The 55,901-nt window shown below is 65.9% G+C and carries 53 protein-coding genes, 1 tRNA gene and 1 riboswitch (2 of these 55 only partly in view); of the genes, 33 read left to right on the top strand and 21 right to left on the bottom strand.

Annotation, left to right across the window (positions count from 1 at the left end; all coding sequences use genetic code 11):
• Positions 1-844, bottom strand: partial view of an O-succinylhomoserine sulfhydrylase gene (locus ACNJYA_RS36835; RefSeq protein ID WP_439401702.1) — the 5' portion only. The gene continues 344 nt to the left of window position 1, outside the view; only the first 844 of its 1,188 coding nucleotides appear in the window; its start codon is at positions 842-844; its stop codon lies off the left edge, out of view.
• A gap of 74 nt (positions 845-918) precedes the next feature.
• Positions 919-998, bottom strand: a riboswitch (SAM riboswitch).
• A gap of 80 nt (positions 999-1,078) precedes the next feature.
• Between ACNJYA_RS36835 and ACNJYA_RS36830 the strand changes: the two genes are divergently transcribed.
• From ACNJYA_RS36830 to ACNJYA_RS36815, 4 genes are all read left to right on the top strand, one after another.
• Positions 1,079-2,215 (top strand): 2'-deoxycytidine 5'-triphosphate deaminase, encoded by a 1,137-nt coding sequence (locus tag ACNJYA_RS36830; RefSeq protein WP_373569513.1) that lies wholly within the window; start codon positions 1,079-1,081, stop codon positions 2,213-2,215.
• Between the two features lie 230 nt (positions 2,216-2,445).
• Positions 2,446-2,859: a PAS domain-containing protein gene (locus ACNJYA_RS36825; RefSeq protein WP_212256071.1), complete on the top strand. Its 414-nt coding sequence runs from the start codon at positions 2,446-2,448 to the stop codon at positions 2,857-2,859.
• A 105-nt stretch (positions 2,860-2,964) separates the two neighbouring features.
• Positions 2,965-4,017 carry a hypothetical protein gene (locus ACNJYA_RS36820; RefSeq protein WP_439401701.1) on the top strand — a complete coding sequence of 351 codons (1,053 nt, stop codon included), beginning with the start codon at positions 2,965-2,967 and terminating at the stop codon, positions 4,015-4,017.
• 376 nt (positions 4,018-4,393) lie between these two features.
• Entirely contained in the window at positions 4,394-5,836 is a 1,443-nt protein-coding gene (locus ACNJYA_RS36815) for an MATE family efflux transporter (RefSeq protein ID WP_439401700.1), read from the top strand.
• On the opposite strand, the gene ACNJYA_RS36810 is transcribed toward ACNJYA_RS36815, so the two are convergent.
• From ACNJYA_RS36810 to ACNJYA_RS36790, 5 genes are all read right to left on the bottom strand, one after another.
• Positions 5,833-6,273 (bottom strand): hypothetical protein, encoded by a 441-nt coding sequence (locus tag ACNJYA_RS36810; RefSeq protein WP_439401699.1) that lies wholly within the window; start codon positions 6,271-6,273, stop codon positions 5,833-5,835. The two genes, ACNJYA_RS36815 and ACNJYA_RS36810, sit on opposite strands and share 4 nt — an antisense overlap.
• A gap of 113 nt (positions 6,274-6,386) precedes the next feature.
• A complete protein-coding gene (locus ACNJYA_RS36805; RefSeq protein ID WP_439401698.1) occupies positions 6,387-6,788 on the bottom strand; it encodes an SRPBCC family protein in 402 nt (133 codons plus the stop codon).
• 271 nt (positions 6,789-7,059) lie between these two features.
• Entirely contained in the window at positions 7,060-7,419 is a 360-nt protein-coding gene (locus ACNJYA_RS36800) for a VOC family protein (RefSeq protein WP_172786106.1), read from the bottom strand.
• Positions 7,420-7,473: 54 nt separating this feature from the next.
• Positions 7,474-8,313 (bottom strand): helix-turn-helix transcriptional regulator, encoded by an 840-nt coding sequence (locus tag ACNJYA_RS36795; RefSeq protein ID WP_439401697.1) that lies wholly within the window; start codon positions 8,311-8,313, stop codon positions 7,474-7,476.
• Positions 8,314-8,323: 10 nt separating this feature from the next.
• Entirely contained in the window at positions 8,324-8,902 is a 579-nt protein-coding gene (locus ACNJYA_RS36790; RefSeq protein ID WP_212256091.1) for a methylated-DNA--[protein]-cysteine S-methyltransferase, read from the bottom strand.
• A 173-nt stretch (positions 8,903-9,075) separates the two neighbouring features.
• Here ACNJYA_RS36790 and ACNJYA_RS36785 point away from each other — a divergent pair.
• The 11 genes from ACNJYA_RS36785 (at position 9,076) to ACNJYA_RS36735 (ending at position 19,265) form a co-directional block, all read left to right on the top strand.
• Positions 9,076-9,149 (top strand) — tRNA-Gly (locus ACNJYA_RS36785).
• Between the two features lie 165 nt (positions 9,150-9,314).
• Positions 9,315-9,896 carry a helix-turn-helix domain-containing protein gene (locus ACNJYA_RS36780; protein ID WP_172786103.1) on the top strand — a complete coding sequence of 194 codons (582 nt, stop codon included), beginning with the start codon at positions 9,315-9,317 and terminating at the stop codon, positions 9,894-9,896.
• Between the two features lie 24 nt (positions 9,897-9,920).
• Entirely contained in the window at positions 9,921-10,394 is a 474-nt protein-coding gene (locus tag ACNJYA_RS36775; protein WP_439401696.1) for a GNAT family N-acetyltransferase, read from the top strand.
• A 126-nt stretch (positions 10,395-10,520) separates the two neighbouring features.
• Positions 10,521-11,594: a LacI family DNA-binding transcriptional regulator gene (locus ACNJYA_RS36770; protein ID WP_439401695.1), complete on the top strand. Its 1,074-nt coding sequence runs from the start codon at positions 10,521-10,523 to the stop codon at positions 11,592-11,594.
• Positions 11,595-11,678: 84 nt separating this feature from the next.
• A complete protein-coding gene (gene xylB, locus ACNJYA_RS36765; RefSeq protein WP_439401694.1) occupies positions 11,679-13,133 on the top strand; it encodes a xylulokinase in 1,455 nt (484 codons plus the stop codon).
• Positions 13,134-14,456 carry a xylose isomerase gene (xylA, locus tag ACNJYA_RS36760; RefSeq protein ID WP_172786099.1) on the top strand — a complete coding sequence of 441 codons (1,323 nt, stop codon included), beginning with the start codon at positions 13,134-13,136 and terminating at the stop codon, positions 14,454-14,456. It begins immediately after the preceding gene.
• A 13-nt stretch (positions 14,457-14,469) separates the two neighbouring features.
• Entirely contained in the window at positions 14,470-15,228 is a 759-nt protein-coding gene (locus ACNJYA_RS36755) for an ATP-binding cassette domain-containing protein (RefSeq protein WP_172786098.1), read from the top strand.
• Positions 15,228-16,298: an ABC transporter permease gene (locus tag ACNJYA_RS36750; protein ID WP_439401693.1), complete on the top strand. Its 1,071-nt coding sequence runs from the start codon at positions 15,228-15,230 to the stop codon at positions 16,296-16,298. The genes ACNJYA_RS36755 and ACNJYA_RS36750 overlap by 1 nt, the downstream gene beginning before the upstream one ends.
• Before the next feature lie 93 nt (positions 16,299-16,391).
• A complete protein-coding gene (locus ACNJYA_RS36745; RefSeq protein WP_172786096.1) occupies positions 16,392-17,324 on the top strand; it encodes a sugar-binding protein in 933 nt (310 codons plus the stop codon).
• Positions 17,325-17,426: 102 nt separating this feature from the next.
• Positions 17,427-18,404 carry an aldo/keto reductase gene (locus ACNJYA_RS36740; protein ID WP_439401692.1) on the top strand — a complete coding sequence of 326 codons (978 nt, stop codon included), beginning with the start codon at positions 17,427-17,429 and terminating at the stop codon, positions 18,402-18,404.
• Positions 18,405-18,407: 3 nt separating this feature from the next.
• Entirely contained in the window at positions 18,408-19,265 is an 858-nt protein-coding gene (locus tag ACNJYA_RS36735; RefSeq protein WP_439401691.1) for an amidohydrolase family protein, read from the top strand.
• Positions 19,266-19,423: 158 nt separating this feature from the next.
• On the opposite strand, the gene ACNJYA_RS36730 is transcribed toward ACNJYA_RS36735, so the two are convergent.
• A complete protein-coding gene (locus ACNJYA_RS36730; protein WP_172786093.1) occupies positions 19,424-20,653 on the bottom strand; it encodes an ABC transporter substrate-binding protein in 1,230 nt (409 codons plus the stop codon).
• A gap of 115 nt (positions 20,654-20,768) precedes the next feature.
• A complete protein-coding gene (locus tag ACNJYA_RS36725; protein ID WP_439401690.1) occupies positions 20,769-21,695 on the bottom strand; it encodes a methyltransferase domain-containing protein in 927 nt (308 codons plus the stop codon).
• A gap of 66 nt (positions 21,696-21,761) precedes the next feature.
• Here ACNJYA_RS36725 and ACNJYA_RS36720 point away from each other — a divergent pair, with 66 nt between their 5' ends.
• The 5 genes from ACNJYA_RS36720 (at position 21,762) to ACNJYA_RS36700 (ending at position 27,154) form a co-directional block, all read left to right on the top strand.
• The gene (locus ACNJYA_RS36720; protein ID WP_439401689.1) at positions 21,762-22,799 is read left to right on the top strand and encodes a ligase-associated DNA damage response exonuclease; all 1,038 of its coding nucleotides are present in this window, start codon (positions 21,762-21,764) and stop codon (positions 22,797-22,799) included.
• On the top strand, positions 22,796-24,457 hold the full coding sequence (locus tag ACNJYA_RS36715; RefSeq protein ID WP_212256105.1) for an ATP-dependent DNA ligase: 1,662 nt from the start codon (positions 22,796-22,798) through the stop codon (positions 24,455-24,457). Before ACNJYA_RS36720 ends, ACNJYA_RS36715 begins: the two co-directional genes overlap by 4 nt.
• A gap of 300 nt (positions 24,458-24,757) precedes the next feature.
• On the top strand, positions 24,758-25,063 hold the full coding sequence (locus tag ACNJYA_RS36710) for a DUF6460 domain-containing protein (protein ID WP_172786089.1): 306 nt from the start codon (positions 24,758-24,760) through the stop codon (positions 25,061-25,063).
• A gap of 27 nt (positions 25,064-25,090) precedes the next feature.
• The gene (locus ACNJYA_RS36705) at positions 25,091-25,825 is read left to right on the top strand and encodes an MBL fold metallo-hydrolase (RefSeq protein WP_212256107.1); all 735 of its coding nucleotides are present in this window, start codon (positions 25,091-25,093) and stop codon (positions 25,823-25,825) included.
• A gap of 3 nt (positions 25,826-25,828) precedes the next feature.
• The gene (locus ACNJYA_RS36700) at positions 25,829-27,154 is read left to right on the top strand and encodes an MATE family efflux transporter (RefSeq protein ID WP_439401688.1); all 1,326 of its coding nucleotides are present in this window, start codon (positions 25,829-25,831) and stop codon (positions 27,152-27,154) included.
• A 151-nt stretch (positions 27,155-27,305) separates the two neighbouring features.
• On the opposite strand, the gene ACNJYA_RS36695 is transcribed toward ACNJYA_RS36700, so the two are convergent.
• Positions 27,306-28,403 (bottom strand): quinone-dependent dihydroorotate dehydrogenase, encoded by a 1,098-nt coding sequence (locus ACNJYA_RS36695; RefSeq protein ID WP_439401687.1) that lies wholly within the window; start codon positions 28,401-28,403, stop codon positions 27,306-27,308.
• Positions 28,400-28,744, bottom strand: a complete 345-nt coding sequence (locus ACNJYA_RS36690) for a DUF952 domain-containing protein (RefSeq protein WP_172786228.1) — start codon at positions 28,742-28,744, stop codon at positions 28,400-28,402. Before ACNJYA_RS36690 ends, ACNJYA_RS36695 begins: the two co-directional genes overlap by 4 nt.
• Positions 28,745-29,037: 293 nt before the next feature.
• Here ACNJYA_RS36690 and ACNJYA_RS36685 point away from each other — a divergent pair, with 293 nt between their 5' ends.
• Together ACNJYA_RS36685 and ACNJYA_RS36680 are read left to right on the top strand one after the other, a co-directional pair.
• Positions 29,038-29,694 (top strand): S24 family peptidase, encoded by a 657-nt coding sequence (locus tag ACNJYA_RS36685; RefSeq protein WP_439401686.1) that lies wholly within the window; start codon positions 29,038-29,040, stop codon positions 29,692-29,694.
• Between the two features lie 113 nt (positions 29,695-29,807).
• The gene (locus tag ACNJYA_RS36680) at positions 29,808-30,560 is read left to right on the top strand and encodes a carbonic anhydrase (RefSeq protein WP_172786084.1); all 753 of its coding nucleotides are present in this window, start codon (positions 29,808-29,810) and stop codon (positions 30,558-30,560) included.
• Positions 30,561-30,707: 147 nt separating this feature from the next.
• On the opposite strand, the gene ACNJYA_RS36675 is transcribed toward ACNJYA_RS36680, so the two are convergent.
• The 5 genes from ACNJYA_RS36675 to ACNJYA_RS36655 form a co-directional block, all read right to left on the bottom strand.
• Positions 30,708-32,351, bottom strand: coding sequence for a lysine--tRNA ligase (locus ACNJYA_RS36675; RefSeq protein ID WP_439401685.1), 1,644 nt, complete (start codon positions 32,349-32,351; stop codon positions 30,708-30,710).
• 351 nt (positions 32,352-32,702) lie between these two features.
• A complete protein-coding gene (locus ACNJYA_RS36670; protein WP_439401684.1) occupies positions 32,703-36,116 on the bottom strand; it encodes a hypothetical protein in 3,414 nt (1,137 codons plus the stop codon).
• A 460-nt stretch (positions 36,117-36,576) separates the two neighbouring features.
• The gene (locus ACNJYA_RS36665) at positions 36,577-37,080 is read right to left on the bottom strand and encodes an RES family NAD+ phosphorylase (RefSeq protein WP_439401683.1); all 504 of its coding nucleotides are present in this window, start codon (positions 37,078-37,080) and stop codon (positions 36,577-36,579) included.
• On the bottom strand, positions 37,077-37,550 hold the full coding sequence (parS, locus tag ACNJYA_RS36660) for a type II RES/Xre toxin-antitoxin system antitoxin (protein WP_212256129.1): 474 nt from the start codon (positions 37,548-37,550) through the stop codon (positions 37,077-37,079). The genes ACNJYA_RS36665 and parS overlap by 4 nt, the downstream gene beginning before the upstream one ends.
• Before the next feature lie 84 nt (positions 37,551-37,634).
• A complete protein-coding gene (locus ACNJYA_RS36655; RefSeq protein ID WP_036020538.1) occupies positions 37,635-38,222 on the bottom strand; it encodes a PadR family transcriptional regulator in 588 nt (195 codons plus the stop codon).
• A 195-nt stretch (positions 38,223-38,417) separates the two neighbouring features.
• On the opposite strand from ACNJYA_RS36655, the gene ACNJYA_RS36650 reads away from it, so the two are divergent.
• The 4 genes from ACNJYA_RS36650 to ACNJYA_RS36635 are packed head-to-tail and all read left to right on the top strand — an operon-like array spanning position 38,418 to position 44,132.
• Entirely contained in the window at positions 38,418-38,804 is a 387-nt protein-coding gene (locus ACNJYA_RS36650; protein WP_260381197.1) for a nuclear transport factor 2 family protein, read from the top strand.
• Between the two features lie 41 nt (positions 38,805-38,845).
• Positions 38,846-40,636: an acyl-CoA dehydrogenase C-terminal domain-containing protein gene (locus ACNJYA_RS36645; protein WP_212256132.1), complete on the top strand. Its 1,791-nt coding sequence runs from the start codon at positions 38,846-38,848 to the stop codon at positions 40,634-40,636.
• A 55-nt stretch (positions 40,637-40,691) separates the two neighbouring features.
• The gene (locus ACNJYA_RS36640) at positions 40,692-41,900 is read left to right on the top strand and encodes an acetyl-CoA C-acetyltransferase (protein WP_439401682.1); all 1,209 of its coding nucleotides are present in this window, start codon (positions 40,692-40,694) and stop codon (positions 41,898-41,900) included.
• A gap of 18 nt (positions 41,901-41,918) precedes the next feature.
• Positions 41,919-44,132: an FAD-dependent oxidoreductase gene (locus tag ACNJYA_RS36635; RefSeq protein WP_439401681.1), complete on the top strand. Its 2,214-nt coding sequence runs from the start codon at positions 41,919-41,921 to the stop codon at positions 44,130-44,132.
• Positions 44,133-44,185: 53 nt separating this feature from the next.
• On the opposite strand, the gene ACNJYA_RS36630 is transcribed toward ACNJYA_RS36635, so the two are convergent.
• Positions 44,186-44,530, bottom strand: coding sequence for a hypothetical protein (locus tag ACNJYA_RS36630; protein ID WP_172786077.1), 345 nt, complete (start codon positions 44,528-44,530; stop codon positions 44,186-44,188).
• 372 nt (positions 44,531-44,902) lie between these two features.
• The gene (locus ACNJYA_RS36625; RefSeq protein WP_439401680.1) at positions 44,903-45,211 is read right to left on the bottom strand and encodes a hypothetical protein; all 309 of its coding nucleotides are present in this window, start codon (positions 45,209-45,211) and stop codon (positions 44,903-44,905) included.
• A gap of 607 nt (positions 45,212-45,818) precedes the next feature.
• On the opposite strand from ACNJYA_RS36625, the gene ACNJYA_RS36620 reads away from it, so the two are divergent.
• The 3 genes from ACNJYA_RS36620 (at position 45,819) to ACNJYA_RS36610 (ending at position 48,467) form a co-directional block, all read left to right on the top strand.
• Positions 45,819-46,313: a MarR family winged helix-turn-helix transcriptional regulator gene (locus ACNJYA_RS36620; RefSeq protein ID WP_172786076.1), complete on the top strand. Its 495-nt coding sequence runs from the start codon at positions 45,819-45,821 to the stop codon at positions 46,311-46,313.
• A 100-nt stretch (positions 46,314-46,413) separates the two neighbouring features.
• Positions 46,414-47,784 carry a glutamate--cysteine ligase gene (locus ACNJYA_RS36615; protein WP_172786075.1) on the top strand — a complete coding sequence of 457 codons (1,371 nt, stop codon included), beginning with the start codon at positions 46,414-46,416 and terminating at the stop codon, positions 47,782-47,784.
• 116 nt (positions 47,785-47,900) lie between these two features.
• A complete protein-coding gene (locus ACNJYA_RS36610) occupies positions 47,901-48,467 on the top strand; it encodes a PAN domain-containing protein (RefSeq protein WP_172786074.1) in 567 nt (188 codons plus the stop codon).
• Positions 48,468-48,591: 124 nt separating this feature from the next.
• On the opposite strand, the gene ACNJYA_RS36605 is transcribed toward ACNJYA_RS36610, so the two are convergent.
• The 3 genes from ACNJYA_RS36605 to tldD all read right to left on the bottom strand — a co-directional run bounded on the left by ACNJYA_RS36605 (position 48,592) and on the right by tldD (position 51,480).
• Positions 48,592-49,158 carry a nucleotidyltransferase family protein gene (locus ACNJYA_RS36605; protein ID WP_439364833.1) on the bottom strand — a complete coding sequence of 189 codons (567 nt, stop codon included), beginning with the start codon at positions 49,156-49,158 and terminating at the stop codon, positions 48,592-48,594.
• Positions 49,159-49,279: 121 nt separating this feature from the next.
• Positions 49,280-50,056, bottom strand: coding sequence for a signal peptidase I (gene lepB, locus ACNJYA_RS36600; RefSeq protein ID WP_172786072.1), 777 nt, complete (start codon positions 50,054-50,056; stop codon positions 49,280-49,282).
• Positions 50,053-51,480 (bottom strand): metalloprotease TldD, encoded by a 1,428-nt coding sequence (tldD, locus tag ACNJYA_RS36595; RefSeq protein ID WP_439364832.1) that lies wholly within the window; start codon positions 51,478-51,480, stop codon positions 50,053-50,055. Before tldD ends, lepB begins: the two co-directional genes overlap by 4 nt.
• Positions 51,481-51,649: 169 nt before the next feature.
• Here tldD and ACNJYA_RS36590 point away from each other — a divergent pair, with 169 nt between their 5' ends.
• Entirely contained in the window at positions 51,650-51,937 is a 288-nt protein-coding gene (locus tag ACNJYA_RS36590) for a hypothetical protein (RefSeq protein ID WP_439364831.1), read from the top strand.
• A 279-nt stretch (positions 51,938-52,216) separates the two neighbouring features.
• Here the strand turns inward: ACNJYA_RS36590 and ACNJYA_RS36585 are convergent, their stop codons facing one another.
• Positions 52,217-52,750, bottom strand: coding sequence for an invasion associated locus B family protein (locus ACNJYA_RS36585; RefSeq protein ID WP_172786070.1), 534 nt, complete (start codon positions 52,748-52,750; stop codon positions 52,217-52,219).
• A gap of 459 nt (positions 52,751-53,209) precedes the next feature.
• On the opposite strand from ACNJYA_RS36585, the gene coxB reads away from it, so the two are divergent.
• From coxB to ACNJYA_RS36570, 3 genes are all read left to right on the top strand, one after another.
• Positions 53,210-54,064 carry a cytochrome c oxidase subunit II gene (gene coxB / locus ACNJYA_RS36580; RefSeq protein ID WP_172786069.1) on the top strand — a complete coding sequence of 285 codons (855 nt, stop codon included), beginning with the start codon at positions 53,210-53,212 and terminating at the stop codon, positions 54,062-54,064.
• Between the two features lie 87 nt (positions 54,065-54,151).
• Positions 54,152-55,777: a cytochrome c oxidase subunit I gene (gene ctaD / locus ACNJYA_RS36575; RefSeq protein WP_172786068.1), complete on the top strand. Its 1,626-nt coding sequence runs from the start codon at positions 54,152-54,154 to the stop codon at positions 55,775-55,777.
• A 61-nt stretch (positions 55,778-55,838) separates the two neighbouring features.
• Positions 55,839-55,901: the start of a heme o synthase gene (locus tag ACNJYA_RS36570; RefSeq protein ID WP_172786067.1), read on the top strand. It continues 882 nt past the right edge of the window; the window shows 63 of its 945 coding nt (coding positions 1-63); its start codon is at positions 55,839-55,841; its stop codon lies beyond the right edge, outside the window.

The following is a 55,901-nucleotide window of genomic DNA, read 5'->3' as shown; positions in this document are numbered from 1 at the left end:
GATGGCTCGCCAGCACCTCGGCGATGCGCGCAGCCGTGTCGGTCTGCGCGCGCACGCGCACGCCGAGCGTCTCCAGGCCCTTGAGCAGGACCCAGGCATTGAACGGCGAGATCGACGGGCCGGTCTGGCGCATGAAATTGTGGATGTGCTCTGCAATGAAGGCTTCCGAGGACAGGATGATGCCGCCGAGACAGCGGCCCTGGCCGTCGATGTGCTTGGTCGCGGAGTAGACGACGACGTCGGCGCCGAGTGCGAGCGGACTCTGCCAGATCGGCGTCGCAAACACGTTGTCGACGACGAGCCGCGCGCCACCCTTGTGCGCGATCTCGGCGATTGAGGGAATGTCGAGCACATCGAGCGTCGGGTTGGTCGGGCTCTCCAGGAAGAACGTCTTGGTGTTGCGCTTCACCGCGCGCTGCCATTCATCGAGATTGGCACCGTCGACCAGCGTGGTCTCGATGCCGTAGCGCGGCAACAGGTCCTGGACGACATAGAGGCACGAGCCGAACAGCGCGCGGGAGGCGACGACGTGATCGCCGGCCTTGAGCGGTGCCAGGATCGCGGTCGTCACCGCCGCCATGCCGGTTGCCGCCGAGCGCGCGGCCTCGGCGCCTTCGAGCTCGATCATGCGGCGCTCGAACATCGCAATGGTCGGGTTGGAATAGCGCGAATAGATGAAGCCGGGATCCTCGCCTTTGAACCGCGCCTCGCACTCCTCCGCGCTGGCGTAGACATAGCCTTGCGTCAGGAACAGCGCCTCCGACGTCTCGCCATATTGCGAGCGAAGGGTGCCGGAATGGACCAGGCGGGTTTCGGGGCGGTAAGTGGCAGACGACTTCGACATAGGACCCTCTCCGATGACCGTCGAGGCGAAAACGGTCACAAAAAAACCGGCCTGGATATCTCCACGGGCCGGGATCACAGAGGTCCCCGGCCTGTTTAGCGACTTATTTAACGTGGCTGCAAGCCGGCCGGCTCAAATCACCACGGGATAAGTGATGCTCATATTCCGCAATACCCTTTCCGTCAAGGCGTCCATCGGATAGCCGTAAAAGACTTGTATTTCCGGCATGTCCGGATGCGTTTGACCCCTGATGAGGACCCCCGGTTGACGTTCACGGTCGCCGCCGACGCCAATGGTATCCTGCCCGACCGCATGATCGCGGCGATGGCGGAAGAAGGTCTCATCCTGCCCGCCTACGACTTCGTCGAGAGCCAGATCCAGCCGGCGAGCCTCGATCTGCGTCTTGGCGACATCGCCTATCGCGTCCGTGCCAGCTTCCTCCCCGGGCCCGGCGCCACGGTGGCCGAGCGCATCGACGAGTTGAAGCTGCACGAGTTCAGCCTCGCCGACGGCGCGGTGCTCGAGACCAATTGCGTCTACATCGTGCCGCTGCTCGAAAGCCTCGCGCTGCCGCCGGAGATCGTCGCTGCCGCCAATCCGAAGAGCTCGACCGGCCGGCTCGACGTCTTCACCCGCGTGATCGCCGACGGCACCCGCCGCTTCGACATGATCGGCGCCGGCTATCACGGCCCGCTCTATGCCGAGATCAGTCCGAAGACGTTTCCGGTCTTGGTGCGCGAGGGCTCGCGCCTCAGCCAGGTGCGCTTCCGCACCGGCGATGCCATCCTCAATCCCGACGAGCTCGATGCGCTGCATGCTAGCGAGCGCCTCGTCGACATCGACGATGCGGACCTGTCCGGCGGCGTTGCCGTCTCGGTCGATCTGTCGGGCGAGAAGGCGAGCGGCTTCGTCGGCTACCGCGCCAAGCGCCACACCGGCGTCGTCGACGTCGACCGCCGCGCCGGCTACGCGGTGGAGGATTTCTGGGAGCCGATCTCGGCGCGCCCCGACGGCAGCCTGATCCTCGACCCCGGCGAGTTCTACATCCTCGCCTCCAAGGAAGCGGTGCAGGTGCCGCCCGACTACGCCGCGGAGATGGTGCCGTTCGATCCCTTGGTCGGCGAATTCCGCGTGCACTATGCCGGCTTCTTCGATCCCGGCTTCGGCTATGCCGGCGCTGGGGGGCAGGGCGCCCGCGCGGTGCTCGAAGTGCGCTCGCGCGAGGTGCCGTTCATCCTCGAGCACGGCCAGATCGTCGGCCGCCTCGTCTACGAGAAGATGCTGGCGCGCCCCGACGCGATGTACGGCCAGCGCATCGGTTCCAATTACCAGGCGCAAGGCCTCAAACTATCGAAGCATTTTCGGGTGTAGCTGCACACTCTACTGTCATGCCCCGGCTTGCCGACTTCGCTGAAGCTTCGCCGGCCGAGCACCCTCTGGCCCGGCGTAGCCTAGCGGAGCCGGGACCGGGGCATCCAGTACGCCGCGGCCTATCGCTCTATGACGGACGCCTCTGGGATACTGGATCGCCCGATCAAGTCGGGCGATGACACCGAATGTGTGTCACGATGCGCAAGACCAGCTACATGCGAGGTGGCGACATGACCGATCAGTTCCAACTCGATGCAAGCATCATCAACGACGCCGCGGACGCGCTGATCTATTCCGATCGCTCCGGCACGATCACGCGCTGGAATCGCGCATCGACCGCGCTGTTCGGCTTCTCCGCCGACGAAGCGCTCGGCCAGAATCTCGATCTGATCATTCCCGAACATCTGCGCGCCGCGCACTGGAAAGCCTTCGACGCCGCGCTCGCCAGCGGCACCATGAAGCTTGCGGGCAGGCCGACGCTGACCCGCGCGCTGCACAAGAGCGGGCGCAAGCTCTACATCGAGATGACCTTCGCGCTGGTGCGGGACAGAGATGGTGCCGTGCAGGGATCGGTGGCGATGGCGCGCGACGTCACGGAGCGCGTCGAGCGCGAACGGGCGGCCAAGGCGGCGCAAAATTCGTGATGCGGAATTGACGGAACGCCGTGCAGGGAGGTCTGCACGCGGGTCATGTTGCCTGTCACTGGCCGCGGTGACACACTCGATCAAAACCATGATCGGGGAGCGAACATGACCGCCGCACCAGACCTCGCGCAGGAAGCGCAATGGAAGCGCTGGCGCGCAGTCGCAGATCTCTACCATGCCTATTTCACCGGCCTCATCCTCACCGTCGTCACGCGGCGCGGCACGGCGGATGCCGCAGAATTCGTCTTCCGTGTGTTCCGCCGCCAGCAGCAGGAGCGCTTCCTGCCGGGGCTCAAAAAGCTCGGGATCGACCATCTGCCGCCGGCGGTCGCGGCCGCGCAATACCACTATCTCTCCAACTGGATCGGCGGCGTGCACGTCGAATACATGTATGAGAGCGACAGCAAGGCCTGGATCCGCTATCCGCCGCCGCGCTGGATCTGGAAGGGCACCGCGATCTGCGGCGTGCCGGGCGAAGTCTCCCGCGCGATGCTGCGCGGCTGGCACGCCAACAACGGCGTTGCGCTCGGCGATCTCAGGCTCGGCTTCGTCTGCACCAAGCAGAGCGTCGACGGCCAGGACGGGCTCGAAGGCTATTATCATCTCTACGACCATTCGCTCGAGCTCGACCAGCGCCTGGTGTTCGCGCGGCACCTGGAAGCGCCGCTGTTCGATGCGAAGACGGCGCCGGCATTGCCGATCGCGAGCTGGCCAAGACCGCGGTTGGAAAAGGCCTATCGCAATTACGCGATGGAATATGTCCGCACCGCCGCGCCCGTGATGGTGCAACTGTTCGGCCCCGAGGATGCCGGCTATCTGCTGCACCTCACCGGCAAGCTGATCGGCATGCAATATTTCGACGAGGTTGCCGCGGCGCTGGCGATGACCCGCGGTGGCGCGCGAGAGTTCGCATCCTTCCTGAGCGCGCTGCTCGCCACGCAGGATGATGCAGCCGAGATGACACGATCGGAAGGCACCTTTGAGATCCGGCAGCAAAGCTGGAAGCTGATGGACGACGTCGCCGACACTCACCGCGCCTGCGCCAAGGTGCTGGAAGGATTGTTCGAGGGTCTCGCTGCAGGCTGCGGCCGGCATATCGGCGTGCAGATGCGCGCCGCTGCAGGCGGCCGTCCGCCATTGGTCTGGACGATTGAGTGAGCGACAGTGTCGCCGCGCTTCGCCTCTCCCCGCGTGCGGGGAGAGGCCGGAATTTGCGACAGCAAATTCCGGGTGAGGGGGAGTCTCCGCGAGTCCGGCTGTCACCGTTGTTGCGGAAGCGGCCCCTCACCCCAACCCTCTCAGCGCGAGCGAAGCTCGTCGCGGCCCCGTAAGAACGGGGAGAGGGAGAAGAGGAGAAGTGCCGTAATTCCACCGCTTGAAATGCGCTGCCGCAGGGCACGCCTGCATCAGGCGCAGGCGGAATCGGGGCTCGCCGTGCTAACAAGCCTCAGCCGCGCCTTTCGCGCGAACGAAGTCATTTGGCACACCAAGTAATTTGCCGCGCCGCAAACGGCGGCTGCGCCCGGGAGAGGACATGTCCGACATCGCCGAAATCCCGGTCGATGAGCAAGAGCGCCCGCTGCCGCCGCCTCCGCCGCCGATCAGAAGCGCGCTGACCGACGGGCCGATCCTGCGCACGCTGCTCTCGCTCGCCTGGCCGAACGTGATCGGCCTGTCGGCCGGCATCTGTGTCGTGATCGCCGAGACCTCCTATGTCGGCCGGCTCGGCGTCGAGGCGCTGGCGGCGATGGCGCTGGTGTTTCCGACGATCATTCTGACCATGACGATGTCCGGCGGCGCCATGGGCGGCGCGGTGGCGTCGGCCATCGCGCGTGCGCTCGGTGCCGGCAACCGCGAGCGCGCCGGTATCCTCGCCGTGCACGCGATGCTGATCGGCATCGGCTTCGGCCTCGTCTTCATGCTGGGCATGCTGGTCTTCGGGCCAAAACTGCTCGAGATGCTCGGCGGCCGCGGCGATGTGCTGACGCATGCGATCGCCTACACGCAGGTGTTCTTCGGCGGCGCCGTGCTGCCCTGGCTGCTCAACACCATGGCGGGGATCCTGCGCGGCACCGGCAACATGAAGCTGCCGTCGTTCCTGATCCTCAACTCCGCGGCCTGGCAGATCGTGCTCGGCGGCACGCTCGGCCTCGGGCTCGGGCCGGTGCCGCAGCTCGGCATGCGCGGCGTCGCCGCCGGCGCGCTGATCGCCTACACCATGAATATCGGCATCATGAGCTGGTACGTGTTCTCCGGCCGCGCGCGGATCACGTTGAAGCTGCGCGGCCTGCGCATCCAATGGGCGATGTTCTTCGACATCCTGAAGGTCGGCGCCATCGCCTGCTTCTCGCCGCTGCAATCAGTGCTGACGATCTCGATCTTCACCCACATGCTGGCGCAGTTCGGCACCGCGATCCTCGCCGGCTACGGCGTCGGCGCGCGGCTCGAATTCCTGTTGACCTCGATCGCGTTCTCGTTCGGCATTGCCTGCGTGCCGATGGTCGGGATGGCGATCGGCGCAGGCCGCATCGCGCGGGCCCGGCGCATCGCCTGGACCGCCAGTGTTGCCGCTTTCGTGGCGGTCGGCGCGCCGGCGTGCCTCGTTGCGATCTTTCCCGATCTCTGGGTCAACATGTTCACCGACAGCGCGGCCGTGCGCGCGGCGAGCCACCAATATCTCTCGACGGTCGGGCCGTTCTACGCTTTCTTCGGCCTTGCAACGACGATGTATTTCTCCTCGCAAGGCGCGGCCAAGGTGATCGGGCCGGTGCTGGCGCAGACGGCGCGGCTGATCTACATCGCAGGAATCGGCTGGTGGCTGTCGACCCACGGCGCCAGCGCGCAGAGCTTCTTCTGGCTCGCCGCGAGCTCGATGGTCGTGCTCGGCCTGCTGTCATGCTCCAGCGTGGTGCTGACCCGCTGGGGACCGCGCGAGACGAAGCCCGCGATCACGCCGGCGCTTTCGATTGGTGACTAGCGGCGTTTGTGGCGGCGATGGCCGCCGCCGCCGGTATTGGCGAGCCGCATCAATTGCGGGATCATCGCCATCATGTCGCCGCCGCCCATGCCGCCGATCCCGACCGGCATCGTGCCGCCGCCCATCGGCGTGTAGCCATAGTTCGGTGCACCGAATCCGCCGCCGAAACTGCCGCCGCCCATCATGCCGCCGAGCCCGCCGCCGCCGTTCTCCATCATGCGGCTCATCATCGGGCCCATGGTCTGCATCAGCATGGCGAAGCGGCGCTTGCCCATCTTCGCCTTCATCATCTCCAGCATCGGCGCCATCTGGGTCATCATGTCTTCGCCGCCGGTACCTCCGCCGCCGAGGAATTGCGCCCTTGCCGGCACGCTCGAGATCGAAAACAGCAGCAGCACCGCGGCCGCCTGGCAGATCACCTTGTCCGCACCTCTCATGGCATGCTCCTCGCGTGCGTGGCGCCGCCGGGAAAGCAGAGCCGACCGGACGCACGCGGGCATGGTTACGGCCGGCGAGGATGCGCTTCTGTGAGAAAACTCACAGTGAATGATCAGGCCGCCACGGACGGAAACGCTTTGTGCATGGCGGTCACCGCCTCCTTGGTTTGCCCCTGAACGTAAGGCGCGAGCTCGTTCGGCAGCATGTCGATGATCCAGATGAGGCGGCAGCTAGTCTCGCCCTCGGCAACGACCTGAACCGAGGCGCTGTAATGCCGCAGCCGCTCGTTGTTGATGGCATAGACGAGGCGCCGCCGCGCATCGTCGCAATCGACCAGCACCTCGCGCGCGACGGAGCCGTTGGCGAAGGTGACGATGCGCGCATCGCCGTCGAGCGTGCAGGCGGTGACGAAGCCCGGCACCAGCCGCCGATGCAGCGCACCGAAATCGCGGACCGAGTCCCAGACGTCGCGCGCGGAGGCGGGGAGGGAGATGTCATTGTGGATGGAGGCCATGGGATCAGTGTCCTTGATTTCGACAGGTCGACGCCGGAAACACCGTCATTGCGAGCGAAGCGAAGCAATCCAGAGATGTTTCCGCAGAAACAGTCTGGATTGCTTCGTCGCAAGAGCTCCTCGCAATGACGGAGCGAGTGGCTACAGTTCGTAGGGTGGGCAAAGGCGCGCTCTTCGCGCGCCGTGCCCACCATTCATCGGCATTGTCGCGAGGAGTTGGTGGGCACGCTACGCTTTGCCCACCCTACGAGATCTCGTTTGTAGCTAACGCTCACACGCAAACCGCCTCGACATTGTTGCCATCAGGGTCGATCAGGAACGCCGCGTAATATGTCGGGCTGTAATCCCTGCGCGGCCCGGCGCCGCCATTGTCACGGCCGCCGCTTCGCAGGCCCTCGCTGTGAAACGCCTTGACCGCATCATGGTCTTTGGCGCGGAAGGCGATGTGGACGCCGTCGGCCTTGCGGCCCTTGTTCAGGTGCAGCCACAGCGCCGGCTCGCCCTTCGGCCCGAATCCGGCATAGCCGTCGCCGCTCGAGCACAGGACAAAACCGAGCGGCGCCAGCACCGCGGTGTAGAAACGCGTGGCGGCGTCGAGGTCGGCAACGCGCAATCCGATGTGGTCGTACATGTTCGTCTCCATTGCAAAGCGTGACGCAAGGGCACGCGCCGGAGACGACCCTAATCAGTTGAGGGCAAGCTGCTCTTGGAGAATCTTGCGCTCGCCCTTCGAGGCCTGGCGGAACTTGGTCGGCGACACGCCGGCGGCGCGATGGAAAGTGCGGACGAAATTGGAGAGATCGCCAAAGCCGACGTCATAGGCGATGTCGGTGACGGCGATGTCGTCCTCGGTAAGCCTGCGCGCGGCGTGGCGTAGCCGCGAGCGCACGAGATATTGATGCGGGGTGACGCCGAGCACGGCCGAGAACAGCCGCAGGAAATGAAACGGGCTGAGGCCCGCCTGCTTTGCTGCCAGCTCGAGGTCGAGCTCGGCATGCGAGTTGTCGTCGATCCACAGCGCGGCCTCCACCGCGCGGCGGCGATCGCGTGCGGTGGGGGTGGCCGGCTTGCGCGCCTTGCCCGAGACGGCGTCGACAAAACGGCCGGCCAGGATCTGGCCGATCTCGTCGAGGCCGAGATCGCTGTTGCCATCTGCTGCCGTCTGAGCGAGCTCGCCCAGCACCATCAGCTCGGGCAGCGGCGGCGTCGCGCCGATCTGCCAGATCTCGCGCCGCCCCCCGAGGGCGTCGATCAGATCCGCGCTGAAGAAGAAGCCGAGGCAGACGTCGCCGAAGACGTGCTCATGCGTGCAGGTGTATTCCTCGCCGGGGGCGCCGATCAGCATCGAGCCCGCCACCAGCTCGAAGAAGCCGGCGCGGCAATGACAGCCGAAGCTGCCGGAGCGGACATAGGCGATGGAATGGCCGGTGCGGCATTCCGCAAACGGCGTATCATCCGGTCCCGCATCGCAGCGAAACTCGGAAACACCTATCGATGGCGTCGTCAGCAGCGTGGTGGCGTGCATGCCGCCTTATCTAGGTGGAGGGTCTCGGCGGGGCAACGGGCAGCAGCACTTCGAACAAGGTCTTGCTGGCGATGGGATGAGCGCCCTCCAGCGCCAGCAGCCGCCGCTTGGAGATCACGCCGCCATAGGGCGAGAGCCGGTCGGTGTAATTGCCGGCCTCCAGCACCCGGTGGCAGGGCACGATCAGCATGAAGGGATTCTTCGCAATCGCCTGCGCCACCGAATAGGCTGCGCCGGAGGCACCGAGCGCCCGGGCCACCTCGTGATAGGTGCGCGTCTCCCCCCGCGGGATGCTGCAGGCGTACTCGTAGACGCGCCGGTTGAAGCCGGGCACGTCGCCGGCGTCCAGGCTGACCTCGGAAAAATCGGGATCGTGACCTTGCAGCAGGCCCTTGATGCCCTCGATCGCAAGCTCGGCGTTCTCGGATGGCCGCTGCTCCCGCGCCTCGGGATGGACCTGGAAAATCCGGCGGCGGGTGTCGATCTCCCGCGCCTCCGGCAATTGCACGGCGATCACGCCGGTGCCGCTCCAGATGATGCCGCAACGGCCGATGGCCGTGTCGAATATCGCGTAAGCCTGCCCCACCATGCACACGCCCCACTCAGTGCACGTTTCTCCCCGGAGAAGCGATCATAACACCGCCACAATCCGGCGCACCTGGAATCTTATCAGGACGTTAACAAGCGTCCGGCCGGTCGCGCCAAACCGCTTGGCGGCAGGCGCCGTCTCGGCTAATCAGGAGGGGCGCGGAGCGCACTCTCGCGGGCGTAGTTCAATGGTAGAACGGCAGCTTCCCAAGCTGCATACGAGGGTTCGATTCCCTTCGCCCGCTCCAAGCTTCCATTCCCTATCCAATAAGCGACCGTAGGCCGCTCACCCGCCGCGCAAAGATTCCAATATATTGGTCTGTCGTTGCCGGCAGGTGCGCCTCGCCCGGCTTAAGGTTCGCTTCGCCGTGACGGGTCGGTCCTCATGTCGGGCAATGTTCGGATCAGGGATCATGGACCAGCAAAAACTCGATCGCGCCATCGGTCGGCGGCTGAAGACACTGCGGACGCAGGCGGGCATGACGTTGAACGAGCTTGCGGCCCGCTCCGGCGTCAGCCGGGCCATGATCGGGCGGGTGGAGCGGGCGCAGAGCAGTGCGACGGCGGCGCTGCTGAACAAGCTCTGCGCGGCGCTCGATGTCACGCTCAGCGATGTCGTCGCGCTCACGGAGAAGCCGCCGGAGCGCCTGGTGCGGCTTGCCGATCAGCCGCTCTGGCGCGATCCCGACAGCGGCTATCGCCGGCGTCACGCCTCGCCGCCGGATGCGGCCAGCGGCATCGAGATCATCGTCGTCGACCTGCCGGCGGGTGCGCGCGTCTCCTACAGCCCGTGGGGCCGCAACGCCTTCACGCAGCAGCTCCTGATGCTGGAGGGCGCGATCGCCGTGCATATCGATGCCAAAGCGGTGCGGCTGCGCGAGGGCGATTGTCTCGATTTCGACGTGATGCGCGCCGTGATCTTCGAGAACGAAACCAGGCAGGACGCGCGCTACGTCATCATCGTCAGGCGCGGCGCTTCCTACGGCAAGATGTGAGGGCAAAGCGTGGAGACGAGAACGATGCAGATCCGCACCGGCGACACCTATGATCCGCGCGTCGTCGCGCTGCTCGATCATCACGTCACCACAGCGCGGGCGCAGACGGCGCGGGGCAGCGACCATGCGCTTGATCTTGCGGGCCTGCGTGCACCCGAGGTTGCGTTCTGGACCGGCTGGGACGGCGAGACGCTGGTCGCCACCGGCGCGCTGAAGACGCTCTCGGCCGGCCATGGCGAGGTCAAGTCGATGCACACGCTGCAGACCACGCGGCGGCGCGGCTATGGCGGCCAGATGCTGCGCCACATCATTGCCGAGGCCCGTGCACGCGGCATGACGCGGCTCAGCCTCGAGACCGGCTCGTGGGACTATTTCAAGCCGGCGCATGCGCTCTACCTGGCGCACGGTTTCGTCGCCTGCAGCCCCTTCCAGGGTTATGTCGAGGATCCCAACAGCCTGTTCCTGACACTCGATCTGTCGGAGCCAGGCCGCCGATAGCTCACGAGGAATCTTGTCGAGCACGCGCTCGGGGGCGGGACGTCGTTCCTGGACCGGGACGCAAAAAGACCGATCCCCTCATCAAATGAGTTGCGTACCTCAAAACACCTCTGCTAGCCTTCAGCCATGGCCGAGACCCTCACCCCGACTGCGCTGACGCTGAAGGACATCGCCCGCGAGGCCGGTGTCAGCCTCGCCACGGTCGACCGCGTCCTGCACAACAGGCCGGGGGTCCGCCCGGACACGGTCCGGCGGGTCAAGGACGCCATCGCGCGCAATTCGTTCCAGCCGCATGTGGCCGCCGCCGAGCTCGCGCGCGGCCGCGCCCGCCGCTTCGCCTTCGTGATGCCGTCGGGGCCGAACCCGTTCATGCAGCAGATCGAGGCCTATCTCGGCGAGATGGCGGCCTGGCTGTCGGCCCGCCGGCTCAATGTCGAGATGATCGCAGCCGACGTGTTCGAGCCCGCTGCGCTCGCAGCTTCGCTCGAAGCCCTGTCGGGCGATTACGACGGCATTGCCGTGGTGGCGCTGGACCATCCGAGCGTCCGCGCCGCCATCAACGATCTCGTCGATGCCGGCGCCAAGGTCGTGACGCTGGTCTCGGACGTGCCGTCCTCGCGCCGCCACCATTATGTCGGCATCGACAACATCGCTGCGGGCCGCACCGCCGGCGCGCTGGTCGGGCGGCTGGTCGGCCAGAGGTCCGGCAAGGTCGCGATCGTCGCGGGCTCGCAGGGCCTGCGCGACCATGCCGAGCGCATCTTCGGCTTCAACCAGGTGATGGCGAGCGAATTCCCCGATCTCAGCGTGCTGCCGGTGCTGGAAGGGCGCGACGAGGACGACCGTTCGGAGCAGCTGCTGGCGCGGCTGCTCGGCAAGCACGCCGACATCGTCGGCCTCTACAACGTCGGCGCCGGCACGCAGGGCGTCGCCAAAGCGCTGAACGACAAGGCGCAGAACGAGAAGGCCTCTGGCGCGGCCGGGCGCGACAAGCAGGTGGTGTTCGTCGGGCACGACGTCACGGCGCTGACGCGCCGGTTGCTGCTGCAGGGCGTGATGGATGCCGCGATCTCGCAGAACCCCGGACATGAAGCGCGCGCGGCCGTCCGCGTGCTGCTCGCGCTCGCCCGCGGCGAGCCGATCTTGAGCGAACAGGAGAAGATCCGGATCGACATCGTGATGCGGGACAATCTGCCCTAGCGGCAGGTGGATTTGGCAACAGGCGGCCAGCGGGGAAAAGCGACGCAAGATCGCTCTCCCGCGGCAGGCGAAGGGGAGGACGATTTGTATCTCGGGATCGACATCGGCACGTCCGGTGTGAAAGCGGTGCTCGTGAGCGAAGCCGGCGCGGTGACCGCGACGGCGGCGCGCGAGCTTGCGCTGTCGCACCCTGCGCCGCTGTGGTCCGAGCAGGATCCCGACGCCTGGGTCGATGCGGCCGTCGGTGCCGTCGACGATCTCGCCGCGCGCCATCCGCGCGAGGTCGCGCAGGTCCGCGGCATCGGGTTGTCGGGTCAGATGCATGGCGCGACGCTGCTTGGCGAGGACGGCCGCCCGCTGCGTCCGGCCATCCTCTGGAACGACGGCCGCTCGCAGGCCGAATGCGCAGCGCTGGAGCGGCGCTGTCCCTCGTTGCACGCCATCGCCGGCAATCTCGCGATGCCCGGCTTCACCGCGCCGAAGCTGCTCTGGGTGGCAAGGCACGAGCCGAAGATCTTCGACCGCGTGGCAAAGGTGCTGCTGCCGAAGGCCTATGTCCGCTATCGCCTCACCGGCGAGATGGTCGAGGACATGTCGGACGCGGCCGGCACGCTGTGGCTCGACGTTGGCCTGCGCCGCTGGTCCGCGCTGCTGCTGCACGCCACCGGGCTCGATCTGCACCACATGCCGCGTCTCGTCGAGGGCAGTGCGGTGAGTGCGGTGCTCGCGCCTGAATACGCGCAGCGCTGGGGCATGGCGAAAAATGTCGTGGTCGCGGGCGGCGCCGGCGACAATGCGGCCAGCGCGATCGGGCTCGGCGCCATCGCACCTGGCGATGCCTTCCTGTCGCTGGGAACGTCGGGCGTGCTGTTCCGCGTCACAGATCGCTTCGCCCCGGCGCCGGCTTCGGCCGTGCATGCCTTCTGCCACGCGCTGCCCGGCCTCTGGCACCAGATGGGCGTGATGCTGTCGGCCGCGGCTTCGCTTGCCTGGCTTGCCGGCGTGATGGAGACGCCGGCCGCAGCGCTCCTGGCGCCGCTCGGCGAGCGCGTCGATGCACCAGGCACGGTCCAGTTCCTGCCTTATCTCGACGGCGAGCGCACGCCGCACAACGATGCCGCCGCCAGCGGCGCCTTCGTCGGCCTGCGCGGCGCGACCGGGCGCTCAGAGATCGTGCAGGCCGTGCTCGAAGGCGTCGCCTTTGCCGCGCGCGACAATCTGGCGGCGCTGAGCGCAGCCAGCGGGCCGATCGCCGAGGTCGATCTCGTCGGCGGCGGCTCGCGCTCGCCGCTGTGGGCGCAGATCTGCGCCGACGTGCTCGGCCTGCCCGTCCATCGCGTCGAGGAAGGCGAGGTCGGCGCCGCACTCGGCGCTGCGCGGCTCGGCCGGCTTGCCGCGACAGGCGAGAACCCCGCGGACGTCTGCACGCGTCCGCGGCGGCTCGCGAGCTTCACACCCCGCCCGTCCGTCGCTGCGGCCTATGACGAGGCCTATCGGCGATGGCGCGCGCTTTATCCCGCATTGAAGGAGTCTTCTTAAGTGAACGCGCCAGCCAAATTCTTCGATGCAAGTGCACCCGTCGCCTTCGCCGGCAAGGAGGCCGAAGGCGCGCCCGCCTTCCGCTGGTACGACAAGGACCGCCTCGTGCATGGCCGCCGGCTCGAGGATCACTTGCGCTTTGCGGTCTGCTATTGGCATTCGTTCTGCTGGCCCGGCGGCGATCCCTTCGGCGGCGAGACCTTCCTGCGGCCTTGGCACCACGGCACCGACGCGATGGCGATGGCGCGCGCCAAGGCCGATGTCGCCTTCGAGCTGTTCCGCCTGCTGGATGTTCCCTTCTTCACCTTCCACGACGTCGATGCGGCGCCGGAAGGGGCTTCGCTCGCCGAGTCCGTCGCCAACCTCAACGCCATCGCCGATCTGTTCGAGCAGAAGATGGCAACGAGCAAGGTTCGCCTGCTCTGGGGCACTGCGAACCTGTTCACGCACCGCCGCTACATGGCGGGCGCGGCGACCAATCCGGACCCCGAGATATTCACCTATGCCGCCGGCCAGGTCCGCGCCGCGCTGGAGGTGACGCACCGGCTCGGCGGCCAGAACTACGTGCTGTGGGGCGGACGCGAGGGCTACGAGACGCTACTCAACACCGATCTCAAGCGCGAGCTCGACCAGCTCGGCCGGTTCGTCTCGCTCGTCGTCGAGCACAAGCACAAAATAGGCTTCAAGGGCCCGCTCCTGATCGAACCGAAGCCCAAGGAGCCGACCAAGCACCAATATGATTTCGACGTCGCCACCTGCTACGGCTTCCTGGAGCGCTACGACCTGCTCAAGGACGTCAAGCTCAACATCGAGCAGAACCACGCCATCCTCGCCGGTCACTCCTTCCATCACGAGGTCGCGCTGGCCGAGGCGCTCGGCGTGTTCGGCTCGCTCGACATCAACCGCGGCGATGATCTGCTCGGCTGGGACACCGACCAGTTCGCGATGAACGTGCCGGAGCTGGCGCTGGTGTTCCACGAGATCCTGAACCGCGGCGGCTTCACCACGGGCGGGCTCAATTTCGATGCCAAGATCCGCCGCCAGTCGATCGACCCCGATGATCTCATCCATGCCCATGTCGGCTCGATGGATGCCTGCGCGCGCGCCTTCCTCGCCGCTGCCGACATGCTCGACGCCGGCGCGCTCAGCGCGCCGCTCGCACAACGCTACGAGGGCTGGGCCGGGCCCGAGGGCCGCGCCATTCTCGCCGGCCAGCGCTCGCTCGCCGATCTCGCCGACCGTGCGATGAGCCCCGGCTTCGATCCGCAGCCGCGCTCCGGCCGGCAGGAATATCTGGAATCCCTGGTGAACCGCTATGTCTGAGGAAACGCCGCTGATGACGAAGGCTGACGCGACACCGGTGCTCGAGCTCACCGGCATCGGCAAGGAGTTCGGCGCGATCCGCGCGCTGCACGACGTCGACATGCAGGTCTGGCCTGGCGAGGTGGTCGGCCTGATGGGCGACAACGGCGCCGGCAAGTCGACGCTGGTGAAGATCATCGCCGGCAATTTCCGCCCCACCCATGGCGAGATGCGCTTTGCCGGCAGCGCGGTGCATTTCAACCGTCCGGTCGATGCCCGCGCGGTCGGCATCGAGGTCGTCTACCAGGATCTCGCGCTCGCCGACAATCTGAGCGCCGCCGCCAACGTTTTTCTCGGCCGCGAGCTGAAGCGCAGGTTCGGACCCATTGCCTTGCTCGACCACAAGGCGATGGCATCGCGCGCGCTGGAGCTGTTCGGCGAGCTGCGCTCGGAGACGCGCCCCGACGATCTCGTTAGGCAGATGTCGGGCGGCCAGCGCCAGGCGGTCGCGATCGCGCGGACCCGGCTTTCCAATGCGCGGCTGGTGATGATGGACGAGCCGACCGCCGCGATCTCGGTGCGCCAGGTCGAGCAGGTGCTCGGCCTGATCCACCGGCTGAAGGAGCAGGGCGTCGCCGTGATGCTGATCTCGCACCGCATGCCCGACGTGTTCGCCGTATGCGACCGCGTCGTCGTCATGCGGCGCGGCGAGAAGCGCGCCGACAAGTCGATTCACCAGACCTCCCCCGAGGAGGTCACCGCTCTCATCACCGGTGCGAAGGAGGCGGCGTGATGGCCATGCCCATGGAATCCCCGATCAGCTTCACCAATGTCGGCAAGATCAGATGGTGGCAGCGCGGCATCTTCGCCTCGCAGACCGGCTACGTTCTGCTCGCGCTGGCGGTGCTGCTGGTGATCATGCATTTCGCCAGCCCCTACTTCTTCACCCAGGGCAACATGCAGAACGTGGCGAAGAACTTTTCTTTCATCGCCATTGCGACGCTCGGCGTCACCTTCGTGATCATCACCGGCGGCATCGACCTGTCGGTGGGATCGATGATGTGCTTTTCCGCCATGATCACCTCGATGGTGATGACCGAGCTGTCGGCGCCCGGCTCGCCGCTGGTGCACATGGCAGCTGACGGCAAGACCGTGCTCGCCAATGTGCCCGGCCTGATCCTGCTCATCTCGATCCTCGCCGGTCTCGGCGTCGCACTGATTGCGGGCATCGTCAACGGCTTCTGCATCGCCGTGCTCGGCCTGTCGCCCTTCGTCACCACGCTCGGCATGCTCTCGATCGTGCGCGGGCTCGGCTATGTCGTCTCCAATGGGCGCGGCAGTTTCCCGGGCGGGCCGGACGCCGATTATTTCTATGCGCTCACGTCCGGTGACGTGCTCGGCGTGCCCGCGCCGTTCATCTATCTCGTGATCCTGGCGCTCACCATGGCCGTGGTGCTGCACCACACCTCGTTCGGCCGCCACGTCTTCGCGCTCGGCGGCAATGAGAAGGCGGCCGAGCTCACCGGCATTCCGGTGGTGCGGGTGAAGATCGAGGTCTACGTGATCTGCGCGCTCGCCGCGGGCCTGCAGGGCATCATCATCTCCGGCTGGCTCGGATCGGCGCCGGCCAACATGGCGACCTCCTACGAGCTCAACGTGATCGCGGCGGCCGTGATCGGCGGCGCCAATCTCGCCGGCGGCATCGGCGGCCCGCTCGGGGCCATCGTCGGCTGCGTGCTGCTGGAGGTGATCCGCAACGGGCTCGTGCTGGCCCAGGTCAGCTCGTACTGGCAGCAGACGCTGGTCGGCGTGATCATCATTCTGGCTGTGCTGGTCGACCGCATTCGCTCGCGGATGACCTGAAATGACGACATCTCGGGAAGGCAAGGAAAACGCCGCCTATCCGCTTCCCGGGGGCTTTCGAGGGGATAGGCACCAACAAGAGTGGAGGAGACCATGAGGAAACTGCTTCTTGCCGGTATCGCGGTCGCGATGATGGCGACGCCGGCATTTGCTGCGAATTACCGCTTCGTCATCGTGCCGAAGGCGATGAACAATCCGTTCTTCGACTTTTCGCGCGATGGCTGCCTGAAGCGCGCCAAGGAGCTCGGCAACATCGAGTGCATCTACAAGGGACCGGTCGAGCATGAACCTGCGACCCAGGCCCAGATCATCCAGGACTTCATCACGCAGAAGGTCGATGGTCTTGCCATCTCCGTCGCGGACGTTGCGGCCATGACCAAGTCGATCGAGGCGGCGACTGCTGCCGGCATTCCCGTCATCACCTTCGATGCGGACGCGCCGGGCTCCAAGCGCATCGCCTATATCGGCACCAACAACAAGGAGTTCGGTGTCGCGCTCGGCAAGGAGCTCCTGAAAATGCGGCCGGACGGCGGCAAATACGCGATGGTTTCCGGCGGCCCCGGCGCCAAGAACCTCGCCGAGCGCGTCGACGGCGTGCGCGAGGCGCTGAAGGGCTCGAAGTGGACCGAGGTCGCGGGCTCGCCGACGTTCTGCAACGACGATCCAGCGCTCGCGGTCCAGCAGATGACGGACATGCGCACCGCAACGCCGGACCTCGCCGCCATCGTTCCGATCGGCGGCTGGCCGATGTTTGCGCCCGAAGGCTTCAAGGCCTTCGCCAGCCGGAACAAGAAGGACATCGATTCCGGCAAGTTCACGCTGGTCGTTGCCGATACGCTGAAGATGCAGCTCGAGCTGCTGCGTGACGGCTACGCCAATGCGCTGGTCGGCCAGCGTCCGTTCGAGATGGGCGAGAAGGCGATGGACACGCTGCTCGCCATCAAGAAGGGCGAGAAGGTGCCGGAGATCGTCTACACCGGCCTCGATCTCGTCACCAAGGACAACGTCGCGCAGATGTTGAAGTAGGAGCGCTGCCAGCCCCGCGCTCCTGCATGCCTCTCCCGCTTGCGATTTCCGCAAGCGGGAGAGATGATTTGGAATGGAAGACGACTGCTGGAAGGCGATGGAATGAAAAGGTCGCGGCTCGGCGCTCTCGATGTCACCTCGATCGGCCTCGGTTCCGCCCCGCTCGGCGGATTGTTCTCGCCCGTCAGCGATGCCGATGCGCAAGCGACGCTTGAACGCGCCTGGTCGCTCGGCGTTCGATTCTTCGATACCGCCCCGCTCTACGGTTTCGGCCTCGCGGAGCGGCGGTTGGGGGCCTTCCTGCGGCAGCAGCAGCGCGATTCCTACGTCATCTCGACCAAGGTCGGCCGCCTGCTGCGCGCACCGGACGGTGCTGCCCCCGAGGACGAGCACTACAAGGGCACGCCGCGCGAGCGGCCGGTGTTCGATTTCAGCTATGACGGCGTGATGCGGTCGGTCGAGGAGAGCCTGCAGCGCCTCGGCCTCGACCGCGTCGACGTCCTGCTCGTCCACGATCCCGACGACCACTATGACGATGCCGTCACCGGCGCCTTCCGCGCGCTCCAGCACCTGCGCGAGGACGGCACGGTCAAGGCGATCGGCGCCGGCATGAACCAGTCGGAGATGCTGGCTCGCTTCGCCGAGGCCGTGCCGGTCGACTGCTTCCTGCTCGCCGGCCGCTACACGCTGCTCGACCAGGGCGCGCTGGATGCGTTGTTTCCGCTCTGCCAGGCGAGGGGCATCGGCATCCTGCTTGGCGGCATCTACAACAGCGGCATCCTGGCCAATCCGCGGACGAGCGCGAAATTCAACTATCAGGATGCTGATGCGGCGCTCGTGGCACGTGCGCTGGAGCTCGACGAGCTCTGCCGCAGGCACGGCACCGAGCTGAAGGCCGCCGCGCTGCAATTCTGCATGGCCCATCCGGCGGTGACGGTCGCCGTGATGGGTGCGCGCAATGCCGCCGAGGTCGCTGACAACATCGCCATGTCGGAAGCGGCGGTCCCGTTGGCGTTCTGGCAGGACTTGCGGGCGCGAAAGCTCATGGATGTGCGCGCGCCACTTCCCGGCGGAGCGTAGGGCATGATCGTCGATTCCCATCAGCATTTCTGGGATCCGGCGCGCGCCGACTATCCCTGGATGGAAGCGCCCGAGCTGGCGCCGATCCGCCGTGCCTTCGGCCCGGCCGATCTCGCGCCGCTGCTGAAGGCGAACGGCATCGACGCCAGCATCGTGGTGCAATGCCGCTCCGCGCTGGAGGAGACCGAGGAGTTCCTGCGTATCGCGGACGCGACGCCCTCTGTCGTAGGCGTGGTCGGCTGGGCCGACCTGACCGATGCTGCGCTCGACGAAACGCTCGACCGGCTGCGCGCTTTGCCTGGTGGAGCAAAGCTGGTCGGGATCCGTCACCAGGTCCACGACGAGCTTGATGCGGATTGGCTGCTGCGCGACGACGTCCAGCGCGGACTTACCGCGGTGTTCGCCCACGATCTCGCTTACGATTTCCTCGTCCGCAGCCGCGAGCTGCCTGCCGCGATCGCAACCGCGCAGGCCTTTCCGCACGCGCGTTTCGTGCTCGATCACGCCGCCAAGCCGCCGATTGCGGCCGGCGGGAGCGCGGAATGGGCCGACCGCATCGCAGCGCTGGCTGCCTGCGGCAACGTCTGGTGCAAGATCTCGGGATTGGCGACGGAAGCGGTCTGGAATGACTGGGATGCGGAACGGCTGTTTCCGTTCGTTGCACACGCCGCAAGATGTTTTGGCGAGGACCGGTTGATCTTCGGATCGGACTGGCCCGTGTGCCTGCTTGCGGGAAGCTATGGCGAGATCAAGACCGCGCTGGAGGCCTGCCTGGCGAAGCTCGGCCCGCGCGTGCGGGACAAGGCGTTCGGCGTGAATGCAGCGCAGGCGTATCGGCTGGCGTCGCGCGTTAGCGCCTGAGCGCGCGCCTCGTCCTTCGAGACGGCGCTGACGCGCCTCCTCAGGATGAGGCTAAGCGGCGTCCGTGTCCTTTGAAGCACCCGCCGCGCACTCCGCTCCTCATCCTGAGGAGCCCGCCTAAAGCGGGCGTCTCGAAGGATGGCCGCAATCGCAGAGCCTTACTCCGACATCGGCTTGTCGGAGATGTCCCAGTCCTTCCCGGTGAAGGTGGAGATGAACAGCGTCTTCATCGGCGTGTAGTCCTCGGGCGTGTAGCTGTAGGTGACGCCGTCGAGGAAATACGGCGAGTGGAAGCCATTGAGGTTCGATGCCTGCTTCAGCACGTTGGCGCGGGTGAGCTCGTCGCCGCAGCGGCGCAGGATCTCGCCCATGGTCGCGGCCTGGCCGTAACCGGCGAAGGCGATGGTGTTGTCGGGATCGATCGCCGGCGTGTACTTCTTGCGCAGCTCCTCGAACGCCATGACGTCCGGGTCCTTCTCCCATTTGGGCAGGCCGACCTCCTTGTTGTAGCGGATCGCGACGATTCCGGTGGCGTTCTCGAGGCCCGCGGCATTGAGGATCGAGCGGCCGGTGGAGCCGGCGGAAAGCAGCTGCAGCGGCTTCCAGCCGAGCTCGGCCACTTTCCGGATCGACTGCGACGAGGCCTTGCCGGTCGAGATGTTGTAGAAGACGTCGGCCCCCGACTTCGAGAGATTGACGAGCTGGGAATCGACGGTCGGCTCGGTCAAATCATAGGTCTGCTCCATGATCACCTGCGCAGTGCCGCCGGCATCCGCCAGCACTTTCTTGAAGGGTGCAAGGAAGTCGCGGCCGAAATCGTCGTTCTGGTAGAGGATGCCGATCTTGGCGTTCGGCTTCACGCTGACGACGTGCCGCGCCAGGATGCGCGCTTCGGTCGGATAGAGCGGCAGGCCCGCCATCGTCCATTTGAACTCTTTCGGATTATTCCACTTCGACGCGCCGGTGTTGAGCAGCAGCTGCGGCACGCCCTTGGAGTTCAGGTATTTGTGCACGGCGGTCTGCGGCGCGGTGCCGAGCGAGCCGTACAGCGCGAGCACTTCCTCCTGCTCGACCAGGCGCCGCGTCGCCTCGACGCATTTCGGCGCGCTGTAGGCGTCGTCCATGGTGAGGAATTTGACCTTGCGTCCGTTGATGCCGCCCTTCTCGTTCAGCATCTGGAAATAGGCTTCGCCGATGCGGCCGAGCACGCCGTAGAGCGAGCCGGGGCCGGAATGCGGCACGGTCTGACCGATCTTGATCTCGGTGTCGCTGGCGCCCGCATCGTATTTCTTCTCCGCAGCCCAGACGTAGGGCGCAGGCAAGGTGGATGCGGCGATGGTGGCGAGTGCGCCGGCGCTGAAATCGCGCCGCGATGGATTCTTGGTCATTGTTGTTTTCTCCCTGATGCGCGCATTGTGCTGACATCGCAGCTCGGCTCGCAAGTGGGAAGTCGCAGCTTTGCGACGCAATGACGCTCAAATCGTCAGGCGTTAGCGCCTAGACTCAAGTTTTCTCGGCGACGACGACGAGGCCGCGCACGGGCTCGTTGTTCTCGTTGCGCGGCGAGGCTGGCTCCAGGGTCAGCAGCTTCAACCCCGCCTTGGCGATGGCGCCGCGCACATATTCCGCGGAATGGGCATAACGCAGGCCGTCGCCGAGCACGATGCCGCTGCCGTCGTGCGTCTCCAGCGTGAAGGCAAGCACGCCGCCTGAGACGAGCACGCGCTTTGCCTCGGTGAGAACAGGGGCGAGATCGGAGAGATAGACGAACGCATCCGCGGCCACGATGAGGTTCGCGCTGGCATCCAGCTTGCCGCGCAGGCCCTCGAGCATGTCGGCGACTTCGAGCGCGGCATAGAGGTTCGTCGCCCGCGCCTCCTTGATCATGCCGGGCGACAGATCAATGCCGGTGAAATGGTCGACCTGCTTGGCGAACGCGGCTGCCGCAAGGCCGGTGCCGCAGCCGAGGTCGATGGCGTGCTTGAAGTAGGCCGGCTTCTTGGCGGCGACGCGCGCGGCCAGCACCGCCTTGAAGATCAGCGTGGGGGCGCGATAGCCGAGATCGTTGATCAGCGCGTGCTCGAACCGCGGCGCGTATTGATCGAACAAGGCCTGCACATAGGCCTTGGGCATCTCCGCCATCGCGGTATCCCCGAGCCGCATCAGGTGCAGGCCGGCGCCGTGCTGGTCCTCGGGGTCGCATCGCCGCGCTTCACGAAACGCCGCGATGGCCTTGTCGCGCTCGCCGAGCTGCTGACGGATCTCGCCGAGCGTGAACCAGGCCGAGGTGAAATCAGGTGCGAGCTCGATCGCCTGCTCCAGAAGGTCGGCGGCGGCGGGCAGGTCGCCCTTGAGCTGGAGGTCGCGCGCGAACTCGAAGCGGCGGTCGGCCATGAGATCGCCGGAGGTCAGGAACAGGCGGAGCGGCATTGAGGAACCAGGAAACGAAACGGGTAATTGACTCGAAGATGTGATGGCTCGACTTATATAACAGGCATGCGCCCGCAAGACATCCTGCTGCCAAATGCTGCCGGCCTGTGCTGCAAGCCCGGCGGCTTCCATATCGACCCTGTCCGCCCCGTGGAGCGGGCCGTGATCACCCACGGCCATTCCGACCATGCCCGTGCCGGCCATGGCGCCGTGCTGGCGACGCAGGAAACGCTGGACATGATGCGGCTGCGTTACGGCGAAAACTTTGCCGGCTCGACGCAAGCCATCCGCTATGGCGAGGAGATCCGGCTCGGCGACGTCAAGGTCAAATTCCACCCCGCCGGCCACGTGCTGGGCTCCGCACAGATCGCCGTCTCGTGCAAGGATACCTGCATCGTCGCCTCCGGCGACTACAAGGACGCGCCCGACCCGACCTGCACGCCGTTCGAGCTGGTGTCGTGCGACGTCTTCATCACCGAGGCGACGTTCGGGCTGCCGGTCTTCCGGCATGGCGATGCCAGCGACGAGGTCAAGAAGCTGCTGGCTTCCGTCGCGTTGTTTCCGGAGCGCGCGCATCTCGTCGGGGCCTATTCGCTCGGCAAGGCGCAGCGCGTGATCAAGCTGCTGCGCCAGGCCGGCTACGACGCGCCGATCTACCTGCATGGCGCGATGGAAACAATCACGCATTACTACCAAAGCCGCGGCATCGATCTCGGCGAGCTCAGGCCCGCGAAGGGCATGAAGAAGGCCGCGCTCGCCGGCACCATCACCTTGGCGCCGCCATCGGCCACATCAGATCTCTGGACGCGCCGCTTTCCCGATCCGGTCACCGCCTTCGCCTCGGGCTGGATGCGGGTGCGCGCCCGGGCGCGGCAGCGCGGCGTCGAGCTGCCGCTGGTGATCTCCGACCACGCCGACTGGGACGGCCTCACCGCGACCATCGCAGCGACCGGCGCCGGCGAGATCTGGGTCACCCACGGTCAGGAAGATGCGCTGGTGCATTGGTGCCGGAGCAAGGGCCTGAAGGCGCAGCCGCTCGATCTCGTCGGCTATGGCGACGAGGAGGAGAGCGAGACTCCCATTCAAGGCGAGGCCGAAGCATGAACCGCTTCGCCGAGCTGCTCGACCGCCTCGCCTATGAGCCCGGCCGCAACAACAAGCTGCGGCTGCTCACCGGCTATTTTCGCGAAGTCGGCGACCCCGACCGCGGCTATGCGCTGGCGGCGCTGACCGGCGCACTCAGCTTCAAGCACGCCAAGCCCGCGCTGATCCGCGATCTCATCGCGGCACGCACGGATGAGGTGCTGTTCGGGCTGAGCTACGACTATGTCGGCGATCTCTCGGAGACGGTGGCGCTGATGTGGCCGAAGGCCGCGCTCGCCGCCCACAACAACCCACCCCCGCCGAGCCTCACCGAAGTCGTCACCACGCTGCGCACGCTCGGCAAGACCGAGCTGCCGAAGCAGCTCGAACGTTGGCTCGACGAGCTCGACGAGACCGGCCGCTGGGCGCTGCTCAAGCTCGTCACCGGCGCGCTTCGCATCGGCATCTCGGCGCGGCTCGCCAAGACCGCCGCCGCTGCGCTCGGCGACAAGGATCCGCACGAGGTCGAGCTGATCTGGCCGGGCCTCGTCCCGCCCTATCTCGACCTGTTCGCCTGGCTGGAGGGCCGCGGCGACAAGCCCGTCAACCGCGATCCCGCGCCGTTCCGCCCGGTGATGCTGGCGCATGCGATCGAAGACGGCGATTTCGCCGCGCTCGATCCCGCCGACTACATCGCCGAATGGAAATGGGACGGCATCCGCGTGCAGGCGGTCGCCGGGCGCGACGAGCGCGGCCATATCACCGCGCGGCTCTATTCGCGCACCGGCGAGGACATCACGGGCAGCTTCCCGGATCTCGTGCCGTCGCTGCGCCTGCCGGGCGCGATCGACGGCGAGCTCTTGATCCTGCGCGAAGGCCGCGTGCAGAGCTTCAACGTTCTGCAGCAGCGGCTCAACCGCAAGGTGGTCTCGCCGAAGCTGATCAAGGAGTTTCCGATTCATCTGCGCGCCTACGATCTGCTCGGCGACGACGAGAACGATCTGCGCGAGCTGCCTTTTGCCGAGCGGCGCGAGCGGCTGGAGAGATTCATCGCGAAACTCGACGATCCCCGCATCGATCTCTCGCCTACCGTGCCCTTCGACAGCTGGGAGGCACTCACCGCCGCGCGCGCCGATCCCGCCAGCGCCGGCGCCGGCGAGGACGCGGACGCCGTCGAGGGCGTGATGCTGAAGCGGTGCGATGCGCCTTATCTGCCGGGGCGGCCGAAGGGCCAGTGGTGGAAGTGGAAGCGCGACCCGCACATCATCGACGCCGTCCTGATGTATGCGCAGCGCGGCCACGGCAAGCGCTCGTCCTATTATTCCGACTACACCTTTGGTGTCTGGACCGAGACCGAGAATGGTGAGGAGCTGGTGCCGGTCGGCAAAGCCTATTTCGGCTTCACCGACGAGGAGCTCCTGCAGATCGACCGCTTCGTTCGTCGCAACACCACGGAAAAATTCGGCCCCGTCCGCCATGTCGTGCACGAGGGCGACAAGGGGCTGGTGCTGGAGGTCGCTTTCGAGGGTTTGCAGCGCTCGCCCCGGCACAAATCCGGCGTCGCCATGCGTTTCCCCCGCATCAGCCGCCTGCGCTGGGACAAGCCGCCCCGGGAGGCCGACCGGCTGGAGACGCTGGAGAAGATGCTGAAGGCCGAGCCGGCGGAGATTGAGGTGTGATGCATCGATCGCGCCGCAAATGCGGTGCGCTCCCTCTCCCGCTTGCGGGAGAGGGCTGGGGAGAGGGCTGTCTCCGCAATGGGACACTCCCCCAGAGGAGAGAACCCTCACCCGCGCCTACGGCGCGGCCTCTCCCGCAAGCGGGAGAGGCTAGGGAGCCCGCGGCTTGCAGCGTGCCACAATCGAAGTTCTGGCTCTGCCCGAATTAAACTCCCGTAACCCGATTGACGCCCCCTTGCGGGTTCCCCATGTCCCCCGCCGTGCCCTATAATGGGGTCGAATCCGCTTCAGGAGTTTGCGATGGTCCAAGACGTCAGAGATTTGCCGGCCGGCCGCAGCGACGGCCTGCACCGCTTTCTCGGCGGCTCGCCGCTGACCGTCGCGTTCCGCCTGGTGCTGCTCTCGATCCTGGTCGGCGTCGTGCTGGCGACGATCGGCTTCGACCCCTGGAACATCATCCACAGCATTCGCCTCTTGTTCCAGCGTCTGTGGGATCTCGGCTTCGATGCGGTGAACTGGCTGTGGCGCTATTTCCTGCTCGGCGCGGTCATCGTGATCCCGATCTGGCTGCTGTCGCGCGTGTTCGGCGCGCCGCGCGGCCGGTAAGGATGTGATCGAGGGAGTGCGCAGCCGATGCAACTGCGTTTCGTCGGCTGCGGTGACGCCTTCGGCTCCGGCGGCAGGCTCAACACCTGCTTCCATGTCTCCGGGCGCGAAGCGAACTTCCTGATCGACTGCGGCGCGTCGGCGCTGCCGGCGCTGAAGCGGCTCGAGATCGATCGCCACGACATCGACCTGATCCTGATCACGCATTTCCACGGCGACCATTTTGCCGGCCTGCCGTTCTTTCTGCTCGACGCGCAATTCTCGCGGCGGATGCGGCCGCTGACGATCGCCGGCCCGCAAGGCATCGAGCGGCGGCTGCGTGAGGTGATGGAAGCGCTGTTCGAGCATTCCTCGAAGACCCTGCAGCGCTTCGAGCTGAACGTGGTCGAGCTCGCACCGGGGCAAAGCCGAAACTTCGGCACGGTGAATGTGACGCCTTATCCGGTCGTGCACGGCGAATCCGGCGGGCCGTTCCTCGCCTATCGCGTCGCGGCCGAGGGCCGCACGCTCGCCTACAGCGCCGATACCGAATGGACGGAGACGCTCATTCCGCTGGCGCATGGCGCGGACCTTTTCATCGCTGAAGCCTATATGTACGAGAAGGTGGTCAAGAATCATCTCAGCCTGAAGACCTTGGAACAGCATCTGCCCGACATCGGCGCCAAGCGGCTCGTCCTCACCCATATGAGCGACGACATGCTGTCGCGCCTGGGTGACGTCGAGCACCTCGCCGCCGAAGACGGCATGGTGCTCGTGTTCTGAAAGATGCACGCACCCGTTCATCACCGCGTCGGTAGCCGGCAGGTCTTCGCCATCGCAGGTCCCGCGATGGTCGCGAACCTCACGACGCCGCTGATCGGCGTGGTCTCGACCACCGCGATCGGCCGGCTCGACGATGCCGCGCTGCTCGGCGGTGTCGCGATGGCCTCCGTCATCTTCGACTGCCTGTTCTGGCTGTTCGGCTTCCTGCGCATGAGCACGCTGGCTTTCACCGCGCAGGCGCTCGGCGCGGGCGAGACGCGCGAGCAGACCGTGATCCTGGTGCGCGGCTTCATCGTCGCCGGCCTGATCGGCGCGGCGCTGATCGCACTGCAATTGCCGTTGGCTGGCGCGCTGTTCGACCTGATGGGCGGCAGCGAGGGCGTGACGCGCGCGGCAAAGACCTATTTCATGATCAGGATCTGGTCCTCGCCCTTCGCCTTCGCCAATTACGTCATCCTCGGCTGGCTGGTGGGGCAGGCCCGCGCCAATCCGGCCCTTGCGCTCCAGGTCGTCATCAACCTTGTCAACATGGTGGCGACGATCCTATTGGTGCTGGTCTACGACACCGGCATCGCCGGCGCGGCGATCGCCGCGCTGGCGTCCGAGGCGATCGGCTTCATGCTCGGCGTGATCGTGTGCAGGCGCTATGCACTCGGCGGTTTTGCCGTGCCGCGCGCATCGCTGTTCGATCGCGAAAAGCTGATGCGGCTCCTGGCGGTGAACACCGACATTCTGATCCGCACCGCGGCGCTGATCGCCGTGTTCCTGTTCTTCACCGCCAAGGGCGCGCGAGCCGGCGACGTCACGCTGGCCGCGAACTCCGTGCTCAACAATTTCCTCCTGGTCAGCGCTTTCTTCCTCGACGGCCTCGCGAATGCGGCGCAGCAGCTCTGCGGCCGCAGCTTTGGCGCGCGCGACGCCAAGGGATTTGCGGATTCGACCAGGCTGGTGCTGCGCTGGGGGCTCGGCTTCGCCATCGTCGTCGCCGTGCTGTTCGCAGGCTTCGGCCCCGATATCATCAATGTCATGACGGCGAGCGAGGACGTCCGCCGCGCCGCGCGCGAGTTTCTGCCCTTCATCGTGCTCGCGCCGATCCCCGGCGTGTTCGCCTTCGGCTTCGACGGCATCTATGTCGGCGCGACCTGGGCGCGGGAGATGCGCAATCTGATGCTGTTGTCGCTCGCGATCTTCTTCGCCGTCTGGCTGGCGCTGCAATCGTTCGGCAATGCCGGCCTGTGGAGCGCGCTGATCGCGTTCTACGTCGCGCGCGGCGGCTTGCAGGGGGCAAGGTATCCGTCCCTGTATCGGGCGACGTTCGCGAAGCCGTAGCTCTCGCGTCCGGACGTGCGAAGCGCGAGCCGGGACCCAGCATGCGGCCACATGGGCCCCGGCTCTGCAGCGCACCACGCCGAAGCCGGCGCGCTGCCATAGCGCGTCGAAGACGCGCGTAAACGCGCTTATGGCGTCCGAGGCACGAGACCTACATCCCCGGCCAGTCTTCCGCCGTCAGCGTCGCCGCATCGGCGCCGACGATCTCGGCCAGCGAATCCCGCCCGGTTCGCAGCAGCGTCGAGGTCAGGTCGCGCTTGATCTCGTCGACGAGGCCGAGACCCTTGTAGACCAGCGACGAATAGAGCTGGATCAGGCTGGCCCCGGCGCGGATCTTGGTCAGCGCGGCGCCGCCCGAATCCACGCCGCCGACGCCGATCAGCGGGAACGCGCCCTCGACGCGCACATAGGTTTCCGCGACCATGCGCGTCGACAGACGGAACAGCGGCCGGCCGGACAGGCCGCCTTGCTCCTTTGCCCGCATCTCCTCGCGCAACGTGCTCGGCCGCGCGATCGTCGTGTTCGACACGATCATGCCGTCGACCCGGCGCGAGCGCGCGACCTGCACGACGTCGTCGAGCTGGGCAAGGCTCAAATCCGGCGCGATCTTGAGCAGCACCGGCGTGTCGCCGGCCTTCTGCCTGACACGCTCGCGGGCGTCGATCACGCGCGCGAGGAGGTCGTCGAGCAGCGCGCCTTCCTGCAGGTTGCGCAGGCCCGGCGTGTTCGGCGAGGAGACGTTGACGGTGAAATAGCTCGCCACCGGCGCGAAGGTCTCGATCAGCTTGACGTAGTCGCCGACGCGGTCCGGCGAATCCTTGTTGGCGCCGACATTGACGCCGACGATGCCGCCGTGCTGCGCGCGCGCGGCAAGCCGGCGCAGCGCGACTTCGGCGCCGTCATTGTTGAAGCCCATGCGGTTGATGATTGCTTCGTCGCGCTCGAGCCGGAACAGCCGCGGCCGTGGATTGCCGGCTTGCGGCTTCGGCGTCACCGAGCCGATCTCGACGAAGCCGAAGCCGAGCCGCAGCAGCGCATCCGGCACTTCGGCGCTCTTGTCGAAGCCCGCGGCCATGCCGATCGGATTCGGAAAGTTCAGCCCGAAGGCGCGCACCGCGAGCTTGGGATCATCGGCCCGCGGCTTGATCGGTGGCAGGAAGCGCAGGCCCTGGATCGCGAGACGATGGGCGTCCTCGGGATCGAGCCAGCGCAGCACCGGCAGCGAAAAGGCGTCGAACGCGCGGATCACGGCAACAGCTCCGGAACATCGTGACCGCCGTCGGAGCGCGTGTTGAGGTTCATCACCGCGATCACCGCGCCGAAATCGAGCTCGCCATAGAGATGGGGGAAGAGCTCGTCATTGCGCGAGCGTTCCCAGCGCAATTCGCTCCCCAGCGCATCGCCGTCGACCTCGACCAGGAACAGCGCGCGCTGCCCGAAATAGTGCTTGCGCAGGGTCTCGGGAACCTGGGCCGCGGTCGAGAAATGGATGAACCCGTCGCGCGCGTCGTCTGCGCTGCCCCGGTAGACACCCTGCCGTTCCGCCTCGCGCCAGGCCGAGGCCGGACAGATTTTGTAGATCTTGACCACCGCTACCGCAGCCTTGTTTGTTCTTTGAGTCTTTTGGGTTTTTTCGTCTTTTGCGGGTCCTCGAAACCCGGGCGCGACCGTAAAGGCCACCCCTTCCGAACTCAAGGCTTAGAGCCTTTTCCGCGCCGATGAAATCGGAACGGGGGCTCCAGATTCCCGTTTTGCGCGTTTTCCTGACGCGAACGGGTACCCGCTCCGTTACGAACGCCGTTCTCCCTCGCCTCTTGCGCGAAAAACGGAAAACCTGTTGATTTGAGGACAGTTTTCCTGAGTTGCGACGGGCTGGACCTTCCATGGTCAGACAGGCCAAAGCGCAGAGGATGCTGACTCACGACCAGATCTGGGCCGCACTGGACCGGTTGGCGGCGCGCGCCGGGCTGTCGCCGTCCGGCCTCGCCAGGCGTGCCGGGCTCGACCCCACAACCTTCAACAGGTCCAAGCGCGTCACCGCCGACGGACGCGAGCGCTGGCCTTCGACCGAATCGATCGCAAAAGCGCTGGCCGCGGCTGACGCCTCGATCGACAGCTTTGCCAAATTGATCGACGACGACGGCGCGAGCGATGGCCGCTCGGTGCCGCTGCTCGGTTTCGCACAGGCGGGCACGAGCGGCGCTTTCGACGAGGCCGGTCTTCCATCCGGCAAGGGCTGGACCGACATCGCGCTGCCAGCCACCGAGGACAGCCACGCCTTTGCGCTGGAGATTTCCGGCGATGCGCTTGCGCCTGTTTATCGCGACGGCGACATCGTCCTGGTCTCGCCCGGCGCGCCGATCCGCAAAGGCGATCGCGTGGTGGTGCGGAGCAAGGCGGGCGAGATGACGGTCGCGACGCTGAAGCGCCGCACGGCCAAGGCGCTGGAGCTTGAGCCGCTCGATGCGACGCAGGCCGAATGGACGATGGCGGCGGGCGACGTGGCGTGGATCGCGCGGATCCTGTGGGCCAGCCAGTGATCGCGTGACCGGACCATGACACAGTTCGCGTTGCGACCGCCATTGCGACTCACCACGCCTCTCGCATAGGTTGCGCACCTGTTGCCGACCAAGTTCATCTCGAGGGGAATACGATGAATCGCCGCCACGCATTGAAGGCCCTGGCGGGTCTCGCACTTTGTCCGTTGTGCAAGCCGGGCTTCGCCGCCGAAGGCGCGCATTGGAGCTATGAGGGCGCCGGCGGCCCGGCCAAATGGGGCGATCTCGAGGCGGCCAACAAAGCCTGCGCGGCCGGCCTGCAGCAATCGCCGATCGACATCGAGGCGACGATCAAGTCGCAATTGCCGGTTCTGAAGCTGAGCTGGGGCAAGAGCGCCGACACCATCGTCAACAACGGGCACACCATCCAGCTCAACTTCGCCGAAGGCAGCACGCTGATGCTCGGCGACGTCAAGTACAAGCTGCTCCAGGTGCACTTCCACCGGCCCAGCGAGCACATGATCGGCGGCAAGAATTTTCCGATGGAGGCGCATTTCGTCCATCGCAACGACGCCGGCGGGCTCGCCGTCGTCGGCGTGCTCATGACCGAGGGCAGGCCGAACGCATCCTTCGCCAAGATCATCAAGACCATGCCGGCGGCGGAAGGGCCCGCGGTGAAGGCCGATGCGAGCATCGATCCGCTGGCCATGCTGCCGCCGAAGCTCAGCTATTACCGCTATCCCGGCTCGCTGACGACGCCGCCCTGCTCGGAAGTGGTCGAGTGGCTGTTGCTGACCACCCCGATCCAGGTGGCGGCGAGCGATGTCGCCGCGTTCGCAAAGCTCTACCCGATGAATGCGCGCCCGGTGCAGAAGGACAACCGCCGCTACGTGCTGCGATCGATTTGAGTGCGTCACACCGCGGCTTCGCTACGTAGTTCAATGTCATTCCCCGCGAAGGCGGGGAATCCAGTACGCCGCGGCTTCTCGATTCATCGCATCTGGCGCGGCGTACTGGATCGCCCGGTCAAGCCGGGCGATGACAGTGGAGTGGGATCACGCGCTCCTCGCCAGCGCGCCGTCGATCATGTTCACCGCGTTCTGCACGCCGTAGACCGCGACGAAGGAGCCGAAGCGCGGGCCCTTCTCCTGGCCGAGCAGCACCTGGTAGAGCATGTTGAACCAGTCCAGCGTCACGCCGGGGCGGCCGTCCTTGCCCTTCTTGACCTGGTCGAGGAACGGCTCGCGGCGGCCGATCTCGTAGACGACGTTCTGGATGTCCTCGGCCGAGGCGTCCTGGGCAAGCTGCGAGAGCGCATCGCGCAGGTCCTGCAGCGCCGCGCGCTCGCTGTCGTCAGGCACGCGGAACTGCTTCGTCGGCGCGACGAAGTCACGGTAGTAGTTGATGGCGTAGCCGACCATCGCATCCAGCTTCGGATGCGTCTGCGGGCTGACGCCGGGCCTGTAACGGCCGATGAAGCCCCACAGCGTCTCGGCGTTCTCCGCGTTCGACGACGACACCAGCGTCAGGAGCAGCTGGAAGGTGACGGGCATGTCGCCCTGCGGCGGCCTGCCGTTGTGGATGTGCCAGACCGGATTGCCGAGCTGCTGCTTGCCGTCCTGCTTCGGAAAGCCGTCGAGGAATTGCTGGTAGTCGTCGACATTGCGCGGGATGACGTCGAAATACAGCCGCTTGGCCGCCTTCGGCTCGCGATACATGAACAGCGACAGCGATTCCGGCGAGGCGTAGCGCAGCCATTCGTCGATGGTGAGGCCGTTGCCCTTCGACTTCGAGATCTTCTGGCCCTTCTCGTCGAGGAAGAGCTCGTAGTTGAAGCCTTCGGGCGGCGTGCTGCCGAGCGCTCTTGCGATCGCGCCGGACAGCTTCACGGAATCGATCAGGTCCTTGCCGGCCATCTCGTAGTCGACGCCGAGCGCGACCCAGCGCATTGCCCAGTCGGCCTTCCACTGACACTTGACGTTGCCGCCGGTGACGGGCGTCTCGACTTCCTGGTTGGTGTCGGGATCGACATAGGTCACCGTGCCGGCCGCGACGTCGCGGCGGATCATCGGCACCTGCAGCACGACGCCGGTGGTCTTGCTGATGGGCAGGAACGGCGAATAGGTCGCGCGGCGGTCCGGTCCCAGCGTCGGCAGGATGATCGCCATGATCTTGTCGTAGGCGGCCAGCATCTTCAGCAGCGTCGCGTCGAAGCGGCCGGACGTGTAATAGTCGGTCGAGCTCGCGAACTCGTAGTCGAAGCCGAAATGATCGAGGAAGGCGCGCAGCCGCGCATTGTTGTGGTGGCCGAACGACGGGTATTCGTTGGAGAACGGATCGGGCACCCGCGTCAGCGGCTTGCCGAGATGCTCCGCCAGCATCTCCTTGTTCGGAACGTTGTCGGGCACCTTGCGGAAGCCGTCCATGTCGTCGGAGAACGCCAAGAGGCGCGTCTTGATCTTGTCCTCGGTGAGCACGCGGAAGGCGTGGCGCACCATCGAGGTGCGCGCCACCTCGCCGAACGTGCCGATATGCGGCAGTCCGGACGGACCGTAGCCGGTCTCGAACAGCACCTCGTCCTTCGGGCTTTTCTTCAGCCGCGCGACGATGGCCTTCGCCTGCTCGAACGGCCAGGCGTTGGATTGTTCGGCGAGCGCACGCAACTCGCTCGGGTTTGCGGCTAGATCAATAACGGACATCAGGGGCCTCCGGGCCGCGGAAAATAGCGATTTCCCGGCAGAATGCAAAAGTTGCGAGCTGATACCCCCAGCCCTCTCCCGCCTACACGGGGCTAGCGCATATGGGAGTTCTTCTCCGCGGCCATCCTTCGAGACGCCCGCTTTCGCGGGCTCCTCAGGATGAGGGCGGTGTGCGCGGCAGCAGTTTCAACGGGCACAGACGCTGATTAGCCTCATCCTGAGGAGGCGCGTCAGCGCCGTCTCGAAGGACGAGGCGTGCGCGCAGGCCGCCGCCACAAGTCATATGTGGTAGCCCAGCGCTTGCGGGGGAGGGTTGGAGGTGTCGCCGCGTCGGATCGAATGCGATGCGGCTCAATGCGCCGCTGATGCCGAGCGCTTGGTCGCGATTGGCTTCGGGGCCGGCTTGGCGCTGGCCTGCGGTGCGCTGTCCCAGCCGCCGTTCGGGGCCGCAACGTTGACGGCATCGTCGGGCTGCGGCTCGGCGCTGAAGGTCTGGATCGCGAGCTTGGCGGCGGCGAGCGATTGCGGGTCGAGGCGCTTGGCGACGTCGTCACGCTTGCCGGCGGCATCCGCATCGCCCTGGGCGGCAGCTAAGCTGAACCATTTGTAGGATTCGGCGAGGTTCTGCTCGACGCCGATGCCGCGGGCATAGAGGATGCCGAGGTTGAACTGGCTGTCGGCGACACCGCGATCGGCCGCTTTCCGGAACCACTGCGCCGCGCTCTTGTAGTTGGCGCCGCGACCGCCGCCGTCGGCATCGAGCACGGCGAGATTGTGCATCGCCTTGGCGTTGCCGCGCTCGGCGGCCTGGGTGTAGTAGCGGCGCGCGATGTCGGCGTCCTTCTTCACCCCCAAGCCCTTTTCGTAGAGCGTGCCGAGACGGAAGGTTGCGGGGACGACCCCGGCCTGCGCCGCGCGATCGTACCACTTCGCCGCTTCGTCGTAATTGGTGGCGACGCCCTTGCCTTCGGCAAAGCGCACGCCGATCTCGTAGGCCGCGGTCGCATCGCCCTTCATCGCGGCATTGCGCAGGGCCGGGCCGCCGATGCCGTCAGGCAGCTTCTCGCTCGGCGGCACCTGAATCACGCCAAGCCTGGCGCGGCTGCTGCCCGACAGCGCGCCGGTGACGTCGCTGGAGGTCGGCGGCGGCACCGCTGCGGCAGGCGCTTGCGGGATTTCAACCGAGGCCGCGCTGCCGGAATTGGGAATGGGAGCCGGCGCGGCGTTGTTCTGCGACTGCCGTCCGAGCGGTGTCGGCGAGGTCATCGACGGGGTGATCTGTTCCGGCGCGGCCGGCTTGGTCTCGACCGGCGGTGGCGCAACCTGCGGTGCCGGCTCGCTCGGAATGTTTTGCATCGCCTGCGGCGTCGGTGACAGGCTGCCGCCTTCGAGCAGGTTCATTGCCATCTTGAAGGTGCCGAGCACGATCACGACCACGCTCGCGCCGACCAGCAGCGAGCGGATCTTCGAGGTGATGGTCGAGCCACCTTCCTGGCCCTTCTCCTTGGCGCGGGCGATCGCGGCCTTGGCGCCACGGGCCGGCTTCTCGGGCGGCTGCGCGGCGGCGGCCTGCGCGGCGCGGCGGGCGGCGGCGATGAAGCTCGACGACGACACCGGCTCCTTCGGTGCGGCGGCAATTTCGCTGATCGCGCTCTCGGAGGCGGCGATGCGTTCCGACGGCGAGGCGAGGCGTCCGCCCGGCCGGGTGCCCGGCTCGAGCGGGTGATCCGGCGGCAGTTCCGGCGCGAGTGCAGCGCGCGCGGTGTGCGGCTCCAGGATCTCGCTGATCGCACGCGGCGGAACCGGTGGTGCCGCCGGCACGGGCGGTGGCGCGGCGGGGGCGGCGGCGTGGAATTCGCGCGGCGCGGCGACGAAGGCGGCCGGCGCTGGCTGCGCGGCAGCGGGATTGGGCAGTTCGGGCTTCGGATCGTATTTCGGCGGCTGTGCTTGCGGCTGCGGCCGCGGCTCGCGCGCCATTGGCGCCGGCTCCATCGCCGCCGCCGTGGGCATCGGCATCGGCTGCGGGGCGGGGGGAGGCGGCGCGGTGCGCACCGCGCGCAGATCGCCCTCGATCATCGAGAGGCGATCGACGACGTGGCCGAGCGCGCTGTGGACGGCCTCGAGCGAGTCCTGGGTGTGCCGGTTGGTCTCGGCCTGGCTGAAGCGGATGTCGGAGAGCTCGCGCTTGACGAGATCGACCATGCCGGAATCGGGCGGAGCTGCGGAGCTGCGGCTCTCGGCCAGCGCGGCATAGGTCGCCTGCTGCCGTTCCAGGTGCCTGAGGATGTCGTGCAGGCCGTCCTCGACGCGGCTCAAATTGCCGTTGCGCGGATCGGCCGCGGCCTCGATCCGCTCCAGCAGATACGAGACCCGCTGCTCGAGATGGGCGAAGGTCGAGGCGGAATCGTTGCCGACCTGCATGCGGTCGAACCGGTCCGACAGCGCGCGGATCGCAGCTTCGAGATGCTCGGTGCTCTCGGACGGCTGCGGCCGCTCGCGCGTTTCCAGCGCGGCGGTGAGCGCCGCGATGCGCTGCTCCAGCACCGCAAAGCTGTCGCCGTGACCGGAGGCGCGGGTGATCTGGTCGACCTTGGACGACAGCAGCTGCACGTCTTCGGACAAACGCGCGAGCGCCTCGTTGGAGGCGACGTTGGAGACGATGGCGCGCAGCGCCGAGATCGCGCCCTCGAGCTGCTGCACGGTCGACGGATCGTCATTGGCGCGCAGGATCAGGTCGAGCTTGGCGCCGAGATTGCGGATCGCCTCGTCGTAGCCGGTGAGCTGCTCGGCCGGCGTCAGCGTGCGCAGCACCTGCTTGATGTCGGACAGTGCGCGCTCGATGCCGGCGAGAACCTGCCCGTCGGTGCCGTTGGAGCGGGTTTCGTCGATCCGGCGATGCAGCGAGCGGATCTCGTTCTCGATCGATTCGATCGCGCGCCGCGGCATCGCCTCGGTGATGGCGGCGCGGATTTCGGCCAGCTCGCTGCGGAAGGCATTGATGGCCTGCTCGGTATTGTCGGGCCGCTGCAGCGATTCGATCTGGCTCGTGATCTTGAGCAGATGGCGCTCGAGCGAGGAAAAGTCCGGCTGCGGTGGCGGCGGCGCATAGGCAGGGGCGGGCGGTGCCATCGGCGGCGCGTAAGCAGCCGTTGGCGCGAGCGACGGCGCGGCACGCGGCGGCATCTGCCTCGGCGTAAAGCCGTCGAGCTCGCTCTGGCGCGCCGTGATCTCGGCGACCGCGACGTCGAACGAAGCCGGGCTCAGGGGTGGTGAGCTGCGATAGACCTGCGCGGCTGCGCGCTCGACGGCATCGGCCTGGCGCTGGCGCGCCTCGGCCGGGGTGGGGCGCGGGGCTTGCGGCTGCGGCGGTTGCCGCTGCGGGCGGGAGATCTGCGACAGGCGCGCGTCGAGCCGCGAGATTGCGTCGTTGAGCTGGCGCGCGACGCCCTGCTCGCGCGAGACGTCTGGTCTTGAGGAGTCTTGGCGCGAGGAGTCTTGGCGCGGGGCGGGTTTTGAGATCCGCTCGATCTGCTGGGTGATCGCGTCGAGCCGCTGGTGGATGTCGGCGACTTCGCGGCTCTCCTGGCTCGGCATGTGCTGCGGACGCTGATCGTAAGGTCCGCGAAAATTGGGCGGGGCAGTTTCGCCGAGCGTGGAGTTCAGCCAATCGTTGAGCGACATGCCGGCACGACGCGCAGCAGCCTCGGCCCGCTCCCGGACGGATGGATCGATGCCGTCAACACTCCACGATACGCGCGAATTCATGACTCTGTCCGGTTCCGACTTCGGCACCCCACCCGGCGCCTCCAGCTTCCCCACGCGTGCCGGTTGTAAAGACAATCGAATTTGGCGCGGGTCGTCTGCCTCGAAAACCGACTTTTTCCTGTTACGGTAAATAACGGGTTAAGGAACGCGGCCCGGCTGTCTTAAAGTTGGGCGGCGGGAACTGGGCTGCCGGGAGTGACGTCGCTGCACCTTTAGGCGGCGTGCTCTCGCCACACACTCCGCTGTCATCGTCCGCGAAGGCGGGCGATCCAGTACGCCGCGGCGGCTCGATTCCAGCCGCGCCGTCACGGAGTACGGGATGCCCCGCCTTCGCGGGGCATGACACCGGTGGATGTGGCGGCAGCACGCCGTAGCGTCGTTGGCCGCCGTCTCAGCCCTTCTCGCGCTTGCCATCCTCCAGCGGCACCACCGTGGCCTTGCCGCTCATCGGAGAGCGCACCTAGCGGCCCGGGGGATGCAGGCGCGTGTCCAGCGCAAACGGGTCCTGCGATTGCAGCTTATAGGCGCCGGCGGCATTTGCGGCGATGAAGATCAGGTTCCAGCTTGCCGTCGAGACCACACTCGGGATCACGACAAAGCTGTGTCTTGCAAGCAGCTCATCCCCGAATGCCTGCTGGCCGGCACTGGGTATGCCTGGTCTCAGCCAATTGGGATTTGGAACAGTGCCGGGCTCGACCACGAAGACGCCGGCCGGATCGATGGTCGCGGACGTCATCACATGGGACACCATGTCCAACGCGCGAAATCCCTTATGGACGGCGACTTCCAAGATCGCCGTCGCGGGATCGATCGAACAATACACCGCGCGAACGCCTTTGCTGTTCCAGCGACCACCGACGAGAAACGCGCCCTCTCCGCTGTCCCAGGTCGCTGCATATTTGGATTGATCCAGACGCCAGGCCACCAGCTCGGAGCCTCCGAGCGCGGCCGGAAGCGGCGTCACGCGTAAACGCCGTATTCGAGCCGCGCCAGAAGCTCTTCGACGAGCTCGACGCCGGCGGGCGTCGCCAGCAGGTCGATCGGCTTGCGCTGATCGAGGCCGATCGCCGGGCGCTCCAGCCATTGCTCGGCCTCATCCTTCGATCCGAAAACCGCCGTCGCCTTGGCCAATATCTCGGCGAGCTTCCAGGCGCGGCCGCTCTGCTCGGGGCTGAGCTGCCTGATGTTTTCCGCAGTGTGGCGCTGATAGGTGCGGTGGCTCATTCCGATCGCCCTGGCGAAGGAATCGTCCCAGCGCAGAAACACGAGGTTGTCGACGAAATGCAGCAGCGCCTTGGACGGAAGTCCGTTCAAGAGGATTTCGTGAGCCTCCAGCGGGCTCCGCGGCATCTTCCGGAAGGTGGCGGTCCCTCCGAGAAGTCGGGCAACTGCTGCCAGCCGGGCCACATCAGGAGATTGAGCGACTTGGTTCATGGGTGGTCTCGCCACTTGTCGTATTCAATATGACAAGTGTCGCAACAGCTTTCAAGTAGGCGGGCTGGATGCCTGCCCGGCGTCTCAGCCCTTCTCGCGCTTGCCATCCTCGATCGGCACCACCGTGGCCTTGCCGCTCATCGCCGACAGCGCTTCCAGTGCCTCTTCGCAGAAATCGGCCACCATCTGCTCGTGACGGGCGCCGAGCTGAAGCAGCAGCAGATTGCCGAGGTCGAGCCGGCCTTCCGCCGTGCCGTCGGGAAAGCGTTTCTTCAGGATGCGCTCATAATTGGCGTGGCGGTCGCGGTGGTGCTCCAGGCGGGCCATCAGGTCGGTGCGCATGGGCTCGATGTCGATGCTGTCGAGCGCATGCAGCCGCACCAGGAGGTCGTCCTTGATCGAGGGCGGCGTGCTTGGCCGCGCGGCCCAGTGCCGCAGTGCTGTTCGGCCCTCGGGAGTCAGCGTATAAATCAGCTTGTTGGGCTTGCCTGACTGCACCACCTCGCGGCCCTGGATGTAGCCGCGGTCGCGCAGCTTGGAGAGCTCGCGGTAGATTTGTTGATGGTCGGCCTTCCAGAAGAAGCCGATCGAGGAATCGAACGTCTTGGCGAGCTCGTAGCCCGTCATCGGGCGTTCCGTCAGGCATGCGAGGATTGCGTCGCCCAGTGCCATGACTGGCCTTCCTTCTGAGGTTTGACCAAGCTGCTTGACTTTATGCGCATCGGCGCATATGCGTCAATGTGCATATGAGGCAGCGTGCAGGCGGGTCAAAGGCCCGACTGAATAATCAAGCGAGTTCAATCACATCTCTACTGTGCATGGGGTTGTTTTCGCAGTTTTGCCCTTAGCCTAGGGAGGCACCTGAGAATGACCGGCCTCGATTCCTGGTACGCCTACATGAAGTCGCACGACCGCGCCGCGCTCTGGGACCTCCTGCATCCCGACGCCGTGTTCGAAAGCCCCGTCGTGCACACGCCGCAAGCCGGCCGCGACATCACCTTCAAATACCTCTCCAGCGCCGAGAAGGTGCTCGGCGGTCCCGGCTTCACCTATGTCGGTGAATGGAAGAGCGAGCGCGGCGCCGTGCTCGAATTCAAGAATGTCATCGACGGCATCGAGATCAACGGCGTCGACATCATCAGCTTCGATACCGAGGGCCGCATCACCCATTTCAAGGTGATGGTGCGTCCGCTCAAGGCGATCAACATGCTGCACCGCCTGATGGCGGAGCAGCTTGCCGCCGCCCAATCATAAGCTCAACATCACCCCTAAAAGCCCTACGCCGGGAGACCCCCATGCCGATCTATAAAGCCCCCGTCGAAGACGTGAACTTCCTGCTCAACGACGTCTTCCAGATCGACCGCTACGACAACCTCGCCGGCTTCTCCGATGCATCGAGCGACGTGCGCGAGGCCATTCTCGGCGAAGCCGCCAAGCTCGCCGAAGAGGTGCTGCAGCCGCTCAACCGCGTCGGCGATCTCGAAGGCTGCAAGCGCGGTGAAGACGGCAGCGTCACCACGCCGAAGGGTTTCAAGGAGGCCTTCAAGCAGGTCGTCGAGGGCGGCTGGCTCGGCCTGTCGGCGCCGACCGAATATGGCGGCCAGGGCCTGCCGGTGACGCTCTCGCAAGCCGTCAACGAATTCCAGATCTCCGCCAACATGGCGTTCTCGATGTATGGCGGCCTCACCATGGGCGCGACTGCGGCGCTTCTGGTGCACGGCTCGCCGGAGCAGAAGAAGACCTACGTGCCGAAGATGGTGGCCGGCGAATGGACCGGCACCATGAACCTCACCGAGCCGCATTGCGGCACCGATCTCGGCATGCTCCGCACCAAGGCGGTGCGGCAGGCCGACGGCAGCTTCAAGATCACGGGCACCAAGATCTTCATCTCGGCCGGTGAGCACGATCTCGCCGACAACATCATCCATCTCGTGCTCGCCCGCATCGAGGGCGCGCCGGCCGGCATCAAGGGCGTGTCGCTGTTCGTGGTGCCGAAGTTCCTGGTCAACGCCGACGGTTCGGTCGGCGCCCGCAACGGCGTGGTCTGCGGCTCGATCGAGCACAAGATGGGCATCCACGGCAATTCGACCTGCGTGATGAACTACGACAACGCCACCGGCTGGCTGATCGGCGAAGAGAACAAGGGCATGCAGGGCATGTTCGTGATGATGAACGAGGCCCGGCTCGGCGTCGCCGTGCAGGGCCTCGCGCAGTCCGAGGTCGCCTACCAGAACGCGGTCGCCTATGCCCGCGAGCGCATCCAGGGCCGCGCGCTCACCGGCGCCAAGGCGCCGGACAAGCAGGCCGACCCGATCATCGTGCATCCGGACGTGCGCCGCACGCTGCTCTCGATCCGCGCCTTCAACGAGGCCGCGCGTGCCTTCGTGATGTGGACCGCGCTGAAGAGCGACGTCGCCCACCGCTCCGAAGACCCGAAGGACCGCCAGGCCGCCGACGATCACATGGGCCTGATGACGCCGGTGCTGAAGGGCTTCCTCACCGATTACGGCTTCGCCAACGCGGTGCAGGCGCAGCAGATGTACGGCGGCCACGGCTACATCGCCGAACAGGGCATGGAGCAGTTCGTGCGCGATGCGCGCATCGCCATGATCTATGAAGGCGCCAACGGCATCCAGGCGCTCGACCTGGTCGGCCGCAAGCTGCCGCGCGACGGCGGCCGCGCCATCATGGCCTTCTTCGGCGAGGTCATGGCCTTCGCCAAGGAGAACGGCGGCGACGAGGCGCTCAAGCCCTTCATCACCCCGCTCTCGACCTCGCTCGGCCATCTGCAGCAGGCGACGACCTGGCTGATGCAGAACGCGATGGCCAAGCCTGACAATGCCGGTGCCGCCGCGACCGACTACCTGCATCTCTTCGGCTTCGTCGCGCTCGGCTACATGTGGGCGCGGATGGCCAAGGTGACGCTAGGGAAGATTGCCGAGAGCGGGGCGACGCCCTATCTCTCGACCAAGCTCGTCACCGGCCGTTTCTTCATGGAGCGGATGCTGCCGGAGACCGCGGCCAATCTGGCGCGCATCCAAGCCGGCTGCGCCACCATCATGGAATTGCCGGCGGAAGCGTTCTGAGCCTGCTTTCGCTGCCTGCTCCCAATCGTATCGAACATCACATCAGGAGGGCGTCATGCCTGAGGCATTCATCTACGACCACGTTCGCACCCCGCGCGGCCGCGGCAAGGCGGACGGCGCGCTGCACGAAGTCACCGCGCTCGCGCTCGCGACCGTGCCGTTGAAGGCGCTGAAGGACCGCAACAACCTTCCCGAGGATTCGGTCGATGACGTCGTGCTCGGCGTGGTCGATCCGGTCGGCGAAGCGGGCTCCGACATCGCGCGCTTCGCGGCGCTGAAGGCCGGTCTCGGCGAAGCCGTGCCGGGCGTGCAGATCAGTCGCTTCTGCGCCTCCGGCCTCGATGCCGTGAACTTCGCCGCGGCGCAGATCATGAGCGGCCAGCATGAGCTCGTGATCGGCGGCGGCGCCGAATCGATGAGCCGCGTCGGCATCGGTGCTTCCGGCGGAGCCTGGCCGATGGATCCCTCGATGGCGGTGCCGGCTTACTTCATGCCGCAGGGCGTCTCGGCCGACCTGATCGCCACCAAATACGGCTTCTCGCGCGACCACGTCGACGCCTACGCCGTGCAGAGCCAGCAGCGCGCCGGCAAAGCCTGGGACGAAGGCCGCTTCAACAAGTCCGTGGTGCCGGTGAAGGACATCAACGGCCTCACCATCCTCGCCAAGGACGAGCATATGCGTCCCTCGACGACGATGCAGTCGCTGGCGCAGCTGCAGCCCTCGTTCACGATGATGGCGCAGATGGGCGGCTTCGACGGCGTTGCGATCCAGTCGCACCCGGAGATCGAGCGCGTCAACTACGTGCACCATGCCGGCAATTCCTCGGGCATCGTCGACGGCGCCGGCGCCGTGCTGCTGGGCAGCAAGGAGGCGGGTGCGAAGTACGGCCTGAAGCCGCGCGCAAAAATCCGTGCCTTCGCCAACATCGGCTCGGAGCCGGCGATGATGCTGACCGGTCCGGTCGACGTCACCGAGAAGCTGTTTGCGCGTTCCGGCATGAAGAAGTCGGACATCGACCTGTTCGAGCTCAACGAGGCCTTCGCCTCGGTCGTGCTGCGCTACATCCAGGCCTTCGACATCGACAATGCCAAGATCAACGTCAATGGCGGCGCGATCGCGCTCGGCCATCCCTTGGGGGCGACCGGCGCGATGATCCTCGGCACCGTGCTCGACGAGCTCGAGCGCACCAACAAGTCCACCGCCCTCGTCACGCTGTGCATCGGCGGCGGCATGGGCACCGCGACCATCATCGAGCGCGTGTAAGGGTAGGGAGCAACCAACATGTCGTACAAGAACTTCAAGGTTGAGACCGACGCAGACGGCATCGCGCTCGTCACCTGGGACATCCCGGGCCGTTCCATGAACGTGCTCGACGAGACCTCCACGAACGAGCTCGAGGCGATCGTCAAGGCGACCACGGCCGACGCCGCGGTGAAGGGCGTCGTCATCACCTCGGCCAAGGAAGCATTCTGCGCCGGCGCGGACCTGTCCATGCTCGAAGGCATGAACCAGGCCTATGCGAAGGTCTTCAAGGAGCAGGGCGAGACCGCGGCGAACCAGATGCTGTTCGACCAGAGCCGGCGCTTCTCGCAGGTGCTGCGCGGAATCGAAACCTCAGGCAAGCCGTGGGCGGCGGCGATCAACGGCCTCGCGCTCGGCGGCGGTTTCGAGATCACGCTGTGCTGCCACTACCGCGTCGCGGCCGAGAATCCCAAGACCCGCCTCGGCCTGCCCGAGGTCAAGGTCGGCCTCTTCCCCGGTGCCGGCGGCACGCAGCGGGTGCCGCGCCTGGTGCCGCCGCAGGACGCGATGACGATCCTGCTCAAGGGCGATCCTGTTACGGTCGACAAGGCCAAGGCGCTGAACCTGATCCACGCCATCGTTCCGGCCGCCGATCTCATCAAGGCGGCGAAGGACTGGATCAAGGGCGGCGGCAAGGCGATCGCGCCCTGGGACGAGAAGGGCTTCAAGCTCCCGGGCGGTCCGGTGTTCTCCAAGGCCGGCATGATGATGTTCCCGGCCGGCAACGCGATCTATCGCCGCGAAACCTACGACAATTACCCGGCCGCGCGGGCGATCATGAGCTGCGTCTATGAAGGCCTGCAGCTGCCGATCGACGCGGCGCTGCGCGTGGAGTCGCGCTACTTCACCTCGGTGCTGCGCTCGAAGGAAGCGGCCGCGATGATCCGCAGCCTGTTCCTGTCGATGCAGGAGCTCAACAAGGGCGCGCGCCGTCCGAAGGATGTTCCCGCAACCAAGGTGAAGAAGATCGCCGTGATCGGCGCCGGCTTCATGGGCGCCAGCGTCGGCTACGTCTCGGCGCGCGCCGGCCTCGACGTCGTCCTGATCGACCGCGACCAGGAGAGCGCCGACAAGGGCAAGGCGCATGCGCAGAAGGTGATCGAGGAGCAGATCAAGAAGGGCCGCGCCAAGCCTGCGGACGCCGAAGCGCTGCTCGCGCGCATCACGCCGACCGCGGACTATGCCGCGCTGAAGGACGTCGACCTCGTCGTCGAGGCCGTGTTCGAGGACCGCAAGGTCAAGGCGGAGACCTTCGCCAAGGCGCAGCAATATCTGAAGCCCGACGTGGTCTTCGCCTCCAACACCTCGACATTGCCGATCACCTCGCTGGCCGAGAGCTTCAGGGATCAGGGCAAGTTCATCGGCATCCACTTCTTCTCGCCGGTCGAGAAGATGATGCTGGTCGAAATCATCCTCGGCAAGAACACCGGCGACGTCGCGCTCGCGACCGCGCTCGACTACGTCCGCCAGATCGGCAAGACGCCGATCGTGGTCAACGACTCCCGCGGCTTCTTCGCCAATCGCTGCGTCGGCCGTTACGTCGCCGAAGGCAACGAGATGTTCCTGGAGGGCGTGCCGCCCGCGATGATCGAGAACTGCGCCAAGATGGCCGGCATGCCGGTCGGCCCGCTCTCGCTCTCGGACGAGGTCGCACTCGACCTCGGCCTCAAGATCATGAAGGCGACCGAAGCCGACCTCGGCCCCAACGCCATCAATCCCGAGCAGAAGAAGCTGATGGTGGAGATGGTCGAGAAGCAGGGCCGTCTCGGCCGCAAGAACAGCAAGGGCTTCTACGATTACCCCGAGAAGGGCAAGGGCCAGAAGAGCCTGTGGCCGGGTCTCTCCGCGCTGCAGCCGAAGCAGCTCGACCCCGATACGCTTGACATCGAGGAGCTGAAGCAGCGCTTCCTGGTGGTGCAGGCGGTCGAGGCCGCGCGCACCGTCGAGGATCACGTCATCACCGATCCGCGCGAGGCCGATGTCGGCTCGATCCTCGGCTTCGGCTTCGCGCCGTTCACCGGCGGCACGCTGTCCTATATCGACTTCATGGGCACGAAGAAGTTCGTCGAGCTCTGCCACAAGCTGGAAGCGAAATACGGCTCGCGCTTCACCCCGCCGAAGCTGCTCGAGGAGATGGCGGCGAAGGGTGAGACCTTCTACGGCCGCTTCGCGCCGAAGAAGGCGGCGGCCTGACGGAAGCGTCGGAGCTACGCAGAAACAAAGGCCGGATCATCGATCCGGCCTTTTTATTTGCGCTCACCGAACGGTGAGAAGGCGCGGCCCGATACCGCATCGTCGGCGAGACTGGCCTTCCAGCTGCCTTCGTCGCCGCGGCCGATGCGCACCTCGAAGCGCCAGCCATTCTGGTTGGTGAAGGCGATGTCCGCACCGCTCTTCGTCCTGGCGTAGCGACAGGGATATTCGGTCGGCCGGTCCGGAAAGACGATCTTGCCTTCCTTGCTCTCGAACACGGCCGAGGTGATCTGCGGATGGATCATGAAGATGCAATTGCGCTCCGGCGCCACCGGCGTCGAGAGCCCGAGCATCGCAAGCGGCGCGCCGGCGGCGGTCATGAGGACGATCATGTTCATGGAGGCAATTGTCTCCTGGGGATGTTCCTTCGACGTTGCCGTTGATCAAGTGGTTCACGATGAAGGGGCTGGATCATCGACTTGGCCGCTCTGCCTTGTGCCTTGTCACACGGCCTGATGCGCTTCCGTCAGATACCAGCACCCAATCTCCACCCCGGCCACGCTCGCTCCACCCTGGCACCGCTCTTGCTGATGAACGACCGGATGGCCCATCGACATTGAAGGTGTCCCGCAATGATTTCCACGGTGTCTCAAGACAGCGCAGCCGGCGTTGCGGTAAGATACGCCCCCTTGTTGCTGCCTGGTCGGCCGTGGCTGCGCCGCCGGCTCCTCCGATGGCGCAGAAAAATTCCTTGGTGGGTCGGCCTGGTCCTACTCGTCCTCGTCTTTGATGTGGCGTTGGCGGTGCTTGCCTGGTTCGCCGTCGATCTCGTCCTGCACTGAAAGCTCACCTCTGTGCACGTAGAATGTCGCCGCCAAATAGGCGACCTGGCCGGCAATCAGGCAACCGACGACGATTGGAACGCCTGTCCAGAATCCAAAGCCCGAGGTCTGAAGAACCGTCGCGGCAAGGATCGCAGTCGCCGGCGAGACCAGCAATAGAGTCCAGACCCGAAAGAATAGCCCCGTCGCCAAGCCGGTGATTGCGCTCGCGAGCAGGAGGAGGAGTACAGTCGCCACGATAGTTTTTCCGGTCCGACGGTCAGCGTCCTGTCCCACGCTGAAGCTGAGCCAAGAGCATTGCTCTCACAAGGATGGTGACGTCCTCGGAACGCACAACGCGGAGTTATTGTTAACCCAGACAATGCTCGTAAAATCGGCGTCAGCGCATCGCGCATCTTCGGATTTAGCAAATGACGCAAGCAAAGAGCCGAATCATCGACCCGGCGCTTCGTCGTCCCGCCGGTCGTGCTTCGCGAACGGCGGACCAGACCTGATGGGCGATCATCTGGACAATCACTTGGCCTTCCGTCACGATCTCATTGCTGTCGAGGCCCAGCGGAGGGACCTGGCCCCAAGGGGGCTCAGCTTCAGATAATCCTCACCATTTCGGGCTCTTGGCGCCGATACCGACCTCGACCAGGCCATAGGGCGGGCCGGTCTCCAGGGGCACGATGTGGGGAGACGGCGGGCACACACCGGGCAAACCGTCCGGTTTCGAGGAATTTCCTTCCCCTGACGCTTGGTTCGGCCGAAAGAACGACTACATGCACCTGCTTGAAATAGTCAAGATTGATGCAGGTGCATCGAATGGAGTAAGAGACGGGCGACGAGCTTGAGCGGGACCATGAAACGCAAACCATCGACCGAGGCAACCGCCGCCTGGATCCGCCTGATGCGGGTGCAGAGCCGCGTGCTCGATTGCGTCGAGCAGGACTTGAAGAAGGCGGGCTTCCCCCCGCTGGCCTGGTATGACGCGCTGCTCGAACTGTCGCGGGCGCCCTCGGGCGAGCTGCGGCCGGTCGAGCTCGAGCGGCAGATGCTCATCCCGCAATATTCGACCTCGCGGCTGATCGACCGCCTGGTCGACGAGGGCCTCGCCTCGCGGCGCGAATGCAAGATCGACAAGCGCGGCCAGTTCGTCGAGATCACCGAAGCCGGCCGCGAGCTGCAGAAGCGGATGTGGGGCGCCTATTCGGCCGCGATCGAGAAATATGTCGGTTCGAAGCTGTCGGACGCCGACGCCGTCAAGCTCAGCAATCTGCTCGACCGCCTGGGCTGCTCCTGCGGCGAGATGAAACTGCCGCCCGCCGCCGCCAACGAAAGCATGCCGTCGCGATGATCGCGCGGCAAATCCGCTCGCCCGTGCACCCCGGTGGGTTCGCGGGCCGTCCCTGTCACCCGCGCGCGTTCGGTCGAAGCGCTTTTGATTAGAGTTTGATATGGCGCGAGACCAGATCGACATGACGCCCCTGCAATCGCGCGACGAGCTCGTCGCGTGGTTCGAGGCCGGCTGCAAGGACCCGTCCGAATTCCGCATGGGTACCGAGCACGAGAAGACGCCGTTCACGCTCGAGGGCCATCGTCCGGTGCCTTACGAGGGCGCGCGCGGCATCGGCGCGCTGCTCGAAGGCATGAAGCTCCTGCTCGGCTGGGAGCCGATCATGGAGCAGGGCAACATCATCGGCCTCTACGACGTCACCGGCGGCGGCGCGATCTCGCTCGAGCCCGGCGGACAGTTCGAGCTCTCCGGCGCGCCGGTCGAGAACGTGCACCAGACCCAGAGCGAGCTGATGGCGCACTTGGCGCAGGTGCGCGAGATCGCAACGCCGCTCGGCATCGGCTTCCTCGGGCTCGGCATGACGCCGTCCTGGTCGCGCGCCGACATCCCGGTGATGCCCAAGGGCCGCTACAAGATCATGACCAATTACATGCCGAAGGTCGGTCAATACGGCCTCGACATGATGTATCGGACCTGCACGGTACAGACCAATCTCGATTTCTCCTCCGAAGCCGACATGGTCAAGAAGCTGCGCGTCTCGCTCGCGCTTCAACCGGTCGCAACCGCCTTGTTCGCCAATTCGCCGTTCACCGAGGGCAAGCCGAACGGCTTCCTCTCCTTCCGCTCCGAAATCTGGCGCGACACCGACAATGCCCGTTCGGGCATGATGCCGTGGGCGTTCGAGGACGGCATGGGGTTCGAGCGCTATGTCGATTACGCGCTGGACGTGCCCATGTATTTCGTCAAGCGCGGCGAGGAATATATCGACGTCTCGGGCTCCTCGTTCCGCGCTTTCTTCAACGGCCGCAACAACAATCTTCCCGGCGAGCGTCCGACCTTGTCGGACTGGGCCAACCACCTCTCGACGATCTTCCCCGAAGTGCGGCTCAAGCGTTATCTCGAGATGCGCGGCTCCGATGGCGGCCCGTGGGGCCGCTTGCCGGCACTGCCGGCGTTCTGGGTCGGGCTGCTCTACGACGATGCTTCGCTCGATGCCGCCTGGGACCTGGTGAAGCACTGGACCTCGCATGAACGCCAGGCCCTGCGCGACGACGTGCCGCGCATGGGCTTCAAGGCGCGGATCAAGGACCGCTACCTGTTCGAGATCGCCAAGGAGTGCCTGATTCTGGCCCATGCCGGCTTGCGCCGGCGCGGCCGGATCGACCAGCTCGGCCGCGACGAAACGCGGCATCTCGAGCCGCTCGACCGCATTATCGATGCCGGCCGGACGCCGGCCGAGGAAATGCTGGATAAATTCAACGGACCCTGGAAGGGCTCGGTGGAACCAGCCTACGCGGAATACGCGTTCTAGACCTCTGAGACCCAGAGATCCTGGATTTCAGCCGTTCATCGCCCATACAGGTTTGCGGCGATCAAATGACCGGCTGAAAAAACCTGAGCGTCGTCAATAACTCGAAAGCTGTTCCGATGGGGAAGGGCCGCCTGTCCGGGGCCGTCATGGCCAGCGCCGCGGCATGTGTCACGCTGCTTTCGCTTGCATTTGCGAGCGTGCCGGCGCCTGCCCAGACCGCCTTCGATCGGCCCGGCGGCGACTATTTCAGTACGCCCGTCACCTCGGGCGATCCCGAGGATTGCGCGCTGCTGTGCGAGCGCGATCGCCGCTGCCGCTCCTGGAGCTTCAACTATCCCGACGTCGAAGGCGGCTCGGCGGTGTGCTGGCTGAAGAACACGGTGCCGACGCGCGTGCCGGGAAGTTGCTGTATCTCCGGGGTGCGCGGGGCCGGCGTGATCGAGCCGCGCGTCGAGGGCGTCGAGACGTCGATCGACCGGCCCGGCGGCGACTTGCGCAATTTCGAGATCAAGGACGGCGACGGCGTCGAGGCCTGCAAGGCCGCCTGCACCGCCGACAACAAATGCCGCGCCTTCACCTATGCCCGCCCCGGCTACACCGGCCGTGAGGCACGCTGTTTCCTGAAGAAGGAAATCAAGCCGCCGCGAAGGAAGGCGGGGTTCACGTCGGGCGTGGTGCGATAGGCGCAGCTCTCACCGCCGTCATTGCTGTCGTAGGGTGGGCAAAGGCGCGCAGCGCCGTGCCCACGATCGTTCAGCCATTGCACGAGGTGGTGGGCACGCTTCGCTTTGCCCACCCTACGAGATCTCACTCCGCTGCAACCACCGTGATCTCCGGCCACAGCGCCTTCCAGCGCGCGGCCTTCGCCGCATAGTTCGCCGCAGAGAAATTCGCACCCGGATTGGGACGCGTGATCAACCCCGCGACATCGTCGAAGCCGTGCGGCGCGTAGACCTCGTAGCCATCGCCCTTGCGTCTCATCCCGATTTGCGTGTTCTGCGTGAGGAAGCGGTCGATGCCTTCCCTCGAGCTGCTCAGCGGCGGATAGGGCAGGCCGTGCTTGGCGGGGTACCACACGTGCACGCGGGCCTGGTTGCGCACCTCGATCTTGGCACCGAGATGCGCGAGGCGCGCATGGAGGGTGCGGATCACCGCATCCTCGGCCTCCCACGATGTGTCGGGGTCGAAATAGAACACGTCGTAATCGGCGATGCCGTGATCGATCGGGCGGCCCGTGAGCACGTTCCACACCGTCTGCACCAGGCATCCCGACACCAGCCACGCATCCGCTAGCGCAAGCCGGTGCAGCTCGTCGAGGATCGCGGCGTTGACCGGATTGCGCAAGGCGAGCGCGAGGAATTCGTCGCGGGTCATCGGAAATCGTAGGGTGGGCAAAGGCGCGCTCTTCGCGCGTCGTGCCCACCATCTCTCCACGTTACGACAGATGTGGTGGGCACGCTTCCGCTTTGCCCACCCTACCGATCTACGTTACCGCTCAGTGCACGGCGGTGAAGAATCGCGCCAGCCTGAATCCGGACAGCCAGGTCCACACCGGCTGGCTACGCATGCCGAGATCCCAGGAGCCGACCACTGCGTCCGCACGGCCGATCAGATTGTCGATCGGCAACAGGCCGACGCCGCCGGAGCGCAGCGGCACGCGGCTGTCGGCCGAATTGTCGCGGTTGTCGCCGAGCACGAACAGATGCCCTGCCGGCACCGTCACCTCGGGCGTGTTGTCGAGCGGACCGCTGTCGCGCATCTTGAAGATCAGATGCGAGACGCCGTTCGGCAGCGTCTCGACATAACGATAGGCGGGCTCGCTGCCGCCATGGTCGTCCTCGGCGGCGCCGACGCCATCGGGCTTCAGCTCGGCCGGACGGTCATTGATGAAAAGCTGGCCCTGCCGCATCTGGATGCGGTCGCCGGGCAGACCCACGACGCGCTTGACCCAGGCCTGCGAGCGATCGCCGGGCCAGCGGAACACGACGACGTCGCCGAGCTTCGGCGTCTCCGCGAAGACGCGGCCGCTCTCGGGCAGGCTGATCTGAATCGGCAGCGACGAGGTGCCGTAGCCATAGGGGAATTTCGAGGCGAGCAGCGCATCGCCGATCAGAAGCGTCGGCTCCATCGAGCCCGACGGCACGTAGAACGGCTCGGCGAGCGCGCCCTTGGCGATGAACACGGCGGCGACGATGCCGGCGAGCTGCACGAGTTGGCCGCCCCAGCCGCTAGTCTTCCGCTTCGGGGTGACCGTTGCCTTTTCGATGCTCATGCGCCCGTTCCACCCACCGTGATGCGCTCCATCAGCAGCGACGGCTGGCCGACGCCGACAGGCACGCCCTGGCCGTTCTTGCCGCAGGTGCCGATGCCGGTATCTAGCGCGAGGTCGTTGCCGATCATGCGGATGCGATGCAAATCGGTCGGCCCGTTGCCGATCAGCATGGCGCCTTTGAGCGGCGCTCCGATCTTGCCGTTCTCGATCTTGTAGGCCTCGGTGCACTGGAACACGTACTTGCCCGAGGTGATGTCGACCTGACCGCCGCCGAAATTCGCGGCGAACACGCCGTTCTTCACCGAGGCGATGATCTCGGCCGGGTCGCGGTCGCCCGCGAGCATGTAGGTGTTGGTCATGCGCGGCATCGGCACATGGGCATAGCCCTGGCGGCGGCCGTTGCCGGTCGGCTTCATGTTCATCAGCCGCGCGTTCTGGCGGTCCTGCATGTAGCCGACCAGGATGCCGTCCTCGATCAGCACGGTGCGGTTGGTCGGCGTGCCCTCGTCATCGATCGAGAGCGAGCCGCGGCGCGAGGCAATGGTGCCGTCGTCGACCACGGTGACGCCCTTGGCCGCGACCTGCTGGCCCATCAGGCCGGCGAAGGCCGACGCCTTCTTGCGGTTGAAGTCGCCTTCGAGGCCATGGCCGACGGCTTCATGCAGCATCACGCCGGGCCAGCCGGCGCCCAGCACGACGTCCATCTCGCCGGCGGGAGCCGGAATCGATTCCAGATTGACCAGCGCCTCGCGCAGCGCGCCGTCGGCGGCCTCGCGCCAGTTCTTGCTCTCGATGAATTCGGCATAGCCGGCGCGGCCGCCATAGCCCTTGCTGCCGCTCTCCTGGCGATCGCCCTGGCCGGCGACGACCGAGATATTGACGCGCACCAGCGGACGGACGTCGCGATAGCTCTCGCCGTCGGGCCGCAGGATCTCGACGACCTGCCAGGTCGCGCCCAGGCTGACGCTGACCTGCCGTACCCGCGGATCCTTGTCGCGCAGGTAAGCGTCGATCTCGGCGAGCAGTTTTACTTTGGTCTCGAAGCCCGGCGCATCCAGCGGATTGTCGTCGCCATAGAGGCGGACATTGGTATGCGGGGGCGGCGCCGAGAAGCTGCCGGAGTAGCCGCCGCGCACGGCCGCAACCGCGTCGGCCGCGCGAATCAGCGCCGGCAGCGACACGTCCGAGGAATGCGCGTAACCGACCGCGTCATCCTTGACCGCGCGTAAGCCAAAACCCTGCGAGGTGTCGTAGGTCGCCTGCTTCAGCCGCCCATTGTCGAACATCAGCGCTTCGGTCTGGCTGTATTCCAGGAACAGTTCGCCGTCGTCAGCGCCCGAGAGCCCGCGCGCGACCTCGCTGCGAACCTGGTCGCGGTCGAGATTGGCGCGGTCGAGCAGGGAGGTCGTGGCAGGATTGGTCATGCGTCCGTCCATTATCGGAAGATGTGGGGCAAGATAATGGTTTTGGATCGGTTCCGCGAGGGGCGGGCCGTCACATTACGGAAACGATAGGTGAGACTTCCCCTTAAGCCGGCTTTCAGGCTTTCCAGGCTATGACGGGCGAACCCTGGGTCGGAGCCGCCGGCAGAGCATGTGGAATTCCCTGCTTTTGTTCTGGGATCAGTATCACGGCCTGATCATCGGCTTTGCCGCGCTGGCTCTGGTGCTGCTGTTCAATCAGTTCGCCTACCGTCGCCGGTGGACGTCATATCCCTCCCGCGAGGATTACCTTGCAGCCCACCCCGGATGCGCTACGGCGGAAGGCGTCGTCTGCGTGACGTGCCGGCGCAAGGCGTTGGTAGCGCCGGTGGCCGGCAGAGGCCGCATCTATCGCTGCGGCTGGTGTGACTCCGAACTCTATCGCGTCGACAAGGCGTGAGGTCGCGAATTGTTGGGCAGGTGGTTGCCCACGCTCCATCATTGCGAGCGCAGCGAAGCAATCCAGACTCTTTCCGCCGAGACAGTCTAGATTGCTTCGCCGCGCTCGCAATAACGATCGGGCAAAGGCGTGCGCCACACTCTCAGTCGTCATGGCCGGGCTTGTCCCGGGCATCCACGTCTGTCCTCGATCGCGGTGGCGCGTGGATGGCCGGGATAAGCCCGGCCATGACGGAGCCGATGGTGAAGGCGAATAGGTGGCTCGGGGCTGTGTGACGCGCTACGGCAGCTTGTCATAGCCCTCGCCGAGCCCGTTCAGGCTGAGCGGGAACCCGATGCCTTCTTCCGGGGTCTCGAAGATGATGAAGGTCGCGGTCTTGGCGCCGCGGAGCTGGCCGAGCAGCTTGTCCTCCAGGACGACCTCGGCGACGCAGCCGTTGGGCAGGCAGCGGACGAAGCCGGCGCGGCCGACGTCCTGGTTGTCGAGCTTGAGCCCGAGGCCGGAGGGCAACAGCACCCCGAGCGGGGCGACCACGCGCATCAGGCGGCTCTTCTGGTCGGCGGTCTTGAGCACGATCACGGTCAGGCCGGCATTGGAGCGGTCTTCGGCCACCACGCTCTGGATCAGGGCGCATTGCTCGGTCTGGGCGCCCGGCGGGGTGTCGCAGCGGATCTGCCAGTCGCCATGGACGGAGCGCACCGCGCCCTGCGCATGGGCGAGCCCCGGAAGCGCCAGCAGGACGATCGCAGCCAGGAGGGCGGCGAGCGCCGGGAGGCCGTTCGCCGGCCTTGCCATCGATCTCGAAAGCCCCATCGGGTCGGTCCCTCTGCTCGCCTGGGTTGCTCGCGCTTGGCGGACTGATCTGGCGGACTGATACGGAAATGACGGCGTCTTGAAGGCGATTCCCAAGCAAATTCCGCGCCGCCCACACCGCCATTGCCGGCACGAATCAGGTTCCTGCCTGGCTGTCTGCAAGTGCCTACCGCGGGCAATTCCGCTGTCAAGCCGCAGCGTCCCGGGAAACGGTATTTTTGTCTGATCTTGCTGGGAAATATCTTGCCGGTGATGCCTGGCAGACGGGGCTCAAGACTGCATTGCGATAGATCAAGAATTATGGTTTGAGAGGCTTGATTTCGCGCTCTAGCGATCTGGCCCCGATTCCTCTTAGAGGTATTCTTGCGTGGCGGTTTGTCGGACTGGCGGATCGAATAAGCGTTTCCCGGAAGCAGGGGAATGCACTTGGGGTGATTTCGGAAGGGGAGCGCGAACGACATGAGGATGTCGATGGGTCGGGTGGGCCGGCAATTGCTGGGATTGGCCACCATCGCCGTGGTGGCGGCTGGCGTCACGTTGGCGACGGGTGGTGCGGCATTGGCCGAGCTCGGGCAGCCGGCGCCGTGGGAGTGGACGCTCCAGCAGTCCGGTTCCCCGGTGATGGACAACATCGTCTGGTTCCACAACTTCCTCTTCGTGCTGATCACCCTGATCACGCTGTTCGTCCTCGCGCTGCTCGTGATCGTGGTCGTCAAGTTCAACGCGAAGGCCAATCCGGTGCCGTCGCGGACCACCCACAACACGCTGATCGAGGTGGCCTGGACCCTCGTTCCGGTGCTGATCCTGGTCGGCATCTCGGTGCCGTCGTTCCGGCTTCTGTTCCTGGAGCTCGACGTGCCGAAGGCGGATCTGACCATCAAGGCGACCGGCAAGCAGTGGTACTGGTCCTATGCCTATCCGGATAACGGCAAGTTCGAGTTCGACTCGCTGATGGCGCAGGACAAGCAGCCCCGCCTGCTCGGTGTCGACAACGAGATGGTGGTGCCGGTCAACAAGGTGATTCGTGTCCAGACCACTGGCGCCGACGTCATCCATGCATTCGCGGTGCCGGCTTTCGGCATCAAGATCGACGCCATCCCGGGCCGGCTGAACGAGACCTGGTTCAAGGCCACCAAGACCGGCATGTACTACGGTCAGTGCTCTGAACTCTGCGGCAAGGACCACGCTTTCATGCCGATCGCCGTGCGTGTGGTGAGCGACCAGGAATTCGCCTCCTGGGTCGAGACGGCGAAGAAGAAATATGCGAGCGGCGGCACCAGCACCTACGCCTCCGCGGCCGGCCCGACGCAGTAAGCGACGGGTGACGGCTTTCAGGGACTGAAAGCGATAAAAGGGCGGGACCTCCAAAGGTCCGAATGGGACGCAAGGCAGGATTTGAAAATGGCAACGAGCGCAGCGGCACACGGCGATCACGCGCAAGCCCACGGACATGACGAGCACGCCCATCCGACCGGGTGGCGGCGCTACGTCTATTCGACCAACCACAAGGACATCGGCACGATGTACCTGGTCTTCGCGGTCATCGCCGGCATCATCGGTGCCGCGATGTCGATCGCGATCCGGGCCGAGCTGATGTATCCGGGCGTGCAGGTCTTCCACGAGACCCACACCTACAATGTGTTCGTGACCTCGCATGGCCTGATCATGATCTTCTTCATGGTCATGCCGGCGATGATCGGCGGCTTCGGCAATTGGTTCGTGCCGCTGATGATCGGCGCGCCGGACATGGCGTTCCCGCGCATGAACAACATCTCGTTCTGGCTGCTGCCGGCGTCCTTCGCGCTGCTGCTGATGTCGACCTTCGTGGAGGGCGAGCCGGGCGCCAACGGCGTCGGCGCCGGCTGGACCATGTACGTGCCGCTGTCGAGCTCCGGCCATCCGGGGCCGGCCGTCGACTTCGCGATCCTGTCGCTGCATCTCGCCGGCGCCTCGTCGATCCTCGGCGCCATCAACTTCATCACCACGATCTTCAACATGCGCGCGCCGGGCATGACCCTGCACAAGATGCCGCTGTTCGTGTGGTCGATCCTGGTGACGGTGTTCCTGCTGCTGCTGTCGCTGCCGGTGCTCGCCGGCGCGATCACCATGCTGCTCACCGACCGCAATTTCGGCACGACCTTCTTCGCGCCCGACGGCGGCGGCGACCCCGTGCTGTTCCAGCATCTGTTCTGGTTCTTCGGCCACCCCGAGGTCTACATCCTGATCCTGCCCGCCTTCGGCATGATCAGCCAGATCGTTTCGACCTTCTCGCGCAAGCCCGTGTTCGGCTATCTCGGCATGGCCTACGCCATGGTCGCGATCGGCGGCATCGGCTTCGTGGTGTGGGCGCACCACATGTACACGGTCGGCATGTCCTCGGCGACGCAGGCCTATTTCGTCGCCGCGACCATGGTCATCGCGGTTCCGACCGGCGTGAAGATATTCTCATGGATCGCCACGATGTGGGGCGGCTCGATCGAGTTCCGGGCACCGATGATCTGGGCGGTGGGCTTCATCTTCCTGTTCACGATCGGCGGCGTGACCGGCGTCGTGCTGGCGAACGCCGGCGTCGACCGCGTGCTGCAGGAGACCTACTACGTCGTCGCGCACTTCCATTACGTGCTGTCGCTCGGCGCGGTGTTCGGAATCTTCGCCGGCTGGTACTACTGGTTCCCGAAGATGTCGGGCTACATGTACAATGAAGCGCTCGCGAAGGCGCACTTCTGGGTCACCTTCATCGGCGTCAACCTGGTGTTCTTCCCGCAGCACTTCCTCGGCCTGTCGGGCATGCCGCGCCGCTACGTCGACTATCCCGATGCCTTTGCGGGCTGGAACCTGGTCTCGTCGGTCGGCTCCTACATCTCCGGCTTCGGCGTGCTGATCTTCCTCTACTGCGTGCTCGACGCCTACATGAAGAAGGTGCCTGCGGGCGACAATCCGTGGGGTGCCGGCGCGACCACGCTGGAGTGGACGTTGTCCTCGCCGCCGCCGTTCCACCAGTTCGAAGTGCTGCCCCGCGTGCAGTGATCGATCTCCCGCGGCGCCCGTGACGGGCGCCGCGGCGCTATAACGAAGCGAGTTGAATTAAGTGTCTGTCCTCGACCACCACGCCGCCGACATCAATCCCCGCATCTCCGAAGCGGAGGTGGGC

The sequence above is a fragment of the Bradyrhizobium sp. BLXBL-01 genome (assembly GCF_051853025.1).
Classification (GTDB): Bacteria; Pseudomonadota; Alphaproteobacteria; order Rhizobiales; family Xanthobacteraceae; genus Bradyrhizobium.
This window is presented reverse-complemented; position numbering and strand designations above follow the sequence as displayed.

Bases quoted from the DNA above. Each gene is read 5' to 3' on its own strand.
- ACNJYA_RS36735 (WP_439401691.1), top strand. From the start codon at position 18,408: ATGATCGTCGATTCCCATCAGCATTTCTGGGATCCGGCGCGCGCCGAC.
- ACNJYA_RS36640 (WP_439401682.1), top strand. From the start codon at position 40,692: ATGCCTGAGGCATTCATCTACGACCACGTTCGCACCCCGCGCGGCCGC.
- ACNJYA_RS36810 (WP_439401699.1), bottom strand. From the start codon at position 6,273: ATGAGAGGTGCGGACAAGGTGATCTGCCAGGCGGCCGCGGTGCTGCTG.
- ACNJYA_RS36705 (WP_212256107.1), top strand. From the start codon at position 25,091: ATGCAACTGCGTTTCGTCGGCTGCGGTGACGCCTTCGGCTCCGGCGGC.
- ACNJYA_RS36745 (WP_172786096.1), top strand. From the start codon at position 16,392: ATGAGGAAACTGCTTCTTGCCGGTATCGCGGTCGCGATGATGGCGACG.
- ACNJYA_RS36670 (WP_439401684.1), bottom strand. From the start codon at position 36,116: ATGAATTCGCGCGTATCGTGGAGTGTTGACGGCATCGATCCATCCGTC.
- ACNJYA_RS36650 (WP_260381197.1), top strand. From the start codon at position 38,418: ATGACCGGCCTCGATTCCTGGTACGCCTACATGAAGTCGCACGACCGC.
- ACNJYA_RS36615 (WP_172786075.1), top strand. From the start codon at position 46,414: ATGGCGCGAGACCAGATCGACATGACGCCCCTGCAATCGCGCGACGAG.
- ACNJYA_RS36825 (WP_212256071.1), top strand. From the start codon at position 2,446: ATGACCGATCAGTTCCAACTCGATGCAAGCATCATCAACGACGCCGCG.
- ACNJYA_RS36655 (WP_036020538.1), bottom strand. From the start codon at position 38,222: ATGGCACTGGGCGACGCAATCCTCGCATGCCTGACGGAACGCCCGATG.
- ACNJYA_RS36675 (WP_439401685.1), bottom strand. From the start codon at position 32,351: ATGTCCGTTATTGATCTAGCCGCAAACCCGAGCGAGTTGCGTGCGCTC.
- ACNJYA_RS36820 (WP_439401701.1), top strand. From the start codon at position 2,965: ATGACCGCCGCACCAGACCTCGCGCAGGAAGCGCAATGGAAGCGCTGG.
- ACNJYA_RS36680 (WP_172786084.1), top strand. From the start codon at position 29,808: ATGAATCGCCGCCACGCATTGAAGGCCCTGGCGGGTCTCGCACTTTGT.
- ACNJYA_RS36720 (WP_439401689.1), top strand. From the start codon at position 21,762: ATGCGCCCGCAAGACATCCTGCTGCCAAATGCTGCCGGCCTGTGCTGC.
- ACNJYA_RS36740 (WP_439401692.1), top strand. From the start codon at position 17,427: ATGAAAAGGTCGCGGCTCGGCGCTCTCGATGTCACCTCGATCGGCCTC.
- coxB (WP_172786069.1), top strand. From the start codon at position 53,210: ATGAGGATGTCGATGGGTCGGGTGGGCCGGCAATTGCTGGGATTGGCC.
- ACNJYA_RS36645 (WP_212256132.1), top strand. From the start codon at position 38,846: ATGCCGATCTATAAAGCCCCCGTCGAAGACGTGAACTTCCTGCTCAAC.
- ACNJYA_RS36590 (WP_439364831.1), top strand. From the start codon at position 51,650: ATGTGGAATTCCCTGCTTTTGTTCTGGGATCAGTATCACGGCCTGATC.
- ACNJYA_RS36715 (WP_212256105.1), top strand. From the start codon at position 22,796: ATGAACCGCTTCGCCGAGCTGCTCGACCGCCTCGCCTATGAGCCCGGC.
- lepB (WP_172786072.1), bottom strand. From the start codon at position 50,056: ATGAGCATCGAAAAGGCAACGGTCACCCCGAAGCGGAAGACTAGCGGC.
- ACNJYA_RS36790 (WP_212256091.1), bottom strand. From the start codon at position 8,902: ATGGTGGGGCAGGCTTACGCGATATTCGACACGGCCATCGGCCGTTGC.
- ACNJYA_RS36775 (WP_439401696.1), top strand. From the start codon at position 9,921: ATGCAGATCCGCACCGGCGACACCTATGATCCGCGCGTCGTCGCGCTG.
- parS (WP_212256129.1), bottom strand. From the start codon at position 37,550: ATGAACCAAGTCGCTCAATCTCCTGATGTGGCCCGGCTGGCAGCAGTT.
- ACNJYA_RS36700 (WP_439401688.1), top strand. From the start codon at position 25,829: ATGCACGCACCCGTTCATCACCGCGTCGGTAGCCGGCAGGTCTTCGCC.
- ACNJYA_RS36620 (WP_172786076.1), top strand. From the start codon at position 45,819: ATGAAACGCAAACCATCGACCGAGGCAACCGCCGCCTGGATCCGCCTG.
- ACNJYA_RS36780 (WP_172786103.1), top strand. From the start codon at position 9,315: ATGGACCAGCAAAAACTCGATCGCGCCATCGGTCGGCGGCTGAAGACA.
- ACNJYA_RS36635 (WP_439401681.1), top strand. From the start codon at position 41,919: ATGTCGTACAAGAACTTCAAGGTTGAGACCGACGCAGACGGCATCGCG.
- ctaD (WP_172786068.1), top strand. From the start codon at position 54,152: ATGGCAACGAGCGCAGCGGCACACGGCGATCACGCGCAAGCCCACGGA.
- ACNJYA_RS36610 (WP_172786074.1), top strand. From the start codon at position 47,901: ATGGGGAAGGGCCGCCTGTCCGGGGCCGTCATGGCCAGCGCCGCGGCA.
- ACNJYA_RS36710 (WP_172786089.1), top strand. From the start codon at position 24,758: ATGGTCCAAGACGTCAGAGATTTGCCGGCCGGCCGCAGCGACGGCCTG.
- ACNJYA_RS36805 (WP_439401698.1), bottom strand. From the start codon at position 6,788: ATGGCCTCCATCCACAATGACATCTCCCTCCCCGCCTCCGCGCGCGAC.
- ACNJYA_RS36585 (WP_172786070.1), bottom strand. From the start codon at position 52,750: ATGGGGCTTTCGAGATCGATGGCAAGGCCGGCGAACGGCCTCCCGGCG.
- ACNJYA_RS36685 (WP_439401686.1), top strand. From the start codon at position 29,038: ATGGTCAGACAGGCCAAAGCGCAGAGGATGCTGACTCACGACCAGATC.
- ACNJYA_RS36750 (WP_439401693.1), top strand. From the start codon at position 15,228: ATGGCCATGCCCATGGAATCCCCGATCAGCTTCACCAATGTCGGCAAG.
- ACNJYA_RS36770 (WP_439401695.1), top strand. From the start codon at position 10,521: ATGGCCGAGACCCTCACCCCGACTGCGCTGACGCTGAAGGACATCGCC.
- tldD (WP_439364832.1), bottom strand. From the start codon at position 51,480: ATGACCAATCCTGCCACGACCTCCCTGCTCGACCGCGCCAATCTCGAC.
- ACNJYA_RS36605 (WP_439364833.1), bottom strand. From the start codon at position 49,158: ATGACCCGCGACGAATTCCTCGCGCTCGCCTTGCGCAATCCGGTCAAC.
- ACNJYA_RS36730 (WP_172786093.1), bottom strand. From the start codon at position 20,653: ATGACCAAGAATCCATCGCGGCGCGATTTCAGCGCCGGCGCACTCGCC.
- ACNJYA_RS36795 (WP_439401697.1), bottom strand. From the start codon at position 8,313: ATGCACGCCACCACGCTGCTGACGACGCCATCGATAGGTGTTTCCGAG.
- ACNJYA_RS36800 (WP_172786106.1), bottom strand. From the start codon at position 7,419: ATGTACGACCACATCGGATTGCGCGTTGCCGACCTCGACGCCGCCACG.
- ACNJYA_RS36630 (WP_172786077.1), bottom strand. From the start codon at position 44,530: ATGAACATGATCGTCCTCATGACCGCCGCCGGCGCGCCGCTTGCGATG.
- ACNJYA_RS36755 (WP_172786098.1), top strand. From the start codon at position 14,470: ATGACGAAGGCTGACGCGACACCGGTGCTCGAGCTCACCGGCATCGGC.
- ACNJYA_RS36725 (WP_439401690.1), bottom strand. From the start codon at position 21,695: ATGCCGCTCCGCCTGTTCCTGACCTCCGGCGATCTCATGGCCGACCGC.
- ACNJYA_RS36815 (WP_439401700.1), top strand. From the start codon at position 4,394: ATGTCCGACATCGCCGAAATCCCGGTCGATGAGCAAGAGCGCCCGCTG.
- ACNJYA_RS36830 (WP_373569513.1), top strand. From the start codon at position 1,079: ATGCGTTTGACCCCTGATGAGGACCCCCGGTTGACGTTCACGGTCGCC.